Source organism: Fredinandcohnia onubensis (assembly GCF_002734215.1).
Classification (GTDB): domain Bacteria; phylum Bacillota; class Bacilli; order Bacillales; family Bacillaceae_L; genus Ferdinandcohnia; species Ferdinandcohnia onubensis.
The window spans coordinates 346030-403700 of sequence record NZ_NSEB01000006.1; the positions used below are offsets into that span (position 1 = coordinate 346030).

Genomic DNA, 57671 nt, shown 5'->3' on the forward strand with positions numbered 1-57671 from the left:
ATCGTCCCGCAAGTGATTTGCTTCTATATAGATTTTTAACTTCGATACCATTATTAGCAGAATCAGTAGGACTAGAAATAATAAAATGAATAAGAGCCACTTCATGACACGCACTCCCTTTCAATGTTTAGTTATCACCTACTAGATGGTGAAAAATACATAAAAAGGGGTTCTGTGGTAATGTACTTATAAAAAAATAAGAGTGTCCATGGTGGACACCCTTATTTTGATGCATGTATAACAGTCGTATCCGAAAGTAAATCATGAATTCCTTGTTTTTTAGGAAGAAAAGCAACAATTAAATAGCCTATAAAGAAAAGCTTTGAGATATATCGGCCAATGAACTCCCTAAAAAGAACTGTCATCCAAGTAAGCGGTCGTTCCTCAAGTGTCACAACCTTTATTCCAAACACCATTTTCCCAAGTGTTTGACTGAAAAACTTTGTCATCAACACAAAATACAGATAAAAAACAACAGCCGTTGCAATTGACGTAGCACTAAACATATCACTTTCGGATAATGGAATGTCTAAAGCTCTAAATGCTGGATATATAAGGATACGGTTTATACTTCCAATTACAACAAGGTCTAATAAATATGCCCAAAAACGCATCCAAAAGCCTGCATAGCGAGGTGTGGCATTGGTGACTGGACGGGATGTATGATCGGGAATATAATTATCCCCCTGTACTCCTTCATGTGTAAGATCCATATTCAATTTGGTTTCCCCCTATTCTGCGTACAAATACATCATTCTAGGTGAATTTGGTTGTGATAGTAAATGAACCATGGTTGCCATTTCGATATCATCACTAAAGATTTTTTTTGCACTCATAGAAAATAGAGATCCAAATCCAAAATTGGCTGTATACTCAACAACACTAATATCCCCAAGTTCATAGTCCTTCTTCATTGCTTCAACCACATCCTCAAAGTATCCTAATTCATCGATTAAATGATTTTCCTTTGCTTGTCTACCATCATAGATGCGTCCGTCTGCAATTTTACGAACTTCTGACTCTGACATGTTACGTCCATCTGCAATTACATCCACAAACCCTTGATACGCATTATCGACCATTGTTTGCATGATTTGTCTTTCTTCATCCGTCATGTCACGGTATGAAGACATGATATCCTTGTATGGTCCACTTTTGATTGTTTCAAATTTTACACCATATTTTTCAGCAAGTTCACTAAAGTTAACCCCTTGCATAATCACTCCTAATGAGCCGGTCATTGTATCTGGTGTAGCAAATATTTTATCTGCTGGAGCCGAGATATAGTAGCCGCCAGAAGCAGCCATAGCGCCCATCGATACATAAACTGGTTTATCTGTAGCTTCTTTTAAGTCCGTTAACTTTTTATGTATTTCCGCACTTTCAACAACTCCACCACCTGGTGAATTGACCTTTAGAATAATTCCCTTGATGGTTTTATCCTCTTCCGCTTTCTCAATCATTTTTAAAAATGATTGATGTTGATAGCCAGCTGATTGGAAAAAAGAAGTTACATCACCTGTATCTTGAATCACTCCATTAACAGATAAAACTAGAATCTTATCCATTCCTTTTCCTTCGATTACAACATTTTCGAGAAATTCTTCATTTGATGCCCCCAAAATCTCATCTGAAAAATTACTGAAATTTTTCGAGGCTAAGTTAGTTGCGAAATTAAAAAAGATCGAAAATACAAATATGACTGCAGCAATCCCTAAAGCTGCCCATCGTTTCCCATTCATTTCTTTTCCTCCTAATTTTATGGATACTATTCACGAATTGTTCAAAAATAAATACGAATCAAATCCAAAATGGTTTCATTTTATTGTTAAACTAAAATAGATACATATGTATTTTTATTGCCATCATATGAGAATCATTGGGAGGTAATTTCATGGATCGTCGTAATGTCTACTTCTTTTATCGGAAAGAAGATAAACTTATTGAATATGTAGAAAAACTGAATCAGATTGCAAAAGAGCATCAATTTAGAATTGTAGAAGATGCCAAAAAAGCAAATGTCATTGTTAGTATCGGAGGAGATGGGACTTTCCTTCAGGCAGTTCGCAAGACAAACTTCCGTCAAGACTGTCTATATGTTGGGATTTCGACAACTGGAGCCTTGAACCTTTATTGCGATTTTCATGCAGACGACACTGATAAAATCGTTGAGGCGATGTTAAATGAAAAAATTGAAGTTCGCCGTTATCCAATACTCGAGGTGAAGGTTGATGATAATCCATCCTTTTATTGTCTAAATGAATGTTCCATTCGTTCCGGAATCATTAAGACTTTTGTGTTGGAAGTGTATATTGATGACTTGCATTTCGAGACGTTCCGTGGAGATGGAATGATTATCTCTACCCCAACAGGTAGCACCGCGTATAATAAATCAGTTAGGGGTGCTGTTGTTGACCCACTGCTTCCTTGTATGCAGGTCACTGAACTTGCATCCTTAAATAATAACCAATATCGTACGTTAGGTTCTCCGTTTATATTAAGTAGCACAAAAAAATTAACCTTACGTGATGTCCAAGATGGAAATGATTTTCCTTCAATCGGTATGGATAATGAAGCACTCAGCATTCGCAATGTAAAACAAATCGACATTAAGCTAAGTGAAAAAAGGATTAAAACAGTAAAATTAAAGGATAATTCATTCTGGGAAAAGGTAAAGCGTACCTTTTTATAAGTATTAAGACCAAGCGATTGCTTGGTCTTTATTTTTCATACATGATCGTATCGTCAACGACAGTCATCATCACATTAGTATCCAGAATATCATCTTCATTTATATGAAAAATATCTTGATCGAGTAATGTAAAATCAGCTCTAAACCCGGGTGCAATCTTCCCCATACAATCTTCTTTTCCAATTGCATATGCACTTCCTGTGGTAAATAACTGTACAGCCTCGAAGATCGAGAGTTTTTGTTCGGGCATGTACACCTCATCTCCACCCGGCTTCTTTCTAGTAACGGCAGCATGAATACCCAGAAGGGGGTCAATCGGTTCAATTGGAGCATCTGAACCACCTGCGCATTGTAAGCCTTCTTGTAATAAGGTCTTCCATGCATAGCAATATTCCATATTCATTTCGCCAATTCTTTCAATTACCCAGGGAAAATCTGAGACAACAAATCTTGGCTGAATATCAAGAATAACAGGCAATAGTTTCGCACGGTCGATTAGTTCTTTTCGTAATATTTGCGCGTGAATTATACGATCTCGATGATTTGGTAATGGCGGTAATTCTTCAATAGCATCCAAGACATATTCAAAAGCGAGATCACCAATCGCATGGATAGCAATCGGCATCTTATAGCTTCTAGCCTTTTGAACAAGTGTTTTGAGGTCGTCTAATGAGTGGATTGCTACACCCGCCGTATCAGGTGAATCATTATAAGGATGACTTAATAATGCGGTTCTACCACCGAGTGAACCATCTGCAAAAATTTTCATTGCGCCAAGCTCTACGAGATCGTCCCCATCACCATACGAATATCCTAAACGGTGCATGTCATCAACAGCTTCATGATGAACTAAAAGATTTGTTCTAAATTTGATTCCATCTTCTTGGATTACCTTTTGAAATGCTCTATATGTTCGCTCAAAGCCCCCGTAGTAATTTAAATCCTCTGTATGTCCGCCAACAAGGCCTTTGCTCAAACAATCCTCGATAGATAAACGAAGTGCATTTTGAATGTATTCTTCCGTTACCTGCGGAATCACATTTTTTACGAGATCTTGAGCTTGATCCATTAAATACCCTGTAGCATGTCCATCTGTATCTCTTACAATAATGCCTCCCTCAGGATTCGGAGTATAATCGGTGATACCGGCTAATTCTAGAGCCATTGTATTCACGACAACTGCATGTCGGCAAATTCTTTTTAACATTAGTGGATTATGAGGTGAGAGTTCATCCAACTCGTGACGATGAAAAATCTTTCGGTCAGGAAGCTGATTTTCGTTCCATCCTTCTCCAATAACCCACTCGCCTTCAGGTATATCTTTTACATACTCTTGTATGGAAGTAGAAATTTCTTGGGAGGAGGTCATCTCTGAAAAATCCAGTTTCATTAACTTTTCGCCATGGCCAATGAGATGCATATGGCTATCAATAAATCCGGGAAACATCGTGTTCCCTTTTAAATCGGTTATTTTTGTAATTCTATTTTTATATCGTTTTTCTAAATCACGTATTAATCCTGTAGCAACGATGATACCGTCTTCCACAAAGACAGCTTCAACCTCATCGTGTTCCCGTTCCATTGTGTATATTCTTCCGCCCGTCCATAAAGTACCCATTTTCACACCTTCCATCTCTACTAATTTAAGCTTACTTTAGCATGCAAAAAGCAGATAGTAAAAATACTAGCTGCTTTTTTTTGTATAGGATTATGCTTTTGCTTTAGCTGATTCAGCCTGTCTAAGCTCAATTCTTCTGATTTTTCCTGAAGTTGTTTTTGGTAAGTCACTTACAAATTCAATTTTTCTAGGATATTTATATGGTGCTGTCAATTGCTTTACATGTTCTTGTAGACTTTTGACGAGTTCCTCATTGGAAGTTATACCGTCACGTAATACAACATAAGCTTTGACAATATTACCTCGAATTTCATCTGGACTTGCTACAACCGCACACTCTTTTACAGATGGATGTTTTACAAGTGCATCTTCTACCTCAAATGGCCCGATTGTGTAGCCTGAACTAATGATAATATCATCGGCACGTCCCTCAAACCAGAAATAGCCATCTTCGTCTTTTTTCGCTCTGTCACCTGTAATATAATAATCGCCTCTATATTGCATTGATGTTCTTTCAGGATCCTTGTAATATTCTTTAAAAAGGGCTGGTGTGTTCACGTGAACGCCAATATCCCCCACTTCTCCAACACCACAAGGCTTACCAAACTCATCGACAATTTCAACATTATTGCCTGGTGTAGGCTTACCCATTGATCCAGGTTTTATTGTCATTCCTTTTAGTACTCCAACTAAAAGAGTATTTTCAGTTTGCCCGTATCCATCTCGTACCTCGATATTAAACTCTCTTCTAAAGGTGTCAATAACTTCACGATTTAAAGGCTCTCCTGCCGATACAGCACTATGCAAATCCGGAAGTGAGTAATCAGACAGATTCTCAACCTTTGCCATAAGACGATACTCTGTTGGTGTACAACATAACACATTTATTTTATACGAGCCTAACAACTGCAAATATTTATTAGGTTCAAATTTGCCGTGATATACGAATCCAGTTGCTCCACTACCTAAAGTTGAAAGAAATGGGCTCCAAATCCATTTTTGCCAACCAGGCCCTGCTGTTGCCCATACCGTATCCGATTCACTTATGCTTAACCAGTATGGAGCTGCTGTTTTTAAATGTGCATATGCCCAGCCATGTGTGTGCACAACGCCCTTCGGATTACCGGTTGTTCCGGAAGTATAAGAAAGGAACGCCATATCATCTTTGCTTGTTTCTGCTGCTGCAAGTTCTTCAGATTGACTTTGCATTTCCTCTTCTAAAGAAACCCAATCTTCCACCTTTTCGCCCACTGCAAACTTCTGGATTTGCTCAATATTTTCGATGGATGAAAATTGATCACAATATGGGTGAAAGCTAATAATGGCTCTTACATCGCCATGTGTAATTCGGTATTGAAGATCTTTTGTACGAAGCATCTCAGAGCTTGGAATAACAACTAGTCCAGCTTTTAACGCCCCTAAATAAACCATATATGCTTCCACTAATCTAGGAATAATAACTAATACCTTATCCCCTTTGTTAAGACCGTTGTTGATAAATGTATTTCCAATTTTATTTACATTCTTGAAGAGGTCAACGTATGTAATTTCCTTTTTGTTTCCCTGCTCATCTTCCCATTTTAACGCAACTTTTTTAGGATCTTTTGCATGTTTTTCGATTTCCTGAACAAGGTTATACCGTAAAGGTGCAAGTAAATCTTCTCTTTTCACAATCATTCCTCCTCAATCTTTATCTTCTAATTATATAAAAAAATTCCAACAATTTGGAGGGGTTTTGTGAAAAAATTGTGACCTGGTTATAATATCTGATTTCAATTTTTTCAAAATACAAAAAAGGACGGGAGTAAACCCGTCCTTGTAGCCATCTATTTTTTTATTTTTAGAAGTTACCTCCGCCCATTTGTTGTTGAGCGAAAGATACTAAACGCTTAGTGATTTCTCCACCAACAGATCCGTTAGCACGAGAAGTTGTATCAGCACCAAGGTTTACACCAAATTCAGAAGCGATTTCATATTTCATTTGGTCAATTGCTTGTTGTGCACCAGCTACTAATAGTTGGTTGCTGCTGTTGTTGTTTGCCATGTGACTTCACCTCCTTGTGAGTATATAATGTGTAAAATCACATGGCACAATACATTTAATCTATTGGTAAATCTTAGAATGATTTTCTTTTAGAAAAGATCTTCAATTTCTTCTTTCTTAGATCCATCCAATGTAATGATTTCCGTTTCATTTACGGCTTTTTCAATTAAGCTCTCAAAATCAGTGTAGCTTTCATAATGGGTTACATTTTCTAGCTTTGGTCTTGTTTTGGGAGCAGAAGGTGTAAAAATCGTACAACAATCTTCAAATGGACGAATTGAAATATCATGTGTATTGATTTTCTTAGCCATATCAATAATATCAAATTTATCGACAGTAACCAGTGGACGAATAATTGGTGTACTGGTGACGTTATTAATGACATGCATACTTTCCAATGTCTGACTTGCCACTTGTCCAAGGCTCTCACCAGTCACTATCGCAAGTGCATTACGTCTTCTTCTTATTTCATCCGTGATCCGAAGCATCATTCGTCTAGTTGAAATGAGCGTATAGTTTTCAGGGATTTGTCTTTGAATCGTGATCTGAATGTCAGTAAAAGGGACGATATGCAGTTTAACCGTTCCCGAAAATTCAGTAAGCTGCTGTGCCAGGTCAATCACCTTTTGTCGTGCACGATCGCTTGTATATGGGGGACTGTGAAAATGTACAGCCTCAATTGTTAATCCCCTCTTCATTGATAAATAACCGGCAACAGGGCTATCAAGACCACCCGAAAGCATAAGCATTGCTTTCCCGCTTGAACCAACTGGAAGTCCTCCTACACCTTTCTCATCTTTAAAGGTAATATAAGTTGCTTCCTTTCGCACTTCAACACGAATATTGATATCAGGAGTGTGCACATTGACGAAGATTTCCTGGGTATTCTTTAAAATATGACTCCCTAATTCATAATTCAATTCATTGGAATCAAGTGAAAAACTTTTATCTGAACGTCGTGCAGATATTTTAAAGGTCTTTCCTTGATGATCTAGTTGTTTAATAGCAGCTAAGACACCATCTTTTATTTTTTCAATCTCACTTTCAACCTTTAAAGCAAGACTAAAGGATTGAATACCGATGATATTTTTGAGAACTTCTACTATTCCTTCATGTGGTTCTCCATTTAACTTTATATAAATTCGATCTCTTGTTTTTTCAAATGTAAGTCCTTTGTAATCAGTAAGCTTTCTTTTTATATTATTTAAAAGTTTATTAATGAAATGATTACGATTTCGACCTTTTGTTGTAATTTCTCCAAATCGTATTAGAATGTGATCATATTCCATTTTCTTCCCCCATTACATGTTGTAATTTCTGTATTGCATTTTCAATTGCATTTATTAAAATCGGAATCTCTTCCAGTTTGTTTTGATGCGACAGGCTGATTCGTATTGAACTATTAGCAAGAGCTTTAGGCACTCCCATCGCAAGTAATGTTTTACTTGGTTCATTATTTTTCGATGAGCATGCGGAGGTAGTCGAAACATAAATCTCCTTCTCTTCTAATAAATGAACAAACACTTCTGGCTTTAAACCGTTAATCGAAAAATTGATGATATGTGGGGCACTGCTAGCCTCAGGTGTGTGTATTGTAATACCATTCATCCTTGATAATTGATCTATTATGCTTTCTTTTAATCGGCTTATATGTGTAATATTTTCATCTCTGTTCTCTATGGTTAACCTTAATGCTTTGGCAAGTGCTACAAAACCAGCAACATTTTCTGTTCCCGCCCTTTTTTGCATTTCTTGGTCACCGCCACCGATTAAAGACTTAATTCTTACACCTTGGCGGACATATAAAACGCCTGTTCCTTTAAGCCCATTAAATTTATGTCCTGAAATCGTACATAAATCAAGTTTTGCCTTATTAAAATCTAGGTAAGTTTTACCTACTCCCTGTACATGATCAACATGATAAATAATTTTAGGGTACTTTTCTAAAAGTTTTCCAATTTCCTCAATTGGTTGGATGGTCCCAACCTCATTATTTACATGAATGATAGAAACTAAGATCGTATCTTCACGGATTGAATTTCTCAAATCTTCAACCGAAACAACACCATTTTCGTCTACTGGAAGATAGGTGATATCAAACCCAAGTTCCGACAATTGCTTGCATGCCTCAGTTATGGAAGGATGCTCTATTGATGTTGTAATAATATGTTTGCCTCGATTACTGTATTGTAAGGCAATTCCTTTAATCGCAAAATTATTCCCTTCAGATCCTCCAGAAGTAAAAATGATTTCCTGTGGTTTTACCTGTAAAAGGGAAGCAATCTGGGTCCGAGATTGACTTAAAAGCTTTTCAGCTTGTCCACCTATTCCATGTAAGGAAGAGGGATTGCCAAAATAGTTTTTTGCGACTTTTATATAGGAATTAATTACATCTTCAAAAGGTTTGGTTGTTGCACTATTATCTAAATAAATCATATAATTACCCCTACTATGCGATATTTGCAAACAAAATGATAACATACATTTATAAAATAAAAAAAGGAAAAGGACCCCAATTTGAGGGTCCTTTACTTAGGATCATCTTCAAGTAATACTTCAATCTTTTTCAATGCTCCAGGATCTAGATCTTCAATTGCTGTTGCAGCTTGTTCTAATGCAAGTGCATATTCATAATTTCTAAAAGATTTCTCAGCTTCAAGTAAACTACCTGCAATTTTTGGATTCCGGCTTCGATATCGGTTTCCATATTGAATGACCCTTTCTGCAAGATATACTTGCTCAATCATTTCTTCTGTTTGCTTATATGTTTGTGAAACTAAATCATTCGCATTTTGTAATGTTTGATTCACCGTATTCATATTAAGTGGTTTTTCCTCGAGACTATTCATTACCTGTGTAAGAGATAATCTCGCTTCCGAAATGAGCTCAGAATATTTTACTGGTAGACCAGGGATATTACTTTTTGAGATAAGTCGTTTCGCATCTGCAAGTTGCTTCTTCATTTCCGAAATTTGTTCTCTTGCATGGAGCTCATCCTTACGAAGTGTTTTCAGCATTTCTGAAAATTGTAAGTGCTCTTCCTTCACATCCTGGATCTTACCGTACACTTCTTCTAGCTCCGTTTTAATTAGAGAATAGGCAATTTGATCCGCTTCAAGCTTTGATTGAACAGAAACATATTGCTTAACCAGTTGTTTAATTTGTTTTACGATATTCCGGTGTCGTTCCAGATCATTTTCATTTAAATGATAGCTTTGTTGAACAAATGTTGTTTCCTCTTCTGTGCTTTTACTACCTTCAACTAAGTCCTCTAGATCTTGTTCGATCTTCTCAACCTCTTTTTTCACAAACTGATTTGCTTTTACTTCAGCTTCCAGTAAATCATAGATTGTATCGAGTGACTCTCTTGCTTCTTCAATTCCCTTCTTTACATCTTCAAGCTTTAGCTCTTCGATAAGAGAAATATATTGGGATAAGTGCTCTCGCATTCTTTCAATTTCTTTCTCAATTTGATGGTGCCCGAGAGAATAGCCTTCCTGTTCCATTTGGCTGTATCCTTCAGAAACTTCATTTAACTGATTTGGAATTGCACTTTGGCATTCATGTAATAAATGAGGGATCTCATCCATCTGCTGCTTTGTTACGGAAAGTGCATCCTTAATCAGGAGAACAATTTCTCTTGCCTCAAAATAATTCCCATTCGTCGTTGCTTCTTCAAATTCTTTAAATTTCCCATAAACACCTTCCAGATTCATTTCAAGCTGTTTTTCAGCACGTCCAAAAGTATGTCTATGCGCAAGTAAATTCTTTTTAAGTTCCCGATATTGTTGATTTAATTCATCAACCTCAACACGATTCTTTTCTTCACTGCCTACTAAATCCTTAAGCTCGTTTAAAATAATGGCGATATTGCTTTCAGCATCATTTAAAATTGCTTCGATTTGTGCCAGTACCCGTTTTGCTTTCCCAAAACGATACTTATCCGCTAAGTCTTCAGCATCAAATAATAATTCCTCAACATCTGGAAGACCAACAGTGACAATTTCATCCCATTGCTTTCTCCAACGTTCGAATAATTCCTCCGTTTGACCTGTCATGTTAAGCTCTTTCATTTTAGCTATTTCATCGGTGACTGGCCGATTCATCATATCTATCTTCCAGGCTTCAAGCCTATCAACATCTTTATATATCTTTTTTCTCGAATAAAACCCAAAAATAGTTACTGAACTTGCTACTACGATTATGCCGATTATGATCTCCATAATTTGGCCTCCTTGCTCCCACAATCAATTCTTTCTAAACTTTTATGTATATTAGTTTTTAATTTTTATATTAAATATCAAATCAAATGTTTTTTTATTGTATTTATGATACCATGTAAACGACAATTTTTGACTAAAACTTTTAAAATTTTTTACAAAATTTATATAAAAATGAGGGATTTGTCGATGAAAGCAGATGGTCATATCCATACACCCTTTTGCCCACATGGTACAAAGGACCCGTTTGAGGATTATATCGCCCGTGCACTCGATTTAGGGTTTGATGAAATTTCGTTCACAGAACATGCACCACTTCCATCACGATTTAACGATCCCACACCTCAAAAAGACAGTGGAATGGACGAAAATCATCTAGAAAACTATATTTCTGTATTAACCGAGCTTCAAAAAAAGTTTGCATCAGATATTAAAATCAATATTGGGTTAGAGGTCGACTATATTGAGGGATATGAAGAGGACACGAGGACTTTTTTGAACGAGTATGGTCGATATTTGAACGATAGTATTCTCTCTGTTCATTTTTTAAAAAAACAAGATCAGTATTATTGCCTCGATTATAGTCCTGACACGTTTGCGACTATGATCAGTGACTTTTCCTCCGTTGAGGCAGTCTATGAAGCTTATTATGATACATTGGCGCGTTCTATAACGGCAAACCTTGGTCAATTTAAGCCAAAAAGGATTGGCCATATTACACTTGTTCATAAGTTTCAAAAGAAATTCCCAGTATCGAAGCAATTCGATGAGAAAATGCACTCAATACTCGACCAAATTGCGGATCTTGGATTAGCCTTGGATTATAATGGTGCTGGTATTAATAAGCCACTTTGTCGAGAGGTTTATCCACCAGAAGAAATTATTAGAGAGGCAATAAAACGAAAAATCCCTCTCGTCTATGGTTCCGACGCCCATAGCAGGAAGGATTTAAATCAAGGATTTGATCAACTATTTAAAAATGCTGTGTTAGTGTCACCAACTAGATATTAACGGGAAGCTGAGTTACTTTGTTTTTTAACGTTTGTGGTTGTTTACAAATTGTCGAGTTTACCCATTTTTCTATTTCATGACAATATTGTTCACTAACATACAACTCATAAGGCATTAAATGTAAAACTTCTGACATATATTGAGGGTGTAGATAGGGCATGGATAACATCCCCTTTAATTGCATGATGGCATAAGGGATTGGAATAAGGGCAAATTCCTGTTGTTTTATACCTGTTTCAAAAATGGCTTGGAAATAATATTTTTCTTTCGTCATATAGGTTGTCATGATTTCACGAATCAAAGTGGTATCAAATGTAATTTCCCGTTGGACAAAACGTGATAAGTGACGATTATCCTTTTGGTATTCCATAATCCCTCTGACCGCAAGCAATAAACATTCTCTTGCCGTTCTGTTATCCAATTCAATATAGGCATGCTCGACAATCGTTAAATATCCCTCAAGGTAAGAAGAAACTAAATGTTCTAGTAAACCTTCCTTATTTCCAAAATAGTAGGAGATATTGGCGACATTACAATTTGCTCTTTTCGCAATTTCACGTACTGTTGTTCCATCAAAGCCTTTTGTATTAAATAAGAATACGGACGACTCAATAACTTTTTGTTTCATTGTTTTACTTTTCATAACCAACCCACCTTACCCTTAATATAGAATAGATTTCGATATGTTAAGGTGGATTCCTTTAAGAATTTATCGACAAGTCACGCGCTTTAAGCTATCATTTAATATAATTTATGTAGGTATTACTCAAATGGAGGGGAATCATAATGTTTCATGTCGAACAATACAAAGGTAATAAAGCAGAAGACTATAAACTGGTAACAAAACAGCTAAATGCTTTGCTTGAAGGCGAACAAGATCAAATAGCAAATTTAGCAAATGCTTCAGCATTACTTAACCAATTTTTAGATAATGTCAATTGGGTTGGTTTTTATGTAAAGAAAGAGGATGAACTTATTCTCGGACCATTCCAAGGCTTACCTGCATGTGTGAGAATTAAAATGGGGCGTGGGGTTTGTGGCACTGCAGCCCAAAATCAAAAGACTGAAAGAGTGGCAGATGTTCATCTATTCCCAGGTCATATTGCATGTGATAGTGCTTCCCAATCGGAAATTGTTGTTCCAATTATGAAAAATGGTGAAGTTTTTGGTGTGTTAGATATCGACAGCCCAATTAAAGAGCGTTTTGATGAAGTGGACCAACAATGCCTTGAAGAATTTGTGAAAGTTTTAGAACAACACATATAAGAATAAGCCAGTGAGGATTTTTGTCCTCGCTGGCTTTTGTTTATCCGTTTAACGCTTGATCTAAATCATCCCATATATCTTCCCATGCTTCTAATCCTACCGAAAGTCGAATTAAATTATCCGTAATCCCCATTTTTAATCGTGATTCTTCTGGTACAACAGCATGTGTCATTGTTGCTGGATGCTGAATGAGAGTCTCTGTATCACCTAGACTCACAGCAATTTTGATTAATTTTACTCGATTTAAAACGTCTTGCGCATCCTTCTTTGTGCCTTTAATTGTAAAAGATATGAGTCCACCGGGCTTGCTCATTTGTTTTTTCATAATCTCGTACGCTGGGCTATCTATATCTCCAGGATAAAAAATTCGCTCCACATTTTTATGTTCTTTTAGTAACGATGCGATTTTTTCTGTATTATCACAGTGGCGGTCCATCCTTACTGGCAGTGTTTTTAGCCCACGAAGTAAAAGCCATGCATCAAATGGGGACATAATACCACCAATATCCTTTTTCGTTGTCATTGCCACCTCTTGAATAAATTCCTTTTTGCCAACGACAAGACCTGCGATCACATCACCATGTCCTCCAATATACTTTGTGGCACTGTGTACCACAATATCACAACCCAATTTAATTGGTTGCTGCAAATACGGTGAACTAAAAGTATTGTCCACGACAACCGGGATATTAAGCTGTTTCGCAATCTTAACAACCTTTTGTAAGTCAATAAGTTTCATAGTTGGATTAATGGGTGTCTCAATATAGATTAGTTTTGTTTGTGGAGTGATTTTTGAAAGGATTTCCTCTTCATCATCCATATCACTGAAATCATGCTCAATGTTGTACTTCTCGTTCATCATCTGAAGTAGACCAAAGGTACATCCATATAGTCCCTGTGAGCAGAGGATATGATCACCAGATTTTGTTAATGCGAATAACACAGCCGAAACAGCAGCCATCCCTGATCCAAATGAAAGCCCTGCTTCCCCACCCTCTAAGAGAGCAATTCTTTCTTCTAAAAGTTTTACTGTTGGGTTCCCTAATCTAGAATATATATATCCTTCATCTGTACCAGCAAAACGAGCTTCTCCTTGTTCAGCTGTTTCAAATGTAAAAGTTGATGTTTGGTAAAGTGGTGGTGTTAAACTACCATTTGGGGAAGATGTTCCCCCTCCATGTATCGCTAAAGTGTCAAAGTATTTACTTTCCTTGCTCATGCTCCCCTTATCCTCCTTAAAACTTTTGATTATATCATTAGCATATGATAAGAGGGGTTGTTTTGAAAGCGTTTTCTATTTTCGTAGAGGTTTACTTGGTTTTACTCGTTAACGAGGACAAGTTCGTTTTCAACCAAAAAGGACATCCATTTATAGATGCCCTTCAATTACTTTATTTTCACTAGCAATAACTTGATTTTTTCCTGATTGTTTAGCTACATACAGTGCATTGTCTGCACGGTGGAATAAACTTTGGAATGTTTCTCTGAATTCCTTATACCAGGTAGCCACCCCACACGAAATTGTGATTTTGGGATTTGAATTCTGTTCCACCCTTTTTCCGAGCCGTTCTGCAACAGCAATCCCTGAAGCTAAATCCACTCTAGGCAGATAAATTGCGAGTTCTTCTCCACCCCATCTTGCTCCAATGTCGTTGTCACGGATATTTTCCTTAATGAGAGTAGCTATTTGAATAATCGCTTCGTCCCCAACTTGATGGCCATAAGTGTCATTAATGCCTTTGAAATCATCAATGTCAATTAATATAAACGTACCAAAAGCATCTGTTTCCAATGATTTGTGTACACAATCCTCTAAGTGATTACGAGAATAAAGTTTGGTTAAATAATCGGTGATTACCAATTTTTCAAGTTCTTCCCGGAGGATTGAATTTGTAAAAGCCAAGGATGAATGATAGATCAAGGATTGCAGGAGTTTAAACTTATCAAAAGAAAAGAAATAAGGCAGTTCATGTAAAACAATGGCAACACCTAAAATTTCATTGCGTTGTACAATCGGAACAGACATCAAAGATCGATAGACGGATTTGCCAAATGCTGTATCTCCTTGTAAATCTCCTATGAATAGAGGTTCTTTTTCTGTTAAAATTCGATCAAGGCAATATAAAACATATTGCTCGCCATGTCCTTCTTCAAAAAAAGCAGTACTTCCCGGAAGTACCTCTATTTGTCCATTCGATTGTAATAAGAAGCCTACTTCATTTGCGCCAAAGGAAGCTTTGATTTGAGATGTCATGAATGTCATTGTATCTGTTAATCGCAAATTAGAATTTAACTTATGTGAAGTTTCATTAATTAATTGTAGATCGGCAATTAATTGTTTTGACTGTTGGTAGAGTTGGGCATTTTCGAATGCATGTCCAGCTGTATTTGCCAAAAGTTCAATAAACTGGATTTCTGATTTCGGAAATACCAGTCCGTCATGGGCGTTGATTTGCAAGACTCCATAAACACCCTGCCTACCTTTTAAAGGGGCATAAATGACCGATTTTTTATCAGTAACTGAATCTTCAAGTTGCAGAGTTCCGTTTACAAACGCTTGCATAACTAGAGAGTGTTCACCATTTTCGTATTCTTGTATATCTTTAATCGGAATAACATTATGTCGTTTATTATCATGTGCAAGAAATAAGGTAAATGTAAATGATGGGTATACATCTTGTAATGTATTCATAACCTCTTCGAGCACAGCATCTATATCCATGGTTGAATGAAACTTAGAGGTTACTCTAAATAGTTGCTCATATCTCAATTCTTCATTTGGAAACTTCATGATTAATCACCCATCTATTATCAAATGCGCCTTGGCGTATTTGCGCCCAGATTTTTTAGGCCCACACGAGGTGGGTCACAAAGACGTTGCCACAGGACCTGGCGTTCTTAGTTTTTGATCTTATGCTCGAAAAATTACCTTTGAAAATCGCATGTCTCCGCCGGAGGCTTTAACTTTTATTCAGCCGGGGTTTGAACCTCTACGCAAATTTTCATAATTATATTTTTACATCCCACATAAATGCGGAAGAACTTCTGCTGAATAAAGTTAGTACTTATTAAATCTATTATAATAGAAAATGCACGAAAAATGTTTTATTATATCGTAAAAAAACAAAATTTATTACATCTTCATGTTAATAATCGAATTTTCTCCAAGAAGATCTTGGCGTTTTATGTATATTATCATGATAACTTGACTTCCTTTAGTAAAAATCATATAATGAGCGTTGTGTAAAATATTGCAGCGTATGTGAGTAGGTTTTTGTTCTATTTTGTTCCTCTGCGTGAGCTTTTAGCTCATAGATGGTGTATCACGTAACTCTTGGCTGCTAGAGCGAAGGTACATGAAAACAAAATAGTCGAGAGCATCTAGCACATCTGTTTTTATTTTACAACAAAATAAAAACATTGAAGGAGGAGTCATTCATGGCTCGTTATACTGGTCCAAGCTGGAAATTATCCCGTCGTCTTGGAATCTCATTAAGTGGTACTGGTAAAGAATTAGAAAAGCGTCCTTACGCTCCTGGACAACATGGTCCAAACCAACGCAAGAAGCTTTCTGAATATGGTTTACAATTACAAGAAAAACAAAAGCTTCGTCATATGTATGGTGTGAATGAGCGTCAATTCCGCACTACATTCAACAATGCAAGCAAAATGCAAGGGATCCTTGGTGAAAACTTCATGATTCTTCTTGAATCACGTTTAGATAACCTAGTTTACCGTCTTGGTCTTGCTCGTACTCGTCGTGCAGCTCGCCAATTAGTTAACCATGGTCATATTACTGTAGATGGTAGCCGCGTTGATATTCCATCTTACCGTGTAAAACCTGGTCAAACAATTGCAGTTCGTGAAAAATCACGTAACCTTGTTGCAATTAAAGAAGCTATCGAAGCTACTACTTTCGTACCAGAATATTTAACTTTTGATGCTGATAAGCTAGAAGGAACATACACTCGTTTACCAGAGCGTTCTGAATTACCAGCAGAAATTAACGAAGCATTCATCGTTGAGTTCTACTCACGTTAATCTTCCTAAAGAGGAAAGGGATATCCCTTTCCTCTTTTTTTTTGCATAAATAAAATGAATAAGGTGCTCCTGAGGAGCACCTTATTCATTTTAATATTTAATTAAGAAATATTTTTTCTTGCCACGTCGAATGACGGTGAATTGACCTTCGATCCGATTTTGCGAAGTCAAAACCGCATCAACTTCTTGGATTCTCTCACCATTGACATAGATGGCTCCATTTCCAATATCCTCACGTGCCTGACGCTTCGATGGGGAAATTTTACTCATTACTAATAAATCAACTAACCCAACCCCAGTTTCCCCATTGTACTCATATGAAGGAACATCCTTAAAGCCTTGCTTAATTTCCTCTGCACTTAATTCACTGATAGAACCGCTGAATAATGCTGTTGAAATTTTCACAGCTTGCTCTAAAGCAGCTTCTCCATGAACCAATTTCGTTACTTCCTCAGCCAACGTCTTTTGTGCCAATCGCATTTCAGGTGCATGTTGAATTTCTGCTTCAAGACTCTCAATTTCCTCTTTGGATAGGAACGTAAAATATTTTAAATAGCGAACAACATCACGGTCATCTGTATTGATCCAGAATTGATAAAACTCGTATGGTGACGTTTTATCTTTATCTAACCAGATTGTACCACCTTCTGTTTTTCCAAACTTCGTTCCATCAGCTTTCGTCACGAGTGGTATAGTTAGACCAAATGCTTTTGCATCCTCGACTGTCTTACGAATTAATTCAAGTCCGGCTGTGATATTCCCCCATTGGTCACTTCCACCAATTTGAAGTCGGCAGCCTACATCTTCATAGAGTTTCAAGAAGTCATAGGATTGTAAAATCATATAGCTAAACTCTGTAAATGAAATCCCAGCATCAAGACGAGATTGCACAGAGTCTTTAGCGAGCATGTAATTTAGCCCAAAGCTTTTACCTATGTCACGCAAGAAAGTAATTAAGTCTAGACTACCAATCCAATCGTAGTTATTTGCAATTTGAGCTGGATTTCCTTCTGCTTCAAAATCCAAAAAGCGTGAAAGCTGGTTTTTAATGCTATTACTAAACTCCACGACTACCTCTTTCGGATTCAGTGTTCTTTCAGCCTTTTTACCACTTGGGTCACCAATTAAACCTGTCGCTCCACCAACTAATGCAATAGGTTGATGCCCTGCTAATTGGAATCTTCTCAAGGTTAAAACCCCTACTAAGTGTCCAATATGTAAACTATCAGCTGTTGGATCAAATCCACAATACAATTTAATCTTTTCATTCTTTAATGTATTCTGTAGACCATCCTGGTCCGTTACCTGATTTATCAATCCCCTATAGGTCAAATCCTGTATAACATCCATTAAATATCGATTCTCCTTTTAACCTTATAATAAGGTTTTTCTATCACATTCTGTCTATTATTGTCAAATTAAATAATGGAAATTCATAAAATAATATTAATGACCCTACGCTATATGCTATAATAAACTTGGATTTTTAGGGGGATGATTATGAATCTAAATAAATCACAGATATTTGAAAAAATTAGCTCTTTTTGGCGAAGAGTCCTATCAAATAAAGTCATTCAAGCGGTTACAGGAAACAAAGTTCGTAAAGGCGCAAGAGTTACTTACGGGGTTGTATGGAACTTATTTTTAATCTTCTTTATTATTGGTCTGCTTGGACTTGGCTTTGCCGGTGGAGCTGGAGCAGGATATTTTGCATCTTTGGTTAAGGACGAACCTGTCCGAAACTATGATAGTTTACAAAAAGATATTTATAACTATGAAGAAAACACGGAGGTCTACTTTGCAAATGAGGTCTACCTTGGTCAATTACGGGCAGACCTGCAACGTGAAGAAGTAGCACTCGAAGATATTTCACAATTTGTCTTAGATGCTGTTATTGCTACTGAGGACCAATATTTCTATAAGCACGATGGAGTTGTGCCAAAATCAATATTACGGGCAATCGTACAGGATGTAACAAATTCACCTATCCAAACTGGAGGAAGTACGCTAACCCAGCAATTGATCAAGAATCAAATTTTATCAAATGAAGTTTCCTTTGATCGGAAGGCTAAGGAAATTCTCATCGCACTTCGACTTGAAAAGTTTTTTGATAAAGATGAAATTCTAGAAGCATATCTAAATATTATTCCATATGGCCGTAATTCATCAGGTCGAAATATTGCTGGAGTTCAAACAGCAGCCAAAGGGATTTTTGGAGTAGATGCAAAGGATTTAAACCTTCCACAAGCAGCATTTATCGCTGGGATACCTCAAAACCCATATGTATATACGCCATTCTTAAACCAGGGTGGAAAGGTTAAAGAGAACTTGGAGCCTGGTATCAACCGGATGAAAACAGTCTTAGAGCGTATGCTTACAGGTGGTTTCATTACACAGAGTCAATATGAAGAAGCACTTGCCTATGATATTCGTGCCAACCTGGCTCCACCTAAGTCAGAGCCTACTGAAAAATATCCTTGGTTAACAGTTGAAGTAGAAAAACGTGCCACTGATATTTTGATGAAGAAATTGGCTAAGGATGATGGATACGAGGAAAAGGATCTTGAAGAAAATAAGGAACTTCGATCACACTATCAAGTGATTGCAGATAGAAACCTTCGTCAAAATGGATATAAAATCCATACAACGATTGACAAAGAAGTATATGATGCAATGCAAGAGGCAGTAAAGAATTTTCAATATTTTGGTCCAGATCGAAAAGAAACGAAGAAAAACTTAGAAACGAATGAAGATGTGCAAGTAATCGAACCAGAAGAGCTCGGTTCTGTATTAATTGAAAATAGGACAGGAAAAATAATTAGTTTTGTGGGAGGCCGTGACTTCGAGCGTGAACAAACCAATCATGCATTAGGTGCAAAGCGTTCAAATGGTTCAACAATGAAGCCGCTCTTGGACTATGCACCAGCAATGGAACTAGGACTCGTACAACCTGGAAGTGTAATTGCCGATGTAAAGTTTTCATATGGAAAATATACGCCATATAACGTGGGTGGGACAAATGACTTTGATGGTCTAATGTCTGCAAGACGTGCTTTACAAGTCTCTAAGAATATCCCGGCCATCAAGACATACTTAAAGGCATTTGATTACCGCCCAATTACTTTCCTAGAGAAAATGGGGTTCACTTCTTTAAATGAAAAAGATTATCATGCACCATCTTTAGCAATAGGCGGTATGACGGATGGCGTTTCAGTTGAAGAGAATGTAAATGCATTTGCAACATTTGCTAACGAAGGTAAGTTTATCGATGCCTACATGATTGAAAAAATTGAAACGAACGACGGAGATGTTATATACGAGCATGAAGTGAAACCTGTTGAGGTTTTCTCTCCACAAACTGCTTATTTAACAATCGATATGATGCGTGATGTTATAAATGGTGGTACAGCTGCATCTATGAATAGTTACCTTAAGTTTAATGCGGACTGGGCTGGTAAAACAGGTACAACTAACGACTGGTGGGATATTTGGTTTGTAGCAACGAACCCCAATGTAACCTTTGGTACGTGGATTGGCTATGATACACCAAAGCCAGTGGCATTAAATTATAAAGGACTTTATAATTCAAGGAGAAATATTCTTCTGTGGGCACAACAATTAAATGCGGTATATGATGTAAAACCAGAGCTTGTTAAGCCAAAAGAAAACTTTAAAATGCCTGGAGGAATTGTAAGTCGCTCCTATTGTGGAATTTCTGGATTACTTCCTTCAGATTTATGTCGTGAAGCTGGTCTTGTACAATCTGACATATATAACGCTAAATTTGTTCCTACAAAGGTCGATGATAACCTTGTAAAAGGTAAGTATATTGAAGTAGATGGCAAAGCCTATCGTGTACCATCAAGTGCACCACAGGAATTTGTCCAAGAAGGAATCATGATCAAGAAAGAGTTTTTAGCAGAGCATGGTTTAAAAGATTCAGCGGCCATTTCACAACTGCTTCCTAAAAATGATCGTTGGAAGAACCTTGTCGTTACAGAATCTACTGAACTTAAAGACAATGGTTCAGTCCCATCCCAAGTAAAAGGTGCCTCGATTTCTTCAGGTACATTGAAATGGGCAAAGCATGATCACAATGATGTCATTGGATATCGAATCTATTCTGCAGCAAATTTCACAGCAGACTTCAAGAAGATTGGAAGTGTTCCTGCTACAAAGAACTTACAATTTAACGTTGGAAACGCCGTTGCAGCCTATTATGTAACTGCTGTTGATGTCACTGGTAAAGAAACGCCACTTGCAAATTCAGTTTTAATCAAGAATGGCGACTACAAACCAGAGCAAGAAGTGGTTATCCCACCACCGGCAGACCCTCCTGCTGAAGGGGATAGTGGTGCTAATAATGAAAATGGAAATAACGGCAATGGTAAAGGTAACGGTAAAGAAGAAGGTTGAAATTAATCAATAAAAAGAGGTGATCCAGTGGATCACCTCTTTTTCTGTTAACATTTAATCTTCCATTGTAGAAAGGTCGCCTGTCGGTAAATCAAGCTCCCATGCCTTAAGAACACGTCTCATAATTTTTCCACTACGAGTTTTTGGAAGCTTATTTTTAAACTCAATTTCACGAGGAGCAGCATGTGCCGCTAATCCTTTTTTTACAAAATTCCTTATTTCTTCTTTTAACTCATCTGTCGCTTGATAGCCATCAACGAGTGCCACGAAGGCTTTAATGATTTCCCCTCTGACAGGATCAGGCTTTCCGATAACACCGGCTTCTGCAATTGCAGGATGTTCAACAAGCTTACTTTCAACCTCAAATGGTCCTACGCGCTCACCAGAGGTCATGATTACGTCATCGACACGACCTTGGAACCAGAAGTACCCATCTTCATCCATATATGCTGAATCCCCTGATACATACCACTCACCAGGCATAAAATAGGACTCATATTTTGCGGGATTATTCCAAATTTGATACATCATTGATGGCCATCCCTTTTTAACAGCGAGGTTGCCCATACGATTTGGGGGTAATTCATTACCTTGGTCATCGACAATGGCAGCCTTAATTCCAGGGAATGGTTTACCCATAGAACCTGGTTTGATTTCCATGCAAGGGTAATTACTAATAAGCTGTGCACCCGTTTCTGTCATCCACCAGTTATCATGGATTCGTAAGTTGAATACCTTTACTCCCCAACGAACAACTTCAGGGTTAAGTGGCTCCCCAACACTTAATACATGGCGCAATGTACTTAAATCAAATTGTTTTACAAGTTCATCACCAGCGCCCATTAGCATTCTGAATGCTGTTGGAGCACTATACCAAACGGTAACTCCAAAATCTTCAATGGTTTGATACCAATTTTCCGGTCTAAAACGTCCTCCTACAATGACGTTTGAAGCTCCGTTAAGCCAAGGACCAAAAATGCCGTAAGAAGTACCTGTTACCCAACCTGGATCAGCTGTGCACCAGTAGATGTCATCTTCTTGTAAGTCGAGAATCCATTTTGCAGTTTGGTATTGTTGGATCATGGCATTATGGACATGCAAGACTCCTTTTGGTTTACCTGTTGAACCAGAAGTATAGTGTAAGAGCATGCCATCCGTTCTTTCAACCCATTCAATTTGCAGCTCTTTACTTGCTGTTTTTAACCGGCCAAGAAAATCGATAAATGGGCCATCCTCAGTAACATTTTCACCAACGAGGACAACATGCTTTAATGCAGGAAGATCATTAAATGGGATACGATCCACTAATTCTGGAGTTGTGACAATTACCTTTGCTTCACTATCTTCTAAGCGATCGCGTACTGCTCCTTCCATAAACGCTTCAAACAGTGGACCCACAATTGCCCCTAATTTAATAGCCCCTAGTACTGTAAAATACAATTCGGGAGAACGTGGCATAAATACAAATACCCGGTCACCTTTTTCCACATCTGCTGCTTGTTTTAACACGTTAGCCGCACGGTTCGTATATTCTTTCATTTCTTTAAATGTATATTTCTCATCACGTGATGGATCACGATAATATAGGGCAATTTTATTTTTCCTTACACCTTCTGCATGACGGTCGATTGCTTCATAAGCAATATTAACCCTGCCTGTTTCTGACCAAGAAAAACTTTTTTCTACCTCCGCCCAATCAAAATTCGCATATGCTTCATCATAATCTGTTAAATTATAATTGCCTTTAGTTGCTGGCAGCGCTTCCACTTTCACTATACATTTCCCCTTTATGTAAGTTATTTACTATTCTATTATAAAATAAAACTCGTCTTTTCTCAATTTTTTAAATTTTGTTTATATATTATTTTTCTGTAAAATTGTATAATTAGTGTAATAGAGGCTGAAAACGCTTCACTTTTACTAGATTCCTGTATAATGATATTGACGTTACGAATGGTGGTGACATTGTGGAGCATAAGAAAACTTATAACGCAAAGGAACTTAAGACCCCTCATGGTACGCTCATTATTGAAGGTCCCATAACTGGAGAGGCCCTAGCAAGCTATGAATTTCACGAGGACTTAGTAGCTTTTCGTCCCCCAAATCAGCAGCATAAAGCATTGATTGGAATTGCTGACCTACCTGAAGGAAGAATTATTATCGCAAGAGAGCATAACACCATTGTAGGGTATGTTACATACCTTTACCCAGACCCACTTGAACGCTGGTCTGAGGGAAAAATAGAAAATTTAATAGAATTAGGAGCAATCGAAGTTATTCCTAAATTTCGTGGCAGTCGAGTTGGAAAGAATCTTTTAATTGTTTCAATGATGGATGATGCTATGGAAGACTACCTCATCATTACTACTGAATATTATTGGCATTGGGATTTAAAAGGAACAGGCCTGAATGTTTGGGAGTATCGTAAGGTAATGGAAAAAATGATGAGTGCAGGCGGGCTTGAATGGTTTGCAACAGATGACCCTGAAATTAGTTCACACCCCGCCAACTGTTTAATGGCTCGAATTGGCAAACGAGTAAATCAGGATACGATAGAAAGATTTGACCGACTACGCTTTATGAATCGATTCATGTATTAAGTGAGTAAGGGGGGATTCGCATGATTGTTGAAGAAATTATGAAGAAAAATGTCATTACTTTATCAGCTGATGACTCCATCTCAACAGCGATTAAAATAATGGATGAGAAAAAAATTCGTCATATACCCGTGGTAGATAGAAATCAACACGTGATTGGGCTAATTAGTGACCGTGATATTCGTGATGCAAAGCCTTCGATCCTAGACTATACAAACAATGAAAAAACACTAGATTCACCAATTAAGGACATTATGGTAAAAGAAGTAATAACCGGACATCCGCTTGACTTTGTCGAGGAGATTTCTGCTGTTTTTTTCCAATATCGGATTGGCTGTCTCCCAATTGAATCGAATGGAAAATTAGTTGGAATCATTACTGAGACAGATTTACTTCATACCTTTGCACAACTAACCGGTGCAAACCAACCAGGTTCACAACTCGAAATTAAGGTACATAATCGTGCAGGAACTCTCGCAGACGTTGTCAATGTTATTAAAAATCATCATGTAAATATTCATAGTGTTCTTGTTTACCCTGACAAGGAGGACACACAATATAAAATAATTGTATTACGAGTTCAAACAATGAATCCAAATAAGATCATTACTAATCTAATTGATAATGGCTACACTGTACTGTGGCCAACCATTCCAGGGCCACAATTATGACGAAAGAATCTGTCTTTGTCTATTCGGACGAATTATTAAAATATCGATTTAGTAATGATCATCCCTTTAATCAAACGAGGGTAAAGCTTACTTATGACCTACTCAAAAGTTTGAACTTGTTAGATGAATCGGAAATTATTCCACCTAGAATAGCGACAGATGAAGAATTGGAACTTGTCCATGACCCTAAATTTATAGAGGCTGTTAAGTTAGCAGGGGAAGGTAAACTCCCTAAGGAAACAGGATATAGCTATGGAATCGGTACGGAAGATACCCCTATTTTTCCCGGCATGCATGAGGCTAGTGCATTATTAGTTGGCGCTACCCTATCGGCAGTTGACCATGTAATGTCAGGGAAATCGAAGCACGCCCTTAATTTAGGAGGCGGACTCCACCATGGATTCCGTGGGAAGGCCTCTGGATTTTGTGTCTACAATGATAGTTCAGTTGCGATTCGTTATTTGCAAAAGAAATATAATGTAAAGGTACTTTATGTAGATACAGATGCACATCACGGGGATGGTGTGCAGTGGACATTTTATGATGACCCAACTGTTTGTACACTTTCAATTCATGAAACAGGACGATATCTATTTCCTGGGACAGGAAATGTAACTGAGCGGGGCTCTGGCAAGGGCTATGGCTATACCTTTAATATTCCGCTAGATGCATTCACTGAGGACGATTCATGGTTACATGCCTACACGACCGCTTTTACAGAAGTAACTGAGTTTTTCAAACCAGATGTCATTTTTACGCAAAACGGTGTCGATTCGCATTATTATGATCCATTAACCCATTTGTCCGCAACAATGAAAATCTATCGTGAAATACCAAAACTTGCTCATCAGCTTGCCCATCAGTATTGTGATGGTCGCTGGATTGCAGTAGGTGGAGGCGGATATGACATATGGAGAGTCGTTCCTAGAGCATGGTCTTTGATTTGGCTCGAAATGATTGAAAAATCAAATATAAGTGGCGCACTTCCTGTCGAATGGATCAATCAATGGCAACCAAAAGCAAAACTTACTCTTCCATCTTATTGGGATGATGAGCCTACTATATATCCACCCATTCCTAGAAGAGCAGAAATTGAGGAAAAAAATGCACTTACCGTTACAAAAACGCTTTACCCAATACGGAATAACAAATAAAAAAACACGGCCTCAAGCCGTGTTTTTTAACTATTCTTTTGTTGAATTTCTAAATTCAATACGGTGTGGCAATGTCACGATTTGTTCTTCAACATTTTCCTTGTTCATAAACTTAGTTAAAAGTCTCATCGCCACTGCTCCGATATCATACATCGGTTGAACAACTGATGTAAGCTGCGGACGCACCATGAGTGCTAATCGTGTATTATCAAAGCTTATAATTTCGAAATCATTAGGAATCGAATACCCTAAATCCTGTGCACTATGGATTACACCTAATGCCATTTCATCTGTACCTACAAATACAGCAGTTGGCTTATCTGCAAATTCATGGATTCTCTCAAAACCTTCAATACCAGAATCGTATGTGTAATCACCTTCGATTACAAGTTCTTCGTTGTAAGAAAGTCCTGCATCCTCGATAGCTCGTTTATAACCATTTAATTTTTTTTCACCATTAATTGGTTCATTTAATGGACCAGTAACGAACGCGATTTTCTTATGACCTTTATTAGCAAATTCCGTTACTGCGTCATATGCAGCCTGTTCGACATCGATTGTTACAGCTGGGACCGTATTTGTGCTCTCCACTGAAGCAGCTAATACTATCGGAACAGGAGACTTTTCAAATTCCTCGACATGCTCTTCCGTAATATTTCCGCTCATAAAGACAATACCGTCCACTTGCTTTCCAAGCATTGTATTTAATAGGTGGAATTCTTTATCCTTATTTTGGTCAGAGTTACTTAGGATAATATTATACTTATACATCGTCGCAATATCTTCAATTCCACGTGCAAGCTCTGAATAAAAGATATTTGAGATATCTGGAATGATTACTCCAACTGTTGTCGTTTTTTTACTAGCTAGTCCACGAGCCACAGCATTTGGGCGATAGCCTAATCGATCAATTGCTTCTTGTACTTTCTTTCGAGTTGTTGGTTTTACATTTGGGTTACCATTTACAACACGTGATACGGTTGCCATGGAGACATTGGCTTCCCTCGCTACATCATAGATTGTCACATTCATTGACAGCACTCCTTATTTCAAGTTACCACTTATATGTTAGTATTAACTTTTTTATTCAAACAAATGTCATGTTTGCTTATTTTATCTAATAATCATACGATACTTGCACCGCAAGGGCAATTACTTTGTGCAATTCTTAACAAATTCGTTAAAATTATCGAAAAAAGCTCGAAAAAACCTCCTACTTTTACAGTAGGAGGTCTTCATGAAAAATCAAATGCGCCTTGGCGTATTTGCGCCCAGATTTTTTTCAAGCGTGCTTGAAAAATTTCATCTAAAAAATCTGAGGCATGCGCCAGAGGCTATAATTTTATTCAGTGGGGTTTAAACCCTACTGAATAAAATTATACACGAACGGCTTGAGTTGCCTTAAGTTCTGTGATCCATTTTTCAAATTGATCAAAATCCATTTGCTGTGCTGAGTCTGATAGAGCAATTGCTGGATCTGGATGTACCTCCGCCATGACACCATCTGCTCCAATTGCAAGAGCTGCTTTTGCACATGGCAATAATAAATCACGACGTCCAGTTGAATGTGTTACATCAACAAATACTGGTAAGTGTGTTTCTTGTTTTAAGATTGGAACTGCAGAAATATCTAGTGTATTACGAGTAGCTTTTTCGTAAGTACGGATACCTCTTTCACAAAGAATGATTTGGTCATTTCCTTGAGATATGATATATTCTGCTGCATTTACGAATTCATCAAGTGTAGCAGCCAATCCGCGTTTTAATAATACAGGCTTTTTAACAGAACCCGCTGCTTTTAATAATTCGAAGTTCTGCATGTTACGAGCACCGATTTGGATAACATCGATGTAATCACAAGCAACTTCAATATCTGCTGGGTTTACAATTTCACTGATAACAGCCATGTTTGTTTCATCAGCAACGCGTTTTAAGATTTTTAATCCTTCTAGTCCTAATCCTTGGAAGTCATAAGGAGAGGTTCTAGGCTTGAATGCGCCGCCACGAAGTAGGCGTAAACCATATTTCTTTGCTTCTGCAGCTACTGCAGCTGTTTGCTCATAACTTTCAACAGCACATGGTCCAACGATGAATTGTTGTGAGCCATCACCAATTTTAACACCTTTTACATCGACAATTGTATCTTCTGGTTTTTTCTTACGTGAAACAAGGAGAGCTTTGCGATGATCGTCTTCTTGAATCTCAAGACCTGCCTTGAAAATTTCTTTGAAGATATGTTGTACAGTTGATGTTTCGAAAGGTCCCTCATTATGCTCTAAAATGTTATTTAACATTTTTCTTTCGCGTACTGGATCGTATCGGTTAACACCTTGTGCTTCTTTTACTTTTCCAATTTCTTGTACTAATTTCCCGCGTTCACTAATAAGTTTAAGAATTTCAAGGTTAATTTCTTCTACTCTGTCGCGTAGGTTATCTAGTTCTACTTTACTCATCTCACTCTTCCTTTCTCCACCCAGTTATTATCGCAATCTAATCGAAAATCTGATATATTTCTAGTAATTAGAATTCATTATAAACGATAAAATTCCATATGTCACTAAAAACTTTATTACCCAAACGCTTTTAAGCAATAAAGTATATTATGATACAATCGATTGATCGGTGATTACAAAAATAAAATAGTTGAACAATTCTTTTTATTTATACAATTGTATCGTATTAAAAAGAAAAGTCCATGGTTTTTTAGCCATGGACTCTTCTTTATTCACCAACAGCGACTAATGCTTCTTTCGTTATACTTCTATGAGAGGCATTCCATTTTACCTTGCCATCTTCAAAAAGAAGAGCCTGTGGTGATTCATGTTTAATTTCAAAGTTCTCTGCAATGTGATTTGAGAGTTCTTTTGCTTCTTGAACATATAGATAGTAGCTTGGTACATTTTCATGTTCTGAAACAAATTGTTCATACTCATCAAAAGCTGCTTTACTAATTGGACAAGTAAGACTGTGCTTTATAAAAATAAATTTATTTTCTTTTTCTAGGACTTGGTTAAATTCTTCGATTGTTTCAATTTTTGCCTTCCCCATCTTTACATACATCTCCCTATTTATTAGTAGTTAGTAGTTTGTGTATTATTTTCTGCGTCGTCTAAGGCTTGCTTCGCTTCAGCAAGCTTTTCCTGGAACAGCTGTTCACTTCCAGCTGAATCCTGATTAGTTTCTTCTGTCGCTCCATCTACTACTGATTCATTAACTTCAGGCTCACTTTGCCCAGTAGAAGGTTTAAAGTCTTTTACTTTTGTTAAAATCTGATTGGACTGCTCAGAGATTGTTTTAGAAAGTGAATTTGTTTTTTCCTTTACAACAGAAGCTTGATCATTCATCTGCCTACGGAATTCTTGTCCTGTTTTTGGCGCTAAAAATAATGCTGTTGCAGCACCAACAGCTGCACCTACAATTGTTCCTAAGATAAAATTTGAACCACTATTTTTTCCCATTATAATCCCCTTTCTTCATTCGAAATTGGTTTGTCGTGCTTTTGTTTCTTATCTTTCCATTTATCCCAAATCTCTATTACAGCATTCCCCACTTGGACAACCTGTGAGATTTTGGTTTTATTTTTCTCTAACTGTACTGCTACCTCTTCTGTCACATTTCCGACTGATTTATTGAAGCGTTGTAAAGAAGTTCCGACGTCTTTAACAGCATCAACAACTGTATTCAAACTCTCGGACTTCTGCTGAATATCTTCTGCAAGCTTATTGGTTTTATGCAAGAGTTCTGTCGTTTCACTTGTTACACCTTCCATCTGTTTCTCTAATCCAGATAAAGTACTTGCTACATTATCCAATGTTACTTGAAGGGAACGTAGTGTCCTTGAGAGATAAATAACCAAAATTAAAAAAGCTACTGCAATTACTGCAACACTTATGTATACGATAAGAATCATTCGTGATGCACCTCCTTCTATCTTTGTTACCCGATTTTACCGATATCAAACATACTATCCCCATTGTTTAACTTTCGACAAAAATCATTGAAGTCCTCCAAGGAATTTATAAGCAATCGATTTTAATAAACAATTTCCTTTTTTTCGGTTACAATAGGAATGTACATAAGCAAAATTGAATTTGGAGGCAATTAATATGAAAGATCCACGTATTGAAACACTCGCTCGTAATTTAATTAATTATTCTGTACGCCTCGGGGAAGGTGAAAAAGTACTCATCGAGAACTTCGGCTTGCAGCGTGAGCTAGTGGCTGCGCTTATTAATGAAGCATATAAAGCTGGTGGATATCCATTTGTATCATTAAAAGACCACCAAGTAGATCGTGCTCTTTTGTTAGGTGCTCAGGAAAAGCAGTTTGAAATGAAAGCCGATTTCGAAGCAAACGTTATGAGCAAAATGGATGCCTATATAGGCTTACGTTCTGGTGATAACATTAATGAGTTTGCAGATGTACCGGATGACAAAATGAAAATTGAAGGAAATACAGTCGGCAAAAAAGTACATCGTGAAATACGTGTACCAAAAACAAAATGGGTAGTGCTACGTTATCCAAATTCTTCGATGGCTCAACTAGCGAAGATGAGTACAGAAGCATTTGAAGATTTTTATTTTAATGTGTGTAATCTTGATTACGGTAAAATGAGCAATGCGATGGATGCACTTGTTGAACTTATGGATCATACCGACAAGGTACGCATTACGGGTCCTGGTACCGACCTTACATTCTCCATCAAAGGCATTAAAGCAATTAAATGTGCAGGTGAAATGAATATCCCAGATGGTGAGGTATATACTGCTCCTGTTCGTGATTCTGTTAACGGTACTTTAACATATAATACGCCATCCCCATATCAAGGCTTCACATTTGAAAATGTATCACTTACTTTTAAAGATGGAAAAATTGTAGAAGCTACATCGAACGATACTGAGCGTATTAATAAAATTCTTGATACAGATGAAGGTGCACGTTTTATCGGTGAATTTGCGATTGGAGTAAATCCATACATTCAACATCCAATGCAAGACATTCTATTTGATGAAAAAATTGATGGCAGCTTCCATTTCACACCTGGCCAGGCCTATGATGATGCATACAATGGAAACAACTCAAATATTCATTGGGATATGGTAAATATTCAACGCCCTGAATATGGCGGTGGCGAAATCTATTTTGATGATGTACTTATTCGTAAGGACGGCCGCTTCGTTATCCCTGAGCTTGAACCATTAAACCCAGAAAATTTAAAGTGAATTGAAATGCGCAAGCGCCTTGTTCAGCCCCGACAAGCATAAGAAAAGCCGGCGAGAAGGATGTCTTTTATCCTTTTTGACGGATTGGCTTATGACCTCGAGGGGCTAGGCGCTGGAGCTGGACATAGAAAAAAAAGACCTTTGCGACATGTTTCGCAAAGGTCTTTTTTTATACGACCGCTTTTTCGTAGGCATCCTGAAATTTTTGAATATCGCCGGCTCCCATAAAAATTAATACACTATTCTCATGTTTTTTAAGGATAGAAGTATTGTCTTCTTGGATTAACTCAGAACCTGGGATTTTCCCTTGTAGATCCCCAATGGAGAGCTCCCCTTTATTTTCACGGGCTGAACCGAAAATATCACATAGATAAACTTGATCCGCTTTTACTAAGCTTGCAGCAAAGTCATCCAAAAATGTCTGTGTTCTTGTAAATGTATGTGGTTGGAAAATCGCCACAATTTCACGATCAGGATATTTTTGCCTTGCAGCTTCAATTGTTGCATTGATCTCTGTTGGGTGATGTGCATAATCATCAATTAATATTTGATTTCCGACTCGTTTCTCAGAGAATCTACGCTTTACACCACCGAAGCTCAACAAACGCTCTTGAATAATGGACACATCAATATTCTCATAATGGCATAATGCAATTACACCTAAAGCATTTAATACATTATGATTTCCGTATCCGTTGATGGAAAAGCTTGCAAAAAAGGTATTTCTTACGAAAACATCAAAGGTAGAACCTTCTGTGTTTTTCTTGATATTTCGCGCTTGAAAATCATTTTCTTCTCCAATACCATAAAACACAACAGGTACCTTCGCGCGGATGCTTTGAAGGTATTCATCATCTCCACAAGCAATGATTCCCTTCTTAACTTGCAAGGCCATTTCTTGAAAGGCATTGAACACATCTTCAATATTTGCAAAATAATCTGGATGATCAAAATCAATATTCGTCATTATCGCGTAATCAGGGTGATAGCTTAAGAAATGACGTCTGTATTCGCATGCTTCAAATACAAAGTTCTTATTATTCTCTGATCCCTTACCACTTCCATCCCCAATGAGGTAGGAAGTTGGTTCTGCTCCTTGCAGGACATGTGCAAGTAAGCCTGTTGTAGATGTTTTTCCATGGGAGCCTGTTACGGCAACGCTCGTATACTTTTTCATAAATTCACCTAGGAAACGGTGATAGCGAATAACAGGTAGCCCCATTTCGACCGCTTTTACTATTTCTTCATGAGTATCAGGGAAGGCATTCCCGGCAATAACCGTCAGACCTTCATGAATATTTTCCTTGTCAAAAGGTAAAATCTTTATTCCTCTTTGCTCTAAAGGCTTTTGTGTGAAATAAAATTTTTCATGGTCAGACCCTTGAACTTCATAATTCATGTCATGAAGTATCTGTGCCAATGAACTCATGCCAGTACCTTTGATTCCAACGAAGTGGTAAACTGTCATATAAAGAACCTCCAACAATGTCTATCTGTAAGACAGTATATGAAATTCATCTAATTTTGATAATTGTACCCATGATTTTGAGATAGGTGCTATTAAGTAAAATCGAATTTTATGTATATACAATCATCTCACATTTTTTCATTATAGCACTAATCAATGGTGAAGACCATTACGAAAAAATAACTAGAAATCAACAAGAAGTATGAAGTATGTCCTACGAAACCACAACTTAAGTGGGATGAGTTATCCTTATTATGAACGTAGGACATTAGAATTAACCTGTTGTAGCACTGATTTTTCTATGATAGTGAGTCATACATTTGATTCCTTTTACCTATAAAGGAAAAAGGGCGATAACAATAGTTATCAGCCCTCATATATCTCAGCTAAATCCTCTTCAGTTATCAAAACTTCACGTGGTTTACTACCACGAGATTCAGAGATAATTCCTTGTTCTTCCATCATATCAATTAGACGTGCTGCACGATTATATCCAATTCTAAAACGTCTTTGGACACTAGAGGTAGAAGCTCCCCCATGTTCAAGAACGAACTCACATGCCTCAAAAAAGAGCTCATCTTCTTCATTTGTGATTGAAGCTTTCTTTAGGAGCTCGTCCTGTTCAAACATATAGCTTGGCTTCATTTCTGATTTTACAAAATTAACAACTTCCTCGATTTCATCATCTGTAACAAAGTTGCCTTGTACACGAAATGGCTTTGAAGAACCATTCTCTAGGAAAAGCATATCTCCTCTTCCAAGCAACTTTTCTGCCCCACTTGAGTCAATGATCGTTCTTGAATCAACCTGTGAGGAAACAGAAAACGCGATACGAGTTGGAATATTCGCTTTGATTAATCCTGTGATAACATCTACCGATGGGCGTTGAGTCGCAAGAATTAAGTGGATTCCACAGGCTCTTGCTTTTTGGGCAATTCGGCAGATTGAGTCCTCTACATCCCCTGGCGCTACCATCATTAGATCAGCAAGCTCATCAATGATAATCACGAGATAAGGTAATTTCCCGCTTTTCTCATCATGCTTTTTCACCATTTCATTATATCTACCAATATCACGAACACCGGTATGGGCAAATAATTCATATCTTCTTTCCATTTCTTCAACTGCCCACTTTAGAGAAGCTGTTGCCGCCTTTACATCCGTAATAACCGGGCTTACAAGATGTGGAATATGGTTATAAGGTGCCAATTCTACCATTTTGGGATCAATAAGTAGTAACTTCACTTCATCCGGTGATGCTTTATATAACAAACTGACAAGCATTGCGTTAATACATACACTTTTACCCGAACCAGTCGCACCTGCGATAAGTCCATGTGGCATCTTTTGTAAATCCGTTACAATCGGCTTTCCAGAGATATCAAGACCCATTGCAACAGCTAATGGTGATTGATTTGTTAGGAATTCAGGAGTTTGTATGATTTCCTTTAATAGTACAGGCTTGCTTTTTCTATTTGGTACTTCAATACCAATTGTATTTTTTCCAGGAATCGGTGCTTCGATCCGAATATCCTTGGCAGCCAAACTTAATTTAATGTCATCTGATAGATTTGTAATTTTATTTACTTTCACACCAGGCTCTGGGTGTACCTCAAATCTAGTAACAGCAGGGCCCTGTGTTACATTCACCACTTTTGCACGGACTTTAAAATTTCGTAGGGTCTCGTCTAAAATATTTTGCTGGTCAAGTAACCATTGACTGTCATCAGCTTGTTCGGCAGGAGGCGCATTTAAGAAAGAAAGCTCTGGGAAAGTATAGCCAGGTTGTTGAACTTCGTCTTCCTGATGTGTTTGTAATTCTTGCTGGATTGGTTGTTCCTGATCTACTGACTGTTCACTTTGCCTAGTTTTTTCCTGCTCAACTGGTTGTTCATTTTGCCTTGGTGCTTCCTGTTCAACTAGTTGTTCATTTTGTCTTGGTGCTTCCTGTTCAACTAGCTGTTCATTTTGTCTTGGTGCTTCCTGTTGTCTTTTTTGTTCAATTGGATCGACAGGAGTTACTTGTGTTACTTTTTCTGGTTTCCTCTGTGACAATTTCTGTTTATCCTTTTTAAACATTAATACATTAAACGGTATATTGGATCGTCTCGGCTCTGTTCTAGTCTGTTCAGTTTTGTCTGAGTGTTCAACCTGTGTTTCAGTATTCTCAACAGTAGCTTCAGTTTCCTCCGCTTTAGGACCTTCTTGCATTTCGAAACTTTCAATCTGATCAACTGGCTCTTCTGTCACAATTTCTTCGGTATGTATCATTTCTTGCTCAACTAGTTTTGTTTCCTCAGGCGCATTTAATTCCTCCTCCACAACAATTTGTATTGGAGTTTCCTCATTAATAGACTCTTTGGCTTGTGGCTCAGTAGCAGCCGGTACTTCCTCAGTTACCTCTTCTTCACTTATTAATTGATTCGCAAAGCTTGCCACCTTTTGCTCTGTATCTTCTAAAGTAGTTGAAACTGTATACTGTTTTGGTTCTACTTGCTCCGTTAGTATGATTGTTGAAGCAACCTCTTCTTGTGCTTCTTTCCATGCCCTAGCAATCGATTCTGTATCTGCGATAGGCGTTGAAGGAAGTTCATACTCTACTATTTCTTGAGCTGTATCCTGAGCTATTTCCTGAGGCTTTGGTTTACCTAGACCAAATACCGGGGATGGTGTCTCGGAAGGTTGAAAGGGTTGTTTCTCTTGTAACTTTACAACGGTTTTAGGAGTTGAATTCCTAGTTGGTTGTGAGGTTCTTGTTTGTTGAGTTTGCTGAGCTTTTTGTGTTTGCTGTGTCTGCTTTGTATGCTGTTTTTGCTGTGTCTGCTGTGCTCGCTGCGTTTGCTGTGTTCGCTGTGTTTGCCTGGTTTGTACCTTTTCCTTTTTTATTCTTGTTTTTTCTTGATCTGGTATGACCGGAAAACGAAAATTTCCCTTTGGGTATTCATATGTCACTCTTGCCTCAACAGGTTTGTTTTGTCTGATTTGAGTCGCTTTAATTTCAATTGGATCATCATCGTCCGTCTGTAAAAAATGTAGTAATCTTTTTATCCAATTCACAACTATCACTCTTCCATTTCAATTCTATTCCTTATTGTAACAAAAAAGCCGCTAGTTTTCCTAGCGACTTTTGGTAGAGTATCGTTTATTTTCTTGGGCGATTTTTCCCAAGGATAAAGATGGGCTCAAGTTTTCCTTCTTCATAAAGAAATGACAGTGCCGTAATGGGGACACGTCCACTTGCAAAGAAGCTCATTGTCATTTGAGCAAGGATATCATATCCCGTGTCATTTTGAACATCAACTATAATCAGTACATCCTGATGCGGTACCGCTACAGCCATTGTTCCTTTCATTTGTTGGCCCATTTTGTGTAAAAAGGCATCATTTAAGATACGACTTGCATCATATCCATCGTTTTTATTTATAAAATAAAAAGTATTGCCTGCAACTTCGTCAGTCTTGTATGAAACATCTAGGGAACGTAGATTAAACCTCGCTATTTCACGGATCCGTTCAAATTTCCAATTTTCTTTTTCAAGAAGCTTTTTATCGACCAAACGGTACGTTGTTCCTAAATCAAGAGCATAATAAATTCTTGTTTCTGCAGTATGGTCATCGTAAATAAGTTCTTCTCCCTCATTCGATTCAGTCGGAAAGGAGGTTGAACGAATAACGGGATAAATGTTTTTTTCTTTACCCTCAAGCTCCAATTCACTATTCATGAAAGTCAAAGATTCTTCAATATAATATATGACTTCATCAAGACTTCCGGGACCTTCTTCTTGATATTTCGCGACTATTCCAGGAAGTGTGACAGTCGTTCCTTTCTTCGTTTCCTTGTCCTCGATACGCAAGGTATCTTTCTCACGGTCAAAAGAAAACTGCCAATTATGATGGGATAGTTTATCTTGAATTATTTTCTTTACCTTTTTTGAATCCATTTTCCTATTATTTTTTGAGTCCATAAAATCTATCTCCTCTCTCTGACGTGATCTTAAGAGAGACCATTAATGAATTGTTCGATTTCTTCTTTCGTTTTACGGTCCTTACTTACAAAACGGCCCGTTTCTTTTCCGGCCTCGTAAGCCACAAAGCTTGGTATACCAAAAACGTTCAGAGTCGCACATAAATCAATAAATTCGTCACGGTCTACATAGTAAAATGTATAGTCAGGATAAGAACTTTCTATTTCAGGCAAAAATGGATCGATAAAACGGCAGTCTGGACACCAATCTGCTGAAAACATTAGAATGTTCTTTCCGCTTTTAATTAATTCTTGATATTGGTCAATCGTTTCAAGTTTTTTCATGGGCTTTACCTCCAATTTCCGTATGAACTAATTATCATATATTCTTTACTTAAAAACAAATAAAAGCCCCTAACAGTGTAGGGGCTTAACTTCAATATTTCACGGAAGATACGATTTGCATCATCTCGGTTGCACTTTCAGAAATGTCGCTTACCTTCGTTTCTGTTGTCATTTTTATTCCGCCAATTCCCACAGTCACAAGGTAAAGCTTGTCTTCTATTTCAAAAACTTTTACATAGCCAAATCGTTCTTTATCTGTATAGGTTTTGTCAATTGCAAATTCCTTCGCATCAACTGAGTTATACAATACATCACTTGTACGTTCTTCATTAGGATTTACAAATAAAATAAATGTTTGGTTTCCGTTTTGAAGGATTACGTTATTTTCATCCTTCTTTTCTATCTCCATAGTAGATGGCATATAAAAGGAAACATTACCGTTTTCACTATTTGTCTTTTCAGGTTGAGCTTTAAACACATCTTCGACCGCTGCAACCGCTTCCTTTGATTCATCTTCAATCGATGCACAACCTGCCAAAAGTCCTACAAGCGATAGAAAAATGAAAACAAGGACTTTCCCTAGTTTCATATTCTCTCACCCCTTAAAAAGGTAGCTATTCTCTTTTTCTATAATAAACCTATTAATTTATTAGTTGCAAGAGTAATCTACTAATTTTAATCAATAAGAAATAAGTACCATTTATTTGTTACAATTATGACTTAATTTTTTTCTATATGCAAACTGGCCAACGAGAAGCTTTACGACATGCGTGAACATATCTTTTCGATTCACATAATGGTTCGTAAAAATACCGATTGCACCCTCAGCCTTGCGGATATCCTTTTGTTTTGTGAAATCCGCCATCACATCACCAAGTTCGATTCCCTTTTTTAATTCTCTAGCAATTTCACTTGGTAGTAGAATTCTTGCTCCACCTGCAATAATCGGGTCATTGTCTTTATCGACAATTGCGCCCCAATTACATAAAAACATTCCAAACTCGGTTTCAACGACCCCACCCTCTAAGCCAATTCCAATGTCTGTGCCTTCCTTTTCAAGAGCCGACTTTGCGCGATTAATTGCACCTTGAATGGTCTCCTCGTCTGAAAAAGGTTGGGCTGACACACCCGAAGATACGGATGTTGGATGTAAATTTGCTTCAATGCCAGCAAATCCTTGTATAATCGCATCCACTTTTGCAGGATTTTTCGTACCAATTGCAATTTGTATCATTTTATTACCACCTCTTTATCAAAACGAATGCTCGGCATAAGCCGAGCACCTTTAATTTTTGCTACCTTTATTTTTACCCATTCTGACGAATGGAATCCACTGTTGTTCGATCAGAATTCTTTACAAGGGTAACAAGTAATTCTTTTGCAGCAGCATAGTCATCCACATGAATAATTGATGCATGTGTATGGATATAACGAGAACAAATCCCGATAACTGCTGATGGCACACCTTCATTTGAAAGATGAACTTGGCCAGCATCTGTTCCACCTTGAGAAACAAAATATTGGTATTTAATATTATTGGATTCTGCTGTGTCTAAAATAAATTCACGCATGCCACGGTGTGTAACCATTGTACGGTCAAATATTCGAAGTAAAGCACCATGTCCCAGTTTACCAAATGCACTCTTATCTCCAGACATATCATTAGCTGGGCTTGCATCTAGAGCGTAGAAAATATCAGGTTTAATCATCGTTGCAGACGTTCTTGCACCTCTTAAACCTACTTCTTCTTGTACAGTTGCACCAGAATAAAGTGTATTTGGTAACTGGGTTCCCTGCAATTCCTTCAATAGCTCAATGGAAAGCCCACAGCCATAGCGGTTATCCCATGCTTTGGCTAAAATTTTCTTTTCGTTTGCCATTGGTGTAAATGGACAAATCGGAACTACCTGCTGACCAGGCTTAATTCCCAAGCGGATTGCATCTTCACGATCATCAGCACCAATATCAATTAACATATTTTTAATATCCATTGGTTTTTTTCGTTGGCTCTCTTCCAGTAAATGTGGAGGGATTGATCCAATAACCCCGATAACAGGACCAATGTCAGTAATCACCTGTACACGCTGCGCTAAAAGAACTTGGCTCCACCAGCCACCTAAAGTCTGGAAACGAAGCATCCCATTATCCGTGATCGAAGTGATCATGAATCCAACTTCGTCCATATGGCCAGCAACCATAACAGTTGGCCCATTAGCATCACCACGACGTACTCCAAAAATACTACCTAATCCATCTTGTACAACCTCATCTGAGTATTTTTCAAGCTGTGAACGCATAAACTTTCTTACCTGGTGTTCATTCCCTGAAGCTCCAGGAAGCTCTGTTAACGTTTTAAAAAGCTCAAGTGTATCCTGTTTCAATGTCATTCTCCTTCCAGTATATAAGAGTCGTAACAAGTAGCAAAAATTTGATTCTATTATGTACATTATTTAGTATATCGAAATTGTTTTTTTGTTACCATAGCGAACATGGAGATTTTCATAAAAAGAAGTTATACTTATCACAAGGATTAAGTCCGTTTAGGAGGGATGAAATGAGCTGGAATAAGTTTTTTCTTGGTTTTGGTGTTGGATTTGCAAGTGCACTTCTTATTAAAGAAGCATTAAGTGATTCAACGATTCCCGGTGACAAAGCCTTAAAACTCGCCAAAGAAGCTTTCAAAAAGAATGGCCCAATAGATGGGTCTTGGATCCAAATGAATCCAGAGGACTACACAAAATCAGGCATTCACTATCAAGTATACAAAGGTGGCATTTCTCGCAAATTAAATCAAGAAAGCCACCAATACGAATTTGTAATGGATGCAAAAACAGGTTCCATATTAGAGGTTAACCCATTGTAAGGCTGATTAGCTTATAAGGTTTTACTACTTATAAGCTACTTTTTTTATTCTCGAATTCTTTTTAATGAATCAATCATTTCTCCAGATTGATTCCATTTAATTGCTCGATATAAAGCATCATGATAAAAAATATACCATGCTTCTTTTGCAAGTCCTTCACCCATCCATTTTTGTTTTTGCTCAATCGATTTCATTGGGTAATCATCATAAGCCAACACCCACAAAACATTTTGATGGGCATGTGTCGGCATGATATCCGCCATATGTATTGCCTGTTCATTTTGACTCTCTAACAAAATAATAGAATGACCATCACTATGTCCACCTGTATGTATCATCGTAATTCCAGGGACAACCTCAAGTTTGTCAGTAAACGTATTTACTTGATGTTCGATTGCTACCCAATTATCTTTCCAGTATGTCGCTTTTGAGCGGATATTCGGATTTCGCATTTCTTCCCATTCCACATCTGTCGCATAAATGACAGCGTTCTCAAAAACTGGAACCAATTTTTCATTTTCCCATTTCGTAAGACCACATGCATGATCAAAATGAAGGTGAGTCATAAGGACGATATCAATATCACTCGTTGTAAGTCCAAGTTCTGCCAAAGACTTATCAATAGAAGACTCCTCCAGAACCCCAAAATTCCGTTTCAGCTTATCTGTCAATTTTCCATTGCCAATTCCTGATTCAATTAAAATATTTTTTGAACCTGCCTTCACAAGGATTGGATCTGTTCGCAGTTCAATTTGATTTTTTTCATTATGTGGATATCTTTTTGACCATAACGGCTTAGGCACAACACCAAACATTGCACCACCATCTAAATGTGTAACACCACCATTTAACCATGTAAGTGTAATATCACCAATTACAAGCTGTTCCATTCTTTCCCCACCCTTCACCAACGGTTATCCTCATTTTACCATTATTAAGAATATTTATAAATCATCTTTCGGTAGAGTTTAACAACATAAAAAACCCATAAACCATGTTTATGGGAAGGGTTACGATTATTTAGGTTGATATCGGACCTCTGAACGATAAATCGGATGTCCCCTTTCGGAAAATTTTTCTTCATACTCCGTCATGATATTATCTTCAAAATCTGATTTATGAAGGTCAAGACTTACAAATGTTAAAAGCAGACCGTATTCAGAAAAGCTTCTTAACGAATATTCGAATAACCCACGATTATCTGTTTTAAAATGAATTTCACCTTCGTTAACAAGGATATCCTCATACATTTGTAAAAATGTTTTGTAGGTTAAGCGACGTTTTTCATGACGTGTCTTTGGCCATGGATCACTAAAATTGAGATAAACGCGGTCAACTTCTCCTTTTTCAAAAAAGTCCCTAAGTTTATCTGCATTTTGATTCAATAATTTAAGATTCGGTATCTCTGCCTCAATCACACGGTCTAAAGCTGCGACTATGACACTTTCATATAATTCAATCCCAATATAGTTGATATTAGGATGAGCTTTTGCCATCTCTGTAACAAATCTGCCTTTACCTGTACCTACTTCTATATGAATCGGATTATCATTTCCAAAAACTTGATTCCAGTTCCCTTTATGTTCAACTGGATTTTCGATTACGTACTGTGGGTATGACGCTAATCTTTCCTTCGCCCACGGTTTATTGCGCAAACGCATGATTGCCACCTCATTTAAGTTGTATCGCACAAAAGAATAACATGTCCAACACTTTCGCGCAAGGCTTTATTGGACGATTCTATGCCAAAAAACAACGTAAACCCACCGATTGGTGAGTTTCGTGTTTACGTCGTATAAAAATGGTCATTTCATGGAAATGTAGTATAGAGACAACATCAAAAAGGAAGTGTTCTAAAATGCCTCTAGATCATACACATCAAATGGATATTTTAAAGGATATATTATCAAATCATCAAATGGATTGCTGTGGTACAGTATCTGAATGCGAACAATTAGGAAGACTGATTCAATCCCTTCTGGCAAACCCAAATATTGACCAGAGTGTGAAACAGGTTTTAACAGATGTCTATTCCTATAGTCAACAAGGCCAATATACCCAGCATCTAGATAACCATATTGAATCACATCAAAATCAAATTAATCAATGGATTTCAGATATTGACCAATACTCATAATAAATGCTCCAAATATTGCAGCCAATGAAGGATTTCCTTCTCCTTCTTTTTTACCTGATACCAACCTAAAAGATGCAAAGATTGTGCAACCACATACCATTTCATACGCAGAAGCAAATTATCTGTTAATTCCATTCCGTAGAGACTGATCCATTTTGGCCAGTCTTCTTTTTTTATATACCAATGTAAAAGCATACCAATATCTACTGCAGGATCTGCAATCATCGCTCCATCCCAGTCAATTAAGTAGAGCTCATTGCTATCTGATAATAGCCAATTGTTATGATTGACATCAGAATGACAAACGACATTATGATCATGGTCCATATTCACAAGTTCTTGCTCTAAAAATGTGATGGCCTTGTTTACAATTTCAAACTTTAATAAGTCTGGATGCAATTTTCGTAATACATCGTCCAATACATCCTTGGCTTCTATAGGCTTTTTACCTATACGTCTAAGCATTTCTAATAGCTCATTGGACTGATGAATCTTTTTTAGTAATCCCGCCACATTTTCACCGTTCATCTCAGCAGGCTTCAATTCTCTGCCGCTGAGCCATTGCTGTGCTGTGACAACATCGCCATTCTCGAGACGCTTCGTCCAAATTAACTTCGGAACAATCCCTTCTGCAGAAAGAACCGCAAGAAACGGGGATGAATTTCGTTTAAGAAATATTTTTTTATCATTTAATTGGGCAAAATACGCGTCTCCCGTTGCACCACCCGCTGGGGAGTATTCCCACTCGTTGCCTAATACGTATGTAAGCCAGTTTATCTCCAATTTCAACACAACATTTCCTAATAAATATAAAATAAAAAAGACAGCTATTGAACATACCATATAACAATAGCTATCTTACTAAATTTTAGCGTTGAATTACAATTAAAGTCAAGATAAAGAAACTTTTTCGGTATAAAAAATAGCAAAAATAACACAGGCAAATAGTACCAAAAAGGCTTATTTGACCAAAAAGGGTATTTTTCGATGCTGAACTTCGACCTGAACAGGAGTTTGGCCAATGAATTCGCCATCCGCATGAACAAACATTTTCTCATCTGATTCAATACGAATCGTTACACCTTTATGCTGCGCAATTTCCTTAAACTTGGTATGAGCTCCGAAGAAAACTGTCGCAAATACAAATAGAAGTTTGATTCTTGAAAGATGATGAACAACCGTAATATCAAAGAAACCATCTGTTGTCTTTGCCTGTGGTGCTATTTTCATTCCTCCTCCATAAAAAGGTTGATTTGAAACGGTCACAAACCAAACATCTTCATAATGGAAGTCTTTCCCGTCAATGTTTACTGTAACTTTCGTAAGGTGATAGGTAAAAAGGAGGCGGATCAGTGCACCGACGTATGCTAATGAGCCGAGATGTACCTTATTTAAGTATTTCTTCATTGTCGATTCATTTGTTCGCTTCGCAACTGCAGCGTCAAAACCTGTGCCTAAGCTACTCACAAAATAGGAACTCTTTGTTTTCCCTTGAAGCTTGCATTTTCCGATATCAAACAATTTTGCTTTACCTGATTTATTGCGAATAATGAAGGTGAGTGCATCTAATGGAGATTTTGGCACCTTAAAACCTCTTGAAAAGTCATTTCCAGAGCCAGCTGGGATATACCCTACCTTAATCTCAGGATAATACACCATGCCATTCACGACTTCATTAATGGTTCCATCTCCACCAACAGCAATGACAGCCTCCACCTTATCTTCAAACATTGAGCCGATTTGTCGAGCCAATTCACCGGCATGATTTGGGTATTTTGTGAAAAAAGAACGATAGTGGATTTTTTTCTGTTCTAATTCATGTTTAAGCTGGTTCCAAACTTTTAGTCCCTTACCGTTCCCAGCCTGTTTATTTACAATAAAAATCAATAGTTTCATAGTTTATCCTCAAAAGAATATGACATCCGTGACTTAATAGTATTTTATATTTATAGAGATGACAATGAAAACTCCCGCCACTTAATTTCTACGAAATTTGAAATGGGGGGTTCTGGGGTGTCGACTTTGAAGATGACGATTAACCACCAGTGGAGTTGACACTTTGGTGTGCTAAAAACACCCAACCCCGCTATCCTGTTAGTCCTGCCTTCAGGATTACTTTTATTTGAGAAGGAGTGACTCTGGCTGAAGCAAACTTGAAAGCGTTTCTTCAAATGCCTTTATGAACACTTTTCTCATTATATTTGCAGCACCGTTCACATCCGCATTAATGAATGTACCGTTCTTCGAACGATAAAGTCCACGCTTAATACGCTTACCTGAGAATGATTTTTTTGTATCACTTTCTCCGTAAACGGGGATATCATCGTTATCTAGGAAACTTGCTTTGGATGTGTACGATTCTTCGGTTACAATTACTTTAATTCCGTGGCGTTCCGCCTTATAAGTAATCATTTGAATCAGAAGGCTATGAGGTATTGAAACAAAAGATTGATTGTTCTTTTTACTCATATTCGTGTTTTGCTTCCAATCTTTGTTTTGACCGATGATAATCGTGTCGATATCTTCTTCTAAAGCAATTTTTTCAACTTGATGACTTGCTTTGTGGAACAAATCTTTGATTTGATTAAACCGTTTATTGTTGATTTTCTCTAAACGCTTTGAAGAAAACTGTCCTTTTTTTGGATTTTTACCCTTACGCAGAATCGCAGTATAATGTGCTTTTAATTTGTTGTATCGTTGATTGACAGATTTAATACTTTTGCCCTTCACTAAAACAGGTCTACGACCTGTATTGGTGACGATGGTTGCAAGGTTATCCACTCCTAAATCAACAGACATGTACCGTTGTTTGGATTCTTTCATTTCACGTTCCGAAGGAATTCCAAAAACTAATTCCACTACATATTTTCCATGCTTCGGAAGTACGCGAACTTGTTTTAGTTTCCCTTCCGTAAACCCTAGTTTTCCTATGTTTAAGCATCCCTTGGTTTTAGGGAATTTCAAAAACTTCTTATCCTTAATGCCACAATCTTGGTTCGTAAAGGAAACCTCTTTTTCTCTTGCGCGACTATATCCAGGAATTCTAGGTCTCGCTTTAAATTTACTGGGATTTACTTTGAATTCTCGTAAACTAGCATAAAACGATTTCCAGTTTTGAAAAACTGTTTTCATTATTCCTTGACTTGATTGCGTTGGCAAAGAACGATAATCGTTTTGAACCATGGATTTAAAAAGTGCATCCAAAAAGTTGTAATCAACATAAGGTTTCTCTTTTGATGGTATATCAAATAAATTACACTTTATTTCTTTTCGTTTTTCAACTGGTTTTGTTTTCTCTTTTTCCAGTCTTTTTTTGTACGCAATAAGTTGAGTATCATTCATTTTGGGTAGGTGTTTTTGAATATTTTCCAAAACTTCTTGTTGGAGTGGTTGTAACTCTTTTTCTTGAGTCAAACTAGTGAAAACTTGACGAACATAAAAATTCGTGGTGTTGTGCATATTCTTTGCATTTTGACACATTTCTTGAAAATAGTCATACATTCGATGACCATTTTTTACCCAAATTTGCATTGTTTTGTACTCCGTCATAGCAGTTTCCACCCCCAAACATACGTTTTATACATATCCATATTACCGAAAAATTCATAATAATTCTAGCGATAAACACACAACCCGCCAATTCACCTCCCACCTAAAATTCTATCGAATTTTTGAGGAAGGAGTCCTCTTGGCGAACATGATAGAAAAAGGGTGCATTCTTTTGCACCCCTAATCCATTCTGCGCACGCAAACTGTATGACAGTATTGTAGTAACGCATTGCCTGCTTTTAATTGCATATGTTTTAATGGAGAACTCATATTTCGCAACCCGGTAAACCACTCTTCATACTTTCTTTTTTCCACTAAATCTACATCAAACGGGGCAAGCGAAAAATCAATATAGCCCGTACGATTCAAAATCACTTTCCGAATTGGCAGCTCTATATCGTATAAAGAATAAATCGTACGAACGATACCATCCATCCGATCCAGTTCAATCATCGGTGATAACACTTTTTTATCATGCTTTCCTTTTCGTTCAATCCAAAACCTATTATTTGAGCCTATAAATACACTGTTTTCTTCCCCTTCAAGAATCGTAATTAACCAAGTTGTCGTCGGGCTAATCATGATAATTTCCACTTCAACCGGTGCATTTTTCAACTTGAAAATGGGTCTATATAACACAAGATATGTGTCTGGAAATCGCTGAAGAAAGTATTTTAAATTATGATCCTTGTAAAATTCCTTATCTATATATGATTTTTCCCGAATCGTGGAACTTGCCCACTTCATTTGAAAATCAAAGATATGATCAAGAAAATGTTGCTTCTCTAACGTTGTCTGTTCCCATTGTTTTCTCTTTTGCCGGATAAACTGGCCGGGATACCGAAACATATCAATCTCATACCTAGATATATAATTCTGCAATTTTATTAATTGTCCCAACTTCTTTACACCTCATTATAGAAAAAAAGAAAACAATACTGGCAATATGATCGATGTATAGACCGCACTTAAAATCATCGCAATCGAGCTTATTGCCCCTTGATTTGTTCCTATTTCCAATGCCCTTGCTGTACCAATTCCATGTGATGCTGTCCCAAAACCTAAACCAACACCAACAAAGTGATTGACCTTAACCATTTTTAAAAGAAGTGGACCAAACATAGCACCCGAAATTCCCGCAAACATCACATAAACGGCCGCCAGTGCAGGAATTCCACCGGTCACACTTGCAATATCCATAGCAACCGGAGATGTTACTGATTTTGGAGCAAGAGAAAGGATGATATCTGAGTCGATTGCTAATACTTTTGAAAAGTAAAGTCCTGTTATGATTCCTGTCGTTGAACCTACAAACACGCCAATGATAATCGGAATGAAAAATTCCTTTAACGATTTGCGATTTTGATATAAAGGATAGGCCAATGCCACCACTGCAGGTCCAAGTAGCTCATCTATCCATTTCCCACCCAACATATAAGTTTCATAAGGGATTGAGAAGAATAACAAAATAATAAGAATCACAAACGTAGTTGTTGCAATTGGAACTAGTAACGGGTGGGTATATCGCTTATACAGTCGTGTCATCAAAAGAAAGATAATGATCGTACAAACGATAGAGCAAATCGCATATAATGTATTCATGCTCCAAAGCCCTCCCCGATACTCTTGCTTTGCTTCTGTTGTTTTCTAGCTGCTAATTTGTCACCAACTATACTTGATGTAAGCATAACTAGAATTGTACTTAATAACACAATAGCAACCGTAATAAAGCCCTTCCCTTTGAAAAAGGAGAGGTAATCCATGATCCCAACAGTTGCTGGCACAAAGAGCAGTGCCAAATACGCAAGTAAAAATTGCGCCCCTTCTCCTAGCCATTTTTCTTTAATGATGTTTGTTTGTAACAAGATAAATAACAAAATCATCCCAATAATACTACCTGGAATAGAAGTGTGTAAAAGACCTTGTATCAATGTTCCGACCCAATAAATCATATATAAAATGGCGATTTGAAAACAAATCTTAACAAATCTCATCGAAAAATTCCCCTTTTTAATACGTGTTCAAAAATTTGACAAATTAGAAGCGAGTGACGCAGATATCCGAAGCTTAACATTTGGGAAATTGTTGAACATCGCCTTTTTAGCTCAATGAAAATATCGATAACGGCTGATACTTCGGCGTTCGATTCAAGTGAGTTTGATATAACACAAAATGCTCTGCTATTAATAGTGATTGGTCTTCTTTTGGTTGTACGATTTCATTTAAATCATTTGTAGAAAATGGATTTTCAGATTTCCATTTTCTTGCCATTGTAATATGTGGAGTAAACTTTCGCTTATCCAGTGAAAAGCCCAAGTCCGTGCACGCTTGATAGATATCTTTCTGAAGAGCTCTTAATGGTTCGCTTTCTTCTACTCCAGCCCATAAGATACGAGGAGAATCTGATTTGCCAAACGTTCCAAGCCCATTTAGTCGAAGAGTAAAGTGTGGATGCTGCTTAGCGATTTCCGGCATTTCTTTTTTGATGGAAGTCAATTGTTTAAACGATGCCTGCCCCCCTAAAAAAGCAAGCGTAATGTGTAAATCCTCAGGATGAACCCATGACTTAAACGGTAGGCGTGGTTCAAGCATTTCGCGCCATTTAAACAAGAGCTCTTTTGTCTCTGGAGGAAGTGCAAGTGCAAGAAAGTAGTGAGTTTGATGCTCCATTTTAAAGCCCCTTTTTTAAAATGATGTATTTTATTATTTTATCATTTTAGCAAACTTACGTATAAAGGGAAACCAGGGCCGATTCTATCGGCGTTAGCACATAATCCCAATTTAAAAGCCCACCACTAGGGCGGGCTCTAGGATCTTATTTTGCTAATTCATATATCGCTTGAGCATAAATTGCAGTTGCCTTAACTAAGTCATCTACTAAAATACATTCATCTTTTTGGTGGGCAACATCTGGGCGACCTGGGAACAAGGGTCCGAATGCCACACCCGCTTCTAATGACCTTGCATATGTTCCTCCACCAATTGAAACCAAAGTAGCCTCCTCACCAGTTTGCTGCTCATAGACTTTTTGAAGGGTTTCAATTAATGGATGATTCTTGTCAACATGGTGTGGTGAAGAATTACTGTAATTCGTAAGCTCGAATCCGACCTTCTCACATACTTCCTCAAGTTTCTTCTTCGTTCCGTCCATTTCATTTGTTACAGGGTAACGTAAATTTAATCCGAGTCTTCCACCATTCACTGAAGAATAGGAAAGCTTTCCAACATTAATGGTTAGATCGCCTGTGATGTCATCACTATAAGCAACACCAAGACTTCTTCCTCTTGAATCACTAACGAAATATTCATTTATGAAGTTTATATATTGCGTAGCTTGTTCATCTAATGAATATCCTTGTAAAAAGGTTGCCAAATATAAGCCCGCGTTTTTTCCATGGTCTGGCTCCATCCCGTGAGCAGACACACCTTCAAGCTGAAAAATGACGGTATCTTCATCACAAATGCCACGACCTTCTAATGTGTTTTTATGTAAAAACTCTTGGAAATCATTCACCATTTTTTGAAGATTTGCTTTCCCTTCAAGCTTGGCCTCTGCAAAATCAGGAACCATGTTGTAGCGTCGCCCTGAACTGAATGACTCTAAGCGAAGCTCACCACCAGAAGCTTGACCCCGTTTTTGAACCATATCAAAATCGGCAATTCCTTTTTCAGCATAAATAATCGGGAAATCCGCATCTGGTGCAAAGCCCATTGTCGGCATTTCTTCGTGCTTAAAATAATGGTCGACACAGCGCCAATCACTTTCTTCATCCGTTCCAATGATCATACGGACACGCTTAGAGAGTGGCAAATTCAATTCCTTTACTATTTTCATCGCGTAATATGCAGCCATTGTTGGACCTTTATCATCAAGTGAGCCTCTTGCAATTATTTTTCCGTCACGAATTTCTGCCCCAAACGGATCACTAGACCATCCATCCCCTTCTGGTACAACATCAATATGACATAAAATACCAACCAAATCATTTCCAGAACCCATTTCGAGATGACCTGCATAGCCATCAAGGTTTTTAGCGTTAAAGCCTTCCGCACTACCTTTGTCTAATAAATAGTGTAATGCCTCATCAATTCCCGCACCAAACGGTGCAGTTGGAGTTCCATTTTCTTCATCAAGGACACTTTTTATTCTCAAAAAATCTTGCGTATCTTTAATCAATTGGTCTTTGCGTTTTGTTACTTCTTCAAGCCAGTTAATCTGTTCCATCCTAATTCTCCTTACACTATGATCAAAATTAGTATTATTCCTACAATTGATATTACAGGAAGCGATATTAAATTCACAATATAGTGTTCCGCCTGTATACGAATATTATCATCTTTTCTAACATTGACGATAAAGTGATTGGACATAGCCCGCTTATATACAATCTTTATCCACATTCTTACTATGAAAATATAGCCAAAAAAGATTATACATTTGATCCAAATTGGAGGGATGACAAACAAGGCTGCTGTCGTGATACTCGAGATTTGTAAACATTGAAACAAATAGGTTTTGTTCCGGAAAAAGACTTTAATAAATAATTCCTGTAAACTTTTCTGGCGATTACGTTTTTTATAAATTCGTTTTGAGTTCCGATAAAAAAGTGGGCTTCGCTTCTTTTGATTTGGTGTTTTTTCTACATATTCGGAAAAAACAAAGATACTCCTAACGTATTTCAGCTTAAGCATTTTCTCTAGCTCAACATCCTTAGAAAAGGTTGTAAGCTTGTCTATCCTTTTCGAAGAATACACCCAAAATATGAACCATTGAATAAGGCCAATCATTAGTAATAGTAAAGCAAACTGTTCAAGTGCCCAAGTTACAAATGAAGATGTGAAAGCACCTAATGCAATGAATAGTAAAACTATAAAAAAGCCTTTTTTCCATGGCGAAACGATATCGTCTAGGGATTGCTTCCATCCAAGGACTAGAGCTTTTAGGCTGATAAAATAAAAGGTAACGCTAAGGATATCCAACCAGGATAGGTTGTACTGATTGAATAAAAATGGCGCTAATATCCCTACAAGAATAAGTACTCCTACACTATAGCCAAGAACATATAGATTACGTGTTGACTTTTTCAAAGCCACAACAAGGTAGCGTTTTTGAAGTAAAAATAATTGATCTGCTTCCTCCAAAAATGTCCGGATCCGTCCTTCCCAGCAAAAAAAGTAAAGCAAAATAAATAGAAAGGAAAGTGGGAAACCATTAACCCAGCTTGGAATTTCAGACCACCATAAATAATAATGATAGCCCCCTATCGCAAGGGCAGGAATGAATAAATAGAGGAAAATGGTCCAATCTACTACACTTTTAAATACACCCCATTGATACCCAATCTCTTTACGAAGTCGAGTTCTAAATAGACTTTTATTCATTCGACGTTTCACCTTGTACAATTTGGTTAAAACACTGTAAAAGTGCAGCCTCAGGAAGTTTGGCTTCTGCTCGAATGTTTTCAAGATTGCCCTCGGCCTTAAGCCTCCCACTCGCTACCAATAGGAAACGATCACATACCTTTTCCGCAGTATCTAATACATGTGTACACATCAAAATTCCTGCCCCACGTTTTTTCTCAGCATCAATTAGCGTTAAAAAGTCCTGCATCGCCATTGGATCTAATCCGACAAACGGTTCATCAATTATATAAATATCCGGTTTTATTAGAAAGGCCGTTATGAGCATAACCTTTTGCTGCATCCCTTTTGAGAAAGTACTTGGAAGCTTATGTATCACTTTTTCCATATGGAAGAGATTAACTAGTTTCATCGCCCTTTCATTAAACTGTGAGTCTTCAATCTCCATCACACCCGCCGCAAGATCGAGATGTTCCCATAATGTCAATTCATCATAAAAAACCGGACGTTCCGGAATATAAGCATATGTATGGTTATTGATAAAATTAATCTTGCTATTTGTGTTTTCCAATAATCCGAGAATTGTTTTGATCGTTGTACTTTTACCTGCACCATTAGGCCCTATAAGCCCAACGATTTCGCCTCGGTTGATTGAAAAAGAAAGATTTTCTACAATTTTATTATTTTCTTCATAGCCCGAATCCTGTATCGAGACTACCAATAATGTCTGTTCCATTCACAACCCCTCCACCATTACATACGAAAATCCTGAAAAAAAGTTTCCTTTTTTTGGACGACCTTTACCAAACTGTAATTAAAATGTAAAAAACAGAATAGTAGAAATAATTTATGATAATAATAGAAGTAAAATGTAAATTCTTGAAAAATTTTGCGGAAATAGTCATACTATTCAGTTACAACTATATATATATAGCAAACGCACCTGTAAAGAGAAGAGGTGATAAAAGGACATATATATAAGATTGTTTGTTTAAAATATGAATACTTCATACCAATTGATATTTTTGAAAAGCGATTTGATTAATAGGAAGACTGAGGCATGTCTGGCATGTACAAAAATGATAAGGAGTGGTTTTTTGAAGCCTTCAACAAACCGTATGTTAACTCGTATCAAATCAGTCTACATGTTTATTAACGAAAAAGGGACTGTAACAACACAGGAGCTTGTTGATGAATTTGGAATAACATCAAGAACCATTCAGCGTGATTTGAATGTGTTAGCATATAATGATTTGGTTCGCAGCCCTAGCCGAGGAAAATGGACAATCACAAAAAAGAAAGTCAAAATATCTTAGCAACCAATTTTAAGGGGCGCTTGAAGAAGGTAGCAAATAACTTCACACTAGAAAGCCTATTCATACAGATACATACATAGAAACTATATTTGCAATGACAAAGGGCTGTCTTAATGACAGCCCTTGTTAATTTTTCGTATAGTTTTTTAATTGCAATACCTCATCATCTGTTAACTCACGATATTCCCCTAACTCGAGAGACTCATCTAGTGGTAATGGCCCCATTTTAACCCTTTTCAAATAGATGACTCGCTTCCCTACCGACTCAAACATTCGCTTTACTTGATGGAATTTTCCTTCTTCAATGATTACTTCGATTTCAGAGCGCAATCCACTGCTGATGATTTTTAGTTCTGCTGGCATTGTTTCATATCCATCATCAAGCGTAACCCCATTTCGAAATGCCTCCACATCCTCTTGAGTTACTTCACCTTCAATAATGGCAATATAGGTTTTAGGCACATGTTTTTTTGGTGAAAGCAATTGATGTGCAAGCTGACCGTCATTTGTTAACAGCAATAAACCTTCTGTATCCTTATCCAAACGTCCGACTGGAAAAGGATTGTAGACCGTATCTTCCATTTCTAATAAATCAATAACGGTGTCATGAAGATGATCTTCAGTTGCCGATATAACACCTTGAGGTTTATTTAGCATTAAATAAATGAATTCCTTGTATTCGATTATTTCACCATGAACGGTGACTGAATCTGATTCTACATTTACATGCTTACTAGAATCTTTGATAGCTACTCCATTTATTTGAACAGCTCCAGATTTTAATAGGCTTTTAGCCTCTTTTCTACTTCCAAATCCTCGATTGGCAAGTAATTTATCAATTCGCAATGCAAATACCTCCTTTTTACTCAGCGAATACCCATTCTTTATTAGAATGGGCGTTTTATTCATTGCACAAACGCCCTTCATACATACACTGTTATTGTATTTTTATAAAGAAAAAGGAGCGATACACCATGTATTATTATGATTATCGTCAACAACAACAACCATTCTTTCCTGGATTCCCTGGAGGAGGCGCAGGAAACGTTAACCGTCGTCTTGATCAACTAGAACGCCAAATCCAAAGACTAGACAACCAAATTGACCGTTTAGATCGTCGTGTTGATCGGATTGAACGTCGCTTAGGAATTCGTGATTAAAAAGACTAACACCGTAAGAACCTTCTAATTCCGGAATAAACTAATTTTTCCCACACAAATCGAATAGATATATTCGAAAAAAAGGCTGTCACTTACTGAACAGCCTTTTTTCTATCTCTTGATAAAAATGCAAATCGATTGCCGAGAAGGACCTCCAATAGTCGTGATCGATAAGCTAAGAATAGGTAAACAGCAGCCCCAACTACAACCCCAACTAAGAGCACGAAGACTGACTGCGCCCTACCATTTTCAAATCCGACAACAAAAGATAATAACCATCCGATTAAAAATATAGCCGATGCCATAACGGTTGCGAAAATAGCCATTAATAACGACCTTCTTGCAAACATTGAGTATTTATATCCTGCATGTCTTGCAATCATCCAGAAACAATATAAAATGGCAACTGTGTATCCTAGGGCAGTAGCAAGAATTGATCCAATTTCACCAAACCAGGAGATAAACGGACTATTGAAACTAATTTTGAGAATTAGCCCCATAAATAAACTTACCACTGCAAACTTTTGCTTATTAATTCCTTGTAGAATTGCAGCTGAAATCGAATAGAAAGAAAATAGAATTGCGACAGGTGCATACCATCTTAAAATTCGACCGCCTGCTTCACTCATCTCAAAAAATGCATTGAAAGCTGGATAGGCTAATACTGATAAACCAACAACGGCTGGTAATACTAGAAGCACACAAATTTGAAAGGTCTTATCAATTTGACTTCTTAGTAAACTAAAGTCCCCTGATGTAAACGACTTTGTAATCGTTGGTACAAGCGTTAGACTAAATGCTGTCGCTAAAGACACAGGAATCATAACCAATTTTGGAACCATGAAGGTGACATATGAAAATAGTCCTTCTGATATATCTTTATCGACTCCGTTGCTCATCATTGTTTTGTTAAACGTAAGTTGGTCAACATATTGATAAAGCGGAATCGCAAGTCCTACAATGACAAAAGGTCCTGCATAGGAAAACAGCTCCCTAAACATCTCCTTTGTTGACATATCTGTTTGTGGCTTACTTTTCGCGAGCATTTCCTCTAAGTATGGCTTTCGCTTAAACCAATACCATAGGAGGACTGCTAATCCACCAAGCGCCCCAATAAAGGCACCAAATGTAGCTAATCCAACAGCAAATACTCTCTCTCCATCGATTATCTTCATCACAATAAAAGTTGCTGCAAGAACAAAGGAAATACGGACAATCTGCTCCACAACCTGTGAAACAGCAGTTGGTCCCATTGATTGGTGACCTTGGAAGAATCCTCGTTGAATACTCATAATCGGAACGACAAGTAGTGCAAAGCTTACCATTCGTATCACGAATGTAACATCTTCAACCGTATTTCCTGCATCTCCCCCACCAAGAACAATTGGCGCAAGAATGGGTGCAATTAAGTTAAGGATTGTAAAACCGACTAAACCCGTAAGCCCCATTACAATTAGTCCAGACTTATACATCCTCATCCCGGTATGATAATCGCCTAATGAGTTATATTTCGAAACAAATTTAGAAACAGCAGCTGGAATTCCCGCTGTTGATATAAATAAAAATATTGTATATTGTGCATACCCATAAGAATAAAGGGCAGATCCAAGGCTTCCAACTAAATAAACAAAAGGAAACACATAGATCATTCCAAGTACTCGAGAAATATATGTAGCAAGGGTTAAAACAAACGTCCCACGCAATAGTTTCGAATCTGACATATAAAATCCCCAATCTTTATATTTGAAGACTAACTAAACAATTTTATCATACTTATAAAAATTATTAACCTATAATTATTTGTCTGTTTCTTGACTTATTGGCTTCTTTAGCTTTGTCATGTATAGTTTAGACTTGTTAGTTTTTAATTTCAACGTTATTCTATGTTTCAACAAACAATCCCATGATATGATGTAATAAGGAAAGCATGGGAGTGTGGAAAGCCATGAAAGAAATTATTTTGTTTGATGGTGTTTGTACGTTTTGCAACAGCAGTGTCCAATTTATCCTTAAAAGAGATTTGAAACAACGTTATCATTTTGCATCCCTTCAAAGTGAAGTGGGAAAAGACCTGCTGAGAACACATGGTATATCCGAAAACATAAATAGTTTCATATTAATTGAAGGTGAGCATTATTTTACAAAATCAAGTGCTGCACTTAGGGTCTGTCGAAATCTCAAAGGGCCATATCGTTTCCTTTCGATTTTTAGATTTGTGCCAGCACCTATCAGGGATATATTTTATCATGTAATTGCCAATAATCGTTATAAATGGTTTGGAAAACAGGAAAGCTGTATGCTTCCTTCTCCCAAGGACCGCCAACGATTTTTAGATTAACTTAATCCAACTTGGTACGCCAAGGCGTATTTGATTATAAGGAGTGTTCTATTTGCAGTATGATGTAATTGTAATCGGAGGGGGACCTTCAGGCTTAATGGCTGCGATTGCTGCTGGAGAGCAAGGAGCGAAGGTTCTTCTTTTAGATAAAGGGAACAAGCTTGGTAGAAAGCTTGCAATTTCAGGTGGAGGACGTTGCAATGTTACAAACCGACTCCCCATAGAAGAAATCATCAAGCATATCCCAGGTAACGGAAGATTTTTATATAGCGCGTTCTCTGTATTTAATAACGAAGATATTATCGCGTTTTTTGAAAAGTTAGGGATACAACTAAAAGAAGAAGACCATGGCAGGATGTTTCCAACGACAAATAAAGCCCAGTCTGTTGTCGATGCCTTATTAACTCAACTTGATTCTTTAGAAGTTCATATTAAAGTAGATACACCAGTTGCTAAGCTCGAATATAGAGATAATCGGGTCGCAGGAGTGCATTTAAAAGACGGTGAATACTTAGAAGCAAGTTGTATCGTTGTAGCTGTCGGCGGAAAATCTGTACCGCAAACAGGTTCGACTGGGGACGGATATGCATGGGCAAAGGCTGCCGGTCATACGATCACAGACCTATTCCCTACCGAAGTTCCGGTAACATCTAACGAAGATTTTATTAAAAATAAATCCCTACAAGGACTAGCATTACGAGATGTTGCTGTTAGTGTCCTGAACCCTAAAGGTAAGACGGTAATTACCCATCAAATGGACATGTTATTTACTCATTTCGGAATTTCGGGACCGGCTGTTTTACGATGTAGCCAGTTTGTTGTCAAGACGATGAAGAAGTTTAAAGTAGATGATGTTGTTATTAGTATTGATGCGCTTCCTACAATGAACGAAGAGCAAATTTTTCAGCAAATATTGAAACTAGTGAAAGAAGAGCCTAAGAAGGCATTAAAAAATATCTTAAAAGGATTTCTACCAGAAAGATATTTACTCTTTTTATTAGAAAGAAATGAGATTGACCCTCAGGTTACATTTGCAAACTTGCCTCATGATCGGATTCGTGCATTTGCTAAGGATTGTAAACAATTCCAATTCACAGTAAATGGCACCTTACCAATTGAGAAAGCATTTGTAACTGGTGGTGGTGTTTCAATCAAAGAGATTCATCCAAAGGAAATGGAATCAAAACTCATGAAGGGACTCTTTTTCTGTGGAGAAATTCTTGATATCCACGGATATACGGGTGGCTACAATATAACATCAGCCCTTGTGACGGGAAGATTAGCAGGCGAAAACGCAGGGAAACAAGCATCAACTATTCGAAATTAAAGCAGAGCCTAACTCACTCTAGTTATTGTGGGTTAGGCTCTATATATGACCATCGCAGAAAAACAAAAGATTTGGTCATCCTCTTGATCGCAAGAAACGCCGACCTGGAATTTGATATCAATAATATCTCCTTCGCCAATCTGTTCTAAAAAGCGGTTCATCTTATGTTCAAGGTCCTCTTCATGTTCTTCATCAAAAACCTTAACCTTCAAAGCCATAAACTCCACCTCCAACACTAGTATTGACAGAGTTTTAGACTTATAAGCTTACAAATTAAGATTTTTTCATTCTTTTACGGAATAAGAATCCTATAACTAGTAAAATGACACTGATGGCAAGATACAAAAACAGATTCGAATTTCCTAGTTCATCTTGTAAATCCACTTGTTCGGTGGGTGCTTTCCCCTGGCCAAGAATCGCTAAATCTTCCCCTGCTTCAGATAATAATGCCGTCCTCTCACATAATCCTGTTTCTAAGTTATCGTTTTCCCCATAGGCATAGATAATATATTCCTTATCCAATTCAAATTCATATCCACAGCTTGCACTAGATCTTGCAGCGCTTACAATAACTTGAGAGGTCTCAACACCTTTCCAACTTTCATTGACTTCAAATAATACCTCAATTGGATCGGCACTAGATTTAATATAAGAACGTTTATTTTCATCCTCCATTTTAATGACCTTTCCAGAGAATACGGCCGTTTTTCTATTTAACTCATCCTTTACAGATTCAGGATAGGCACATGAACATGCATATGCTTGACGTGGAAATAACCCAATAAAAATCAGAAAAAGTAACACTAAAACGAGTATCCCTTTTAGATATTTCATTTCGTAGACCCCCTTTTAAATATAGTCGAAAAAAGGAAGGCAAGAGTTGCAATAAAGC

The 57671-nt window shown here is 37.4% G+C and carries 58 protein-coding genes (1 of these 58 running past the window's edge); 16 read left to right on the top strand and 42 right to left on the bottom strand.

Annotated features, from left to right (window positions below; all coding sequences use genetic code 11):
- The 3 genes from CKK03_RS23975 to sppA all read right to left on the bottom strand — a co-directional run.
- Positions 1-12, bottom strand: partial view of a DUF2953 domain-containing protein gene (locus CKK03_RS23975; RefSeq protein WP_245864064.1) — the 5' end (the start) only. 594 nt of this gene lie to the left of the window's left edge; 12 of the gene's 606 nt are visible here — the first part of the coding sequence; its start codon is at positions 10-12; its stop codon lies off the left edge, out of view.
- 209 nt (positions 13-221) lie between these two features.
- On the bottom strand, positions 222-713 hold the full coding sequence (locus CKK03_RS08570) for an RDD family protein (RefSeq protein WP_099362285.1): 492 nt from the start codon (positions 711-713) through the stop codon (positions 222-224).
- Positions 714-731: 18 nt separating this feature from the next.
- Positions 732-1742, bottom strand: coding sequence for a signal peptide peptidase SppA (sppA, locus tag CKK03_RS08575; RefSeq protein WP_099362180.1), 1011 nt, complete (start codon positions 1740-1742; stop codon positions 732-734).
- 152 nt (positions 1743-1894) lie between these two features.
- On the opposite strand from sppA, the gene CKK03_RS08580 reads away from it, so the two are divergent.
- Positions 1895-2692 (top strand): NAD kinase, encoded by a 798-nt coding sequence (locus tag CKK03_RS08580; RefSeq protein WP_099362181.1) that lies wholly within the window; start codon positions 1895-1897, stop codon positions 2690-2692.
- Between the two features lie 28 nt (positions 2693-2720).
- Here the strand turns inward: CKK03_RS08580 and CKK03_RS08585 are convergent, their stop codons facing one another.
- The 6 genes from CKK03_RS08585 to ezrA all read right to left on the bottom strand — a co-directional run bounded on the left by CKK03_RS08585 (position 2721) and on the right by ezrA (position 10577).
- Positions 2721-4310, bottom strand: coding sequence for an amidohydrolase (locus tag CKK03_RS08585; RefSeq protein WP_099362182.1), 1590 nt, complete (start codon positions 4308-4310; stop codon positions 2721-2723).
- Positions 4311-4400: 90 nt separating this feature from the next.
- Entirely contained in the window at positions 4401-5981 is a 1581-nt protein-coding gene (gene mbcS, locus CKK03_RS08590) for an acyl-CoA synthetase MbcS (RefSeq protein ID WP_099362183.1), read from the bottom strand.
- Between the two features lie 169 nt (positions 5982-6150).
- Positions 6151-6354 (bottom strand): alpha/beta-type small acid-soluble spore protein, encoded by a 204-nt coding sequence (locus CKK03_RS08595; protein WP_099362184.1) that lies wholly within the window; start codon positions 6352-6354, stop codon positions 6151-6153.
- Positions 6355-6443: 89 nt separating this feature from the next.
- Positions 6444-7643: a tRNA uracil 4-sulfurtransferase ThiI gene (gene thiI / locus CKK03_RS08600; RefSeq protein WP_099362185.1), complete on the bottom strand. Its 1200-nt coding sequence runs from the start codon at positions 7641-7643 to the stop codon at positions 6444-6446.
- On the bottom strand, positions 7633-8790 hold the full coding sequence (locus CKK03_RS08605) for a cysteine desulfurase family protein (RefSeq protein ID WP_099362186.1): 1158 nt from the start codon (positions 8788-8790) through the stop codon (positions 7633-7635). Before CKK03_RS08605 ends, thiI begins: the two co-directional genes overlap by 11 nt.
- 92 nt (positions 8791-8882) lie before the next feature.
- Positions 8883-10577 carry a septation ring formation regulator EzrA gene (gene ezrA, locus CKK03_RS08610; protein WP_099362187.1) on the bottom strand — a complete coding sequence of 565 codons (1695 nt, stop codon included), beginning with the start codon at positions 10575-10577 and terminating at the stop codon, positions 8883-8885.
- Positions 10578-10763: 186 nt separating this feature from the next.
- Here ezrA and hisJ point away from each other — a divergent pair, with 186 nt between their 5' ends.
- The gene (gene hisJ / locus CKK03_RS08615; RefSeq protein ID WP_099362188.1) at positions 10764-11585 is read left to right on the top strand and encodes a histidinol-phosphatase HisJ; all 822 of its coding nucleotides are present in this window, start codon (positions 10764-10766) and stop codon (positions 11583-11585) included.
- On the opposite strand, the gene refZ is transcribed toward hisJ, so the two are convergent.
- The gene (gene refZ, locus CKK03_RS08620; RefSeq protein WP_099362189.1) at positions 11575-12228 is read right to left on the bottom strand and encodes a forespore capture DNA-binding protein RefZ; all 654 of its coding nucleotides are present in this window, start codon (positions 12226-12228) and stop codon (positions 11575-11577) included. The two genes, hisJ and refZ, sit on opposite strands and share 11 nt — an antisense overlap.
- Before the next feature lie 143 nt (positions 12229-12371).
- Here refZ and msrC point away from each other — a divergent pair, with 143 nt between their 5' ends.
- The gene (msrC, locus tag CKK03_RS08625) at positions 12372-12851 is read left to right on the top strand and encodes a free L-methionine (R)-S-oxide reductase MsrC (protein WP_099362190.1); all 480 of its coding nucleotides are present in this window, start codon (positions 12372-12374) and stop codon (positions 12849-12851) included.
- Between the two features lie 40 nt (positions 12852-12891).
- Here the strand turns inward: msrC and megL are convergent, their stop codons facing one another.
- Positions 12892-14070, bottom strand: coding sequence for a methionine gamma-lyase (gene megL / locus CKK03_RS08630; protein WP_099362191.1), 1179 nt, complete (start codon positions 14068-14070; stop codon positions 12892-12894).
- A 150-nt stretch (positions 14071-14220) separates the two neighbouring features.
- Entirely contained in the window at positions 14221-15642 is a 1422-nt protein-coding gene (locus CKK03_RS08635; RefSeq protein WP_099362192.1) for a sensor domain-containing diguanylate cyclase, read from the bottom strand.
- 647 nt (positions 15643-16289) lie between these two features.
- Here CKK03_RS08635 and rpsD point away from each other — a divergent pair.
- Complete coding sequence (gene rpsD / locus CKK03_RS08645) at positions 16290-16892, top strand: 30S ribosomal protein S4 (protein ID WP_099362193.1); 603 nt, start codon at positions 16290-16292, stop codon at positions 16890-16892.
- A gap of 90 nt (positions 16893-16982) precedes the next feature.
- Here the strand turns inward: rpsD and tyrS are convergent, their stop codons facing one another.
- The gene (gene tyrS / locus CKK03_RS08650; RefSeq protein ID WP_099362194.1) at positions 16983-18242 is read right to left on the bottom strand and encodes a tyrosine--tRNA ligase; all 1260 of its coding nucleotides are present in this window, start codon (positions 18240-18242) and stop codon (positions 16983-16985) included.
- A gap of 150 nt (positions 18243-18392) precedes the next feature.
- On the opposite strand from tyrS, the gene CKK03_RS08655 reads away from it, so the two are divergent.
- Positions 18393-21308 carry a transglycosylase domain-containing protein gene (locus CKK03_RS08655; RefSeq protein ID WP_099362195.1) on the top strand — a complete coding sequence of 972 codons (2916 nt, stop codon included), beginning with the start codon at positions 18393-18395 and terminating at the stop codon, positions 21306-21308.
- Positions 21309-21362: 54 nt separating this feature from the next.
- On the opposite strand, the gene acsA is transcribed toward CKK03_RS08655, so the two are convergent.
- A complete protein-coding gene (gene acsA, locus CKK03_RS08660; protein WP_099362196.1) occupies positions 21363-23081 on the bottom strand; it encodes an acetate--CoA ligase in 1719 nt (572 codons plus the stop codon).
- A gap of 194 nt (positions 23082-23275) precedes the next feature.
- On the opposite strand from acsA, the gene CKK03_RS08665 reads away from it, so the two are divergent.
- Genes CKK03_RS08665 through CKK03_RS08675 form a run of 3 tightly spaced genes read left to right on the top strand, consistent with a single transcriptional unit; the run spans position 23276 to position 25730 of the window.
- Entirely contained in the window at positions 23276-23908 is a 633-nt protein-coding gene (locus CKK03_RS08665; protein WP_099362197.1) for a GNAT family N-acetyltransferase, read from the top strand.
- 20 nt (positions 23909-23928) lie between these two features.
- Positions 23929-24576: an acetoin utilization AcuB family protein gene (locus CKK03_RS08670; RefSeq protein ID WP_099362198.1), complete on the top strand. Its 648-nt coding sequence runs from the start codon at positions 23929-23931 to the stop codon at positions 24574-24576.
- Positions 24573-25730, top strand: a complete 1158-nt coding sequence (locus CKK03_RS08675; RefSeq protein WP_099362199.1) for an acetoin utilization protein AcuC — start codon at positions 24573-24575, stop codon at positions 25728-25730. The genes CKK03_RS08670 and CKK03_RS08675 overlap by 4 nt, the downstream gene beginning before the upstream one ends.
- A gap of 30 nt (positions 25731-25760) precedes the next feature.
- On the opposite strand, the gene ccpA is transcribed toward CKK03_RS08675, so the two are convergent.
- Complete coding sequence (gene ccpA, locus CKK03_RS08680) at positions 25761-26762, bottom strand: catabolite control protein A (RefSeq protein ID WP_099362200.1); 1002 nt, start codon at positions 26760-26762, stop codon at positions 25761-25763.
- 205 nt (positions 26763-26967) lie between these two features.
- Here ccpA and CKK03_RS24125 point away from each other — a divergent pair, with 205 nt between their 5' ends.
- Complete coding sequence (locus CKK03_RS24125; protein ID WP_281254483.1) at positions 26968-27090, top strand: hypothetical protein; 123 nt, start codon at positions 26968-26970, stop codon at positions 27088-27090.
- Positions 27091-27106: 16 nt separating this feature from the next.
- Here the strand turns inward: CKK03_RS24125 and CKK03_RS08685 are convergent, their stop codons facing one another.
- The 4 genes from CKK03_RS08685 to CKK03_RS08700 all read right to left on the bottom strand — a co-directional run bounded on the left by CKK03_RS08685 (position 27107) and on the right by CKK03_RS08700 (position 29640).
- The gene (locus tag CKK03_RS08685; RefSeq protein ID WP_099362201.1) at positions 27107-28183 is read right to left on the bottom strand and encodes a bifunctional 3-deoxy-7-phosphoheptulonate synthase/chorismate mutase; all 1077 of its coding nucleotides are present in this window, start codon (positions 28181-28183) and stop codon (positions 27107-27109) included.
- A gap of 268 nt (positions 28184-28451) precedes the next feature.
- Positions 28452-28778 carry a bacillithiol system redox-active protein YtxJ gene (gene ytxJ, locus CKK03_RS08690; protein ID WP_099362202.1) on the bottom strand — a complete coding sequence of 109 codons (327 nt, stop codon included), beginning with the start codon at positions 28776-28778 and terminating at the stop codon, positions 28452-28454.
- Positions 28779-28801: 23 nt separating this feature from the next.
- Positions 28802-29188 carry a YtxH domain-containing protein gene (locus tag CKK03_RS08695; RefSeq protein ID WP_099362203.1) on the bottom strand — a complete coding sequence of 129 codons (387 nt, stop codon included), beginning with the start codon at positions 29186-29188 and terminating at the stop codon, positions 28802-28804.
- Complete coding sequence (locus CKK03_RS08700; RefSeq protein WP_099351955.1) at positions 29188-29640, bottom strand: DUF948 domain-containing protein; 453 nt, start codon at positions 29638-29640, stop codon at positions 29188-29190. Before CKK03_RS08700 ends, CKK03_RS08695 begins: the two co-directional genes overlap by 1 nt.
- A 196-nt stretch (positions 29641-29836) precedes the next feature.
- On the opposite strand from CKK03_RS08700, the gene CKK03_RS08705 reads away from it, so the two are divergent.
- Positions 29837-30952, top strand: a complete 1116-nt coding sequence (locus CKK03_RS08705; protein ID WP_099362204.1) for an aminopeptidase — start codon at positions 29837-29839, stop codon at positions 30950-30952.
- A gap of 169 nt (positions 30953-31121) precedes the next feature.
- Here the strand turns inward: CKK03_RS08705 and murC are convergent, their stop codons facing one another.
- From murC to CKK03_RS08740, 7 genes are all read right to left on the bottom strand, one after another.
- Positions 31122-32420, bottom strand: coding sequence for a UDP-N-acetylmuramate--L-alanine ligase (gene murC, locus CKK03_RS08710; RefSeq protein ID WP_099362205.1), 1299 nt, complete (start codon positions 32418-32420; stop codon positions 31122-31124).
- A 366-nt stretch (positions 32421-32786) separates the two neighbouring features.
- Positions 32787-35477, bottom strand: coding sequence for a DNA translocase FtsK (locus tag CKK03_RS08715; protein ID WP_099362206.1), 2691 nt, complete (start codon positions 35475-35477; stop codon positions 32787-32789).
- Between the two features lie 85 nt (positions 35478-35562).
- On the bottom strand, positions 35563-36360 hold the full coding sequence (locus CKK03_RS08720; protein WP_099362286.1) for a DUF1444 domain-containing protein: 798 nt from the start codon (positions 36358-36360) through the stop codon (positions 35563-35565).
- Between the two features lie 53 nt (positions 36361-36413).
- On the bottom strand, positions 36414-36728 hold the full coding sequence (locus CKK03_RS08725) for a thioredoxin family protein (protein WP_099362207.1): 315 nt from the start codon (positions 36726-36728) through the stop codon (positions 36414-36416).
- A gap of 91 nt (positions 36729-36819) precedes the next feature.
- Positions 36820-37317, bottom strand: a complete 498-nt coding sequence (locus CKK03_RS08730) for a hypothetical protein (protein ID WP_099362208.1) — start codon at positions 37315-37317, stop codon at positions 36820-36822.
- A 111-nt stretch (positions 37318-37428) separates the two neighbouring features.
- A complete protein-coding gene (locus CKK03_RS08735) occupies positions 37429-37962 on the bottom strand; it encodes a DUF84 family protein (protein WP_099362209.1) in 534 nt (177 codons plus the stop codon).
- 73 nt (positions 37963-38035) lie between these two features.
- Complete coding sequence (locus CKK03_RS08740; protein ID WP_099362210.1) at positions 38036-39109, bottom strand: M42 family metallopeptidase; 1074 nt, start codon at positions 39107-39109, stop codon at positions 38036-38038.
- Positions 39110-39282: 173 nt separating this feature from the next.
- On the opposite strand from CKK03_RS08740, the gene CKK03_RS08745 reads away from it, so the two are divergent.
- On the top strand, positions 39283-39591 hold the full coding sequence (locus CKK03_RS08745; protein ID WP_099362211.1) for a PepSY domain-containing protein: 309 nt from the start codon (positions 39283-39285) through the stop codon (positions 39589-39591).
- 44 nt (positions 39592-39635) lie between these two features.
- On the opposite strand, the gene CKK03_RS08750 is transcribed toward CKK03_RS08745, so the two are convergent.
- Both CKK03_RS08750 and trmB read right to left on the bottom strand, forming a co-directional pair.
- Complete coding sequence (locus CKK03_RS08750; protein ID WP_099362287.1) at positions 39636-40481, bottom strand: YtnP family quorum-quenching lactonase; 846 nt, start codon at positions 40479-40481, stop codon at positions 39636-39638.
- 126 nt (positions 40482-40607) lie between these two features.
- Complete coding sequence (gene trmB, locus CKK03_RS08755; RefSeq protein WP_099362212.1) at positions 40608-41252, bottom strand: tRNA (guanosine(46)-N7)-methyltransferase TrmB; 645 nt, start codon at positions 41250-41252, stop codon at positions 40608-40610.
- A gap of 197 nt (positions 41253-41449) precedes the next feature.
- Between trmB and CKK03_RS08760 the strand changes: the two genes are divergently transcribed.
- Positions 41450-41728: a YtzH-like family protein gene (locus tag CKK03_RS08760; RefSeq protein ID WP_099351945.1), complete on the top strand. Its 279-nt coding sequence runs from the start codon at positions 41450-41452 to the stop codon at positions 41726-41728.
- Here CKK03_RS08760 and CKK03_RS08765 read toward each other — a convergent pair.
- The 10 genes from CKK03_RS08765 to CKK03_RS08810 form a co-directional block, all read right to left on the bottom strand.
- On the bottom strand, positions 41723-42511 hold the full coding sequence (locus CKK03_RS08765; RefSeq protein ID WP_245864073.1) for a phosphotransferase family protein: 789 nt from the start codon (positions 42509-42511) through the stop codon (positions 41723-41725). The two genes, CKK03_RS08760 and CKK03_RS08765, sit on opposite strands and share 6 nt — an antisense overlap.
- Positions 42512-42688: 177 nt before the next feature.
- A complete protein-coding gene (locus CKK03_RS08770; RefSeq protein ID WP_099362214.1) occupies positions 42689-43624 on the bottom strand; it encodes a diacylglycerol/lipid kinase family protein in 936 nt (311 codons plus the stop codon).
- Positions 43625-43846: 222 nt separating this feature from the next.
- Positions 43847-45277, bottom strand: coding sequence for an RNA-guided endonuclease InsQ/TnpB family protein (locus CKK03_RS08775; RefSeq protein WP_099362215.1), 1431 nt, complete (start codon positions 45275-45277; stop codon positions 43847-43849).
- Between the two features lie 180 nt (positions 45278-45457).
- Positions 45458-46177: a glucanohydrolase gene (locus CKK03_RS08780; RefSeq protein ID WP_099362216.1), complete on the bottom strand. Its 720-nt coding sequence runs from the start codon at positions 46175-46177 to the stop codon at positions 45458-45460.
- Positions 46178-46192: 15 nt separating this feature from the next.
- Positions 46193-46879, bottom strand: coding sequence for an LrgB family protein (locus CKK03_RS08785; RefSeq protein WP_099362217.1), 687 nt, complete (start codon positions 46877-46879; stop codon positions 46193-46195).
- A complete protein-coding gene (locus CKK03_RS08790; protein ID WP_099362218.1) occupies positions 46876-47271 on the bottom strand; it encodes a CidA/LrgA family holin-like protein in 396 nt (131 codons plus the stop codon). The genes CKK03_RS08785 and CKK03_RS08790 overlap by 4 nt, the downstream gene beginning before the upstream one ends.
- 106 nt (positions 47272-47377) lie before the next feature.
- Positions 47378-47947: an RNA 2',3'-cyclic phosphodiesterase gene (gene thpR, locus CKK03_RS08795; RefSeq protein ID WP_099362219.1), complete on the bottom strand. Its 570-nt coding sequence runs from the start codon at positions 47945-47947 to the stop codon at positions 47378-47380.
- Positions 47948-48092: 145 nt separating this feature from the next.
- Entirely contained in the window at positions 48093-49502 is a 1410-nt protein-coding gene (gene pepV, locus CKK03_RS08800; protein ID WP_099362220.1) for a dipeptidase PepV, read from the bottom strand.
- Between the two features lie 11 nt (positions 49503-49513).
- Positions 49514-50659 carry an ABC transporter permease gene (locus CKK03_RS08805; RefSeq protein ID WP_099362221.1) on the bottom strand — a complete coding sequence of 382 codons (1146 nt, stop codon included), beginning with the start codon at positions 50657-50659 and terminating at the stop codon, positions 49514-49516.
- A complete protein-coding gene (locus CKK03_RS08810; RefSeq protein WP_099362222.1) occupies positions 50652-51374 on the bottom strand; it encodes an ABC transporter ATP-binding protein in 723 nt (240 codons plus the stop codon). Before CKK03_RS08810 ends, CKK03_RS08805 begins: the two co-directional genes overlap by 8 nt.
- A gap of 361 nt (positions 51375-51735) precedes the next feature.
- Here CKK03_RS08810 and CKK03_RS08815 point away from each other — a divergent pair, with 361 nt between their 5' ends.
- Complete coding sequence (locus CKK03_RS08815) at positions 51736-51954, top strand: DeoR family transcriptional regulator (RefSeq protein WP_010678476.1); 219 nt, start codon at positions 51736-51738, stop codon at positions 51952-51954.
- 126 nt (positions 51955-52080) lie between these two features.
- Here CKK03_RS08815 and CKK03_RS08820 read toward each other — a convergent pair whose 3' ends face one another.
- Positions 52081-52800 (bottom strand): pseudouridine synthase, encoded by a 720-nt coding sequence (locus CKK03_RS08820; RefSeq protein WP_099362223.1) that lies wholly within the window; start codon positions 52798-52800, stop codon positions 52081-52083.
- A gap of 128 nt (positions 52801-52928) precedes the next feature.
- On the opposite strand from CKK03_RS08820, the gene CKK03_RS08825 reads away from it, so the two are divergent.
- Positions 52929-53114: a hypothetical protein gene (locus CKK03_RS08825; protein ID WP_099362224.1), complete on the top strand. Its 186-nt coding sequence runs from the start codon at positions 52929-52931 to the stop codon at positions 53112-53114.
- Between the two features lie 92 nt (positions 53115-53206).
- Here the strand turns inward: CKK03_RS08825 and CKK03_RS08830 are convergent, their stop codons facing one another.
- Positions 53207-54835 carry a putative polysaccharide biosynthesis protein gene (locus CKK03_RS08830; protein WP_099362225.1) on the bottom strand — a complete coding sequence of 543 codons (1629 nt, stop codon included), beginning with the start codon at positions 54833-54835 and terminating at the stop codon, positions 53207-53209.
- Positions 54836-55059: 224 nt separating this feature from the next.
- On the opposite strand from CKK03_RS08830, the gene CKK03_RS08835 reads away from it, so the two are divergent.
- Positions 55060-55452, top strand: a complete 393-nt coding sequence (locus CKK03_RS08835) for a thiol-disulfide oxidoreductase DCC family protein (protein WP_099362288.1) — start codon at positions 55060-55062, stop codon at positions 55450-55452.
- Between the two features lie 52 nt (positions 55453-55504).
- Entirely contained in the window at positions 55505-56779 is a 1275-nt protein-coding gene (locus tag CKK03_RS08840) for a BaiN/RdsA family NAD(P)/FAD-dependent oxidoreductase (protein WP_099362226.1), read from the top strand.
- Between the two features lie 32 nt (positions 56780-56811).
- Here the strand turns inward: CKK03_RS08840 and CKK03_RS08845 are convergent, their stop codons facing one another.
- Entirely contained in the window at positions 56812-56997 is a 186-nt protein-coding gene (locus tag CKK03_RS08845; RefSeq protein ID WP_099351930.1) for a sporulation protein Cse60, read from the bottom strand.
- A 55-nt stretch (positions 56998-57052) separates the two neighbouring features.
- Positions 57053-57613, bottom strand: a complete 561-nt coding sequence (locus CKK03_RS08850) for a hypothetical protein (RefSeq protein WP_099362227.1) — start codon at positions 57611-57613, stop codon at positions 57053-57055.
- Between the last annotated feature and the right edge of the window lie 58 nt (positions 57614-57671).

Bases quoted from the DNA above. Each gene is read 5' to 3' on its own strand.
- CKK03_RS08570 (WP_099362285.1), bottom strand. From the start codon at position 713: ATGGATCTTACACATGAAGGAGTACAGGGGGATAATTATATTCCCGAT.
- sppA (WP_099362180.1), bottom strand. From the start codon at position 1,742: ATGAATGGGAAACGATGGGCAGCTTTAGGGATTGCTGCAGTCATATTT.
- CKK03_RS08580 (WP_099362181.1), top strand. From the start codon at position 1,895: ATGGATCGTCGTAATGTCTACTTCTTTTATCGGAAAGAAGATAAACTT.
- CKK03_RS08585 (WP_099362182.1), bottom strand. From the start codon at position 4,310: ATGGGTACTTTATGGACGGGCGGAAGAATATACACAATGGAACGGGAA.
- CKK03_RS08595 (WP_099362184.1), bottom strand. From the start codon at position 6,354: ATGGCAAACAACAACAGCAGCAACCAACTATTAGTAGCTGGTGCACAA.
- thiI (WP_099362185.1), bottom strand. From the start codon at position 7,643: ATGGAATATGATCACATTCTAATACGATTTGGAGAAATTACAACAAAA.
- CKK03_RS08605 (WP_099362186.1), bottom strand. From the start codon at position 8,790: ATGATTTATTTAGATAATAGTGCAACAACCAAACCTTTTGAAGATGTA.
- ezrA (WP_099362187.1), bottom strand. From the start codon at position 10,577: ATGGAGATCATAATCGGCATAATCGTAGTAGCAAGTTCAGTAACTATT.
- hisJ (WP_099362188.1), top strand. From the start codon at position 10,764: ATGAAAGCAGATGGTCATATCCATACACCCTTTTGCCCACATGGTACA.
- refZ (WP_099362189.1), bottom strand. From the start codon at position 12,228: ATGAAAAGTAAAACAATGAAACAAAAAGTTATTGAGTCGTCCGTATTC.
- msrC (WP_099362190.1), top strand. From the start codon at position 12,372: ATGTTTCATGTCGAACAATACAAAGGTAATAAAGCAGAAGACTATAAA.
- megL (WP_099362191.1), bottom strand. From the start codon at position 14,070: ATGAGCAAGGAAAGTAAATACTTTGACACTTTAGCGATACATGGAGGG.
- CKK03_RS08635 (WP_099362192.1), bottom strand. From the start codon at position 15,642: ATGAAGTTTCCAAATGAAGAATTGAGATATGAGCAACTATTTAGAGTA.
- rpsD (WP_099362193.1), top strand. From the start codon at position 16,290: ATGGCTCGTTATACTGGTCCAAGCTGGAAATTATCCCGTCGTCTTGGA.
- tyrS (WP_099362194.1), bottom strand. From the start codon at position 18,242: ATGGATGTTATACAGGATTTGACCTATAGGGGATTGATAAATCAGGTA.
- CKK03_RS08655 (WP_099362195.1), top strand. From the start codon at position 18,393: ATGAATCTAAATAAATCACAGATATTTGAAAAAATTAGCTCTTTTTGG.
- CKK03_RS08670 (WP_099362198.1), top strand. From the start codon at position 23,929: ATGATTGTTGAAGAAATTATGAAGAAAAATGTCATTACTTTATCAGCT.
- CKK03_RS08675 (WP_099362199.1), top strand. From the start codon at position 24,573: ATGACGAAAGAATCTGTCTTTGTCTATTCGGACGAATTATTAAAATAT.
- ccpA (WP_099362200.1), bottom strand. From the start codon at position 26,762: ATGAATGTGACAATCTATGATGTAGCGAGGGAAGCCAATGTCTCCATG.
- CKK03_RS24125 (WP_281254483.1), top strand. From the start codon at position 26,968: ATGAAAAATCAAATGCGCCTTGGCGTATTTGCGCCCAGATTTTTTTCA.
- CKK03_RS08685 (WP_099362201.1), bottom strand. From the start codon at position 28,183: ATGAGTAAAGTAGAACTAGATAACCTACGCGACAGAGTAGAAGAAATT.
- ytxJ (WP_099362202.1), bottom strand. From the start codon at position 28,778: ATGGGGAAGGCAAAAATTGAAACAATCGAAGAATTTAACCAAGTCCTA.
- CKK03_RS08695 (WP_099362203.1), bottom strand. From the start codon at position 29,188: ATGGGAAAAAATAGTGGTTCAAATTTTATCTTAGGAACAATTGTAGGT.
- CKK03_RS08700 (WP_099351955.1), bottom strand. From the start codon at position 29,640: ATGATTCTTATCGTATACATAAGTGTTGCAGTAATTGCAGTAGCTTTT.
- CKK03_RS08705 (WP_099362204.1), top strand. From the start codon at position 29,837: ATGAAAGATCCACGTATTGAAACACTCGCTCGTAATTTAATTAATTAT.
- murC (WP_099362205.1), bottom strand. From the start codon at position 32,420: ATGACAGTTTACCACTTCGTTGGAATCAAAGGTACTGGCATGAGTTCA.
- CKK03_RS08720 (WP_099362286.1), bottom strand. From the start codon at position 36,360: ATGGATTCAAAAAAGGTAAAGAAAATAATTCAAGATAAACTATCCCAT.
- CKK03_RS08725 (WP_099362207.1), bottom strand. From the start codon at position 36,728: ATGAAAAAACTTGAAACGATTGACCAATATCAAGAATTAATTAAAAGC.
- CKK03_RS08730 (WP_099362208.1), bottom strand. From the start codon at position 37,317: ATGAAACTAGGGAAAGTCCTTGTTTTCATTTTTCTATCGCTTGTAGGA.
- CKK03_RS08735 (WP_099362209.1), bottom strand. From the start codon at position 37,962: ATGATACAAATTGCAATTGGTACGAAAAATCCTGCAAAAGTGGATGCG.
- CKK03_RS08745 (WP_099362211.1), top strand. From the start codon at position 39,283: ATGAGCTGGAATAAGTTTTTTCTTGGTTTTGGTGTTGGATTTGCAAGT.
- CKK03_RS08750 (WP_099362287.1), bottom strand. From the start codon at position 40,481: ATGGAACAGCTTGTAATTGGTGATATTACACTTACATGGTTAAATGGT.
- trmB (WP_099362212.1), bottom strand. From the start codon at position 41,252: ATGCGTTTGCGCAATAAACCGTGGGCGAAGGAAAGATTAGCGTCATAC.
- CKK03_RS08760 (WP_099351945.1), top strand. From the start codon at position 41,450: ATGCCTCTAGATCATACACATCAAATGGATATTTTAAAGGATATATTA.
- CKK03_RS08770 (WP_099362214.1), bottom strand. From the start codon at position 43,624: ATGAAACTATTGATTTTTATTGTAAATAAACAGGCTGGGAACGGTAAG.
- CKK03_RS08775 (WP_099362215.1), bottom strand. From the start codon at position 45,277: ATGACGGAGTACAAAACAATGCAAATTTGGGTAAAAAATGGTCATCGA.
- CKK03_RS08785 (WP_099362217.1), bottom strand. From the start codon at position 46,879: ATGAATACATTATATGCGATTTGCTCTATCGTTTGTACGATCATTATC.
- CKK03_RS08790 (WP_099362218.1), bottom strand. From the start codon at position 47,271: ATGAGATTTGTTAAGATTTGTTTTCAAATCGCCATTTTATATATGATT.
- thpR (WP_099362219.1), bottom strand. From the start codon at position 47,947: ATGGAGCATCAAACTCACTACTTTCTTGCACTTGCACTTCCTCCAGAG.
- pepV (WP_099362220.1), bottom strand. From the start codon at position 49,502: ATGGAACAGATTAACTGGCTTGAAGAAGTAACAAAACGCAAAGACCAA.
- CKK03_RS08805 (WP_099362221.1), bottom strand. From the start codon at position 50,659: ATGAATAAAAGTCTATTTAGAACTCGACTTCGTAAAGAGATTGGGTAT.
- CKK03_RS08810 (WP_099362222.1), bottom strand. From the start codon at position 51,374: ATGGAACAGACATTATTGGTAGTCTCGATACAGGATTCGGGCTATGAA.
- CKK03_RS08825 (WP_099362224.1), top strand. From the start codon at position 52,929: ATGTATTATTATGATTATCGTCAACAACAACAACCATTCTTTCCTGGA.
- CKK03_RS08830 (WP_099362225.1), bottom strand. From the start codon at position 54,835: ATGTCAGATTCGAAACTATTGCGTGGGACGTTTGTTTTAACCCTTGCT.
- CKK03_RS08835 (WP_099362288.1), top strand. From the start codon at position 55,060: ATGAAAGAAATTATTTTGTTTGATGGTGTTTGTACGTTTTGCAACAGC.
- CKK03_RS08845 (WP_099351930.1), bottom strand. From the start codon at position 56,997: ATGGCTTTGAAGGTTAAGGTTTTTGATGAAGAACATGAAGAGGACCTT.
- CKK03_RS08850 (WP_099362227.1), bottom strand. From the start codon at position 57,613: ATGAAATATCTAAAAGGGATACTCGTTTTAGTGTTACTTTTTCTGATT.